Origin of the sequence: Xanthobacter autotrophicus ATCC 700552 (assembly GCF_043194565.1) — a bacterium.
Lineage (GTDB): Bacteria > Pseudomonadota > Alphaproteobacteria > Rhizobiales > Xanthobacteraceae > Xanthobacter > Xanthobacter autotrophicus_F.
Genome location: NZ_JBAFVS010000010.1, coordinates 1 through 54,871, shown reverse-complemented (window position 1 = coordinate 54,871; position 54,871 = coordinate 1). Strand labels below are relative to the sequence as shown.

At 64.9% G+C, this 54,871-nt stretch carries 59 protein-coding genes and 2 pseudogenes (1 of these 61 cut by a window edge); 21 read left to right on the top strand and 40 right to left on the bottom strand.

The window, feature by feature from the left end; genetic code table 11:
• The 4 genes in view from V5F48_RS12560 to V5F48_RS12545 are tightly spaced (at most 35 nt apart) and all read left to right on the top strand, a layout consistent with a single transcriptional unit that may run on beyond the window.
• On the top strand, positions 1-235 hold the final stretch of the coding sequence (locus V5F48_RS12560) for an acetate/propionate family kinase (RefSeq protein WP_394108981.1). Its footprint begins 965 nt before the window's first position; the window shows 235 of its 1,200 coding nt (coding positions 966-1,200); its start codon lies off the left edge, out of view; it ends in the stop codon at positions 233-235.
• 13 nt (positions 236-248) lie between these two features.
• Positions 249-902, top strand: a complete 654-nt coding sequence (locus V5F48_RS12555) for a CoA transferase subunit A (RefSeq protein WP_394108982.1) — start codon at positions 249-251, stop codon at positions 900-902.
• Positions 903-937: 35 nt separating this feature from the next.
• On the top strand, positions 938-1,591 hold the full coding sequence (locus tag V5F48_RS12550; RefSeq protein ID WP_394108989.1) for a 3-oxoacid CoA-transferase subunit B: 654 nt from the start codon (positions 938-940) through the stop codon (positions 1,589-1,591).
• 8 nt (positions 1,592-1,599) lie between these two features.
• Complete coding sequence (locus V5F48_RS12545) at positions 1,600-2,487, top strand: HD domain-containing protein (protein ID WP_394259002.1); 888 nt, start codon at positions 1,600-1,602, stop codon at positions 2,485-2,487.
• A 210-nt stretch (positions 2,488-2,697) separates the two neighbouring features.
• Here the strand turns inward: V5F48_RS12545 and V5F48_RS12540 are convergent, their stop codons facing one another.
• The 3 genes from V5F48_RS12540 to V5F48_RS12530 all read right to left on the bottom strand — a co-directional run bounded on the left by V5F48_RS12540 (position 2,698) and on the right by V5F48_RS12530 (position 6,434).
• Positions 2,698-5,106 carry a DUF3141 domain-containing protein gene (locus V5F48_RS12540; RefSeq protein WP_394259001.1) on the bottom strand — a complete coding sequence of 803 codons (2,409 nt, stop codon included), beginning with the start codon at positions 5,104-5,106 and terminating at the stop codon, positions 2,698-2,700.
• 380 nt (positions 5,107-5,486) lie between these two features.
• Positions 5,487-5,630: a hypothetical protein gene (locus V5F48_RS12535; protein WP_394259000.1), complete on the bottom strand. Its 144-nt coding sequence runs from the start codon at positions 5,628-5,630 to the stop codon at positions 5,487-5,489.
• 66 nt (positions 5,631-5,696) lie between these two features.
• Positions 5,697-6,434 (bottom strand): SDR family oxidoreductase, encoded by a 738-nt coding sequence (locus V5F48_RS12530; protein WP_394258999.1) that lies wholly within the window; start codon positions 6,432-6,434, stop codon positions 5,697-5,699.
• 121 nt (positions 6,435-6,555) lie between these two features.
• Between V5F48_RS12530 and V5F48_RS12525 the strand changes: the two genes are divergently transcribed.
• Positions 6,556-7,464 carry a LysR family transcriptional regulator gene (locus tag V5F48_RS12525; protein ID WP_394258998.1) on the top strand — a complete coding sequence of 303 codons (909 nt, stop codon included), beginning with the start codon at positions 6,556-6,558 and terminating at the stop codon, positions 7,462-7,464.
• 398 nt (positions 7,465-7,862) lie between these two features.
• Here V5F48_RS12525 and V5F48_RS12520 read toward each other — a convergent pair whose 3' ends face one another.
• The 5 genes from V5F48_RS12520 to V5F48_RS12500 form a co-directional block, all read right to left on the bottom strand.
• Positions 7,863-9,815 carry a xanthine dehydrogenase family protein molybdopterin-binding subunit gene (locus V5F48_RS12520; protein WP_394258997.1) on the bottom strand — a complete coding sequence of 651 codons (1,953 nt, stop codon included), beginning with the start codon at positions 9,813-9,815 and terminating at the stop codon, positions 7,863-7,865.
• Between the two features lie 6 nt (positions 9,816-9,821).
• Complete coding sequence (locus tag V5F48_RS12515; RefSeq protein WP_394258996.1) at positions 9,822-10,169, bottom strand: hypothetical protein; 348 nt, start codon at positions 10,167-10,169, stop codon at positions 9,822-9,824.
• Positions 10,162-10,620 carry a (2Fe-2S)-binding protein gene (locus V5F48_RS12510; protein WP_394258995.1) on the bottom strand — a complete coding sequence of 153 codons (459 nt, stop codon included), beginning with the start codon at positions 10,618-10,620 and terminating at the stop codon, positions 10,162-10,164. Before V5F48_RS12510 ends, V5F48_RS12515 begins: the two co-directional genes overlap by 8 nt.
• Before the next feature lie 30 nt (positions 10,621-10,650).
• Entirely contained in the window at positions 10,651-11,922 is a 1,272-nt protein-coding gene (locus tag V5F48_RS12505) for a c-type cytochrome (protein ID WP_394258994.1), read from the bottom strand.
• Positions 11,923-12,137: 215 nt separating this feature from the next.
• Positions 12,138-12,812, bottom strand: coding sequence for an FCD domain-containing protein (locus V5F48_RS12500; RefSeq protein WP_394258993.1), 675 nt, complete (start codon positions 12,810-12,812; stop codon positions 12,138-12,140).
• Positions 12,813-13,043: 231 nt separating this feature from the next.
• On the opposite strand from V5F48_RS12500, the gene V5F48_RS12495 reads away from it, so the two are divergent.
• The 13 genes from V5F48_RS12495 (at position 13,044) to V5F48_RS12435 (ending at position 22,685) form a co-directional block, all read left to right on the top strand.
• Positions 13,044-13,259 (top strand): rubredoxin, encoded by a 216-nt coding sequence (locus V5F48_RS12495; RefSeq protein ID WP_394258992.1) that lies wholly within the window; start codon positions 13,044-13,046, stop codon positions 13,257-13,259.
• Positions 13,260-13,287: 28 nt separating this feature from the next.
• Positions 13,288-14,097, top strand: a complete 810-nt coding sequence (locus tag V5F48_RS12490) for a pirin family protein (protein ID WP_394258991.1) — start codon at positions 13,288-13,290, stop codon at positions 14,095-14,097.
• A gap of 37 nt (positions 14,098-14,134) precedes the next feature.
• Positions 14,135-14,716 carry a tautomerase family protein gene (locus V5F48_RS12485; RefSeq protein ID WP_394111361.1) on the top strand — a complete coding sequence of 194 codons (582 nt, stop codon included), beginning with the start codon at positions 14,135-14,137 and terminating at the stop codon, positions 14,714-14,716.
• Between the two features lie 441 nt (positions 14,717-15,157).
• Positions 15,158-15,796, top strand: coding sequence for an ABC transporter permease (locus V5F48_RS12480; RefSeq protein WP_394258990.1), 639 nt, complete (start codon positions 15,158-15,160; stop codon positions 15,794-15,796).
• A gap of 9 nt (positions 15,797-15,805) precedes the next feature.
• The gene (locus V5F48_RS12475; protein WP_394258989.1) at positions 15,806-16,417 is read left to right on the top strand and encodes an ABC transporter ATP-binding protein; all 612 of its coding nucleotides are present in this window, start codon (positions 15,806-15,808) and stop codon (positions 16,415-16,417) included.
• Between the two features lie 129 nt (positions 16,418-16,546).
• On the top strand, positions 16,547-16,855 hold the full coding sequence (locus V5F48_RS12470; protein ID WP_394258988.1) for a ferredoxin--NADP reductase: 309 nt from the start codon (positions 16,547-16,549) through the stop codon (positions 16,853-16,855).
• Positions 16,828-17,535 carry a flavin reductase family protein gene (locus tag V5F48_RS12465; RefSeq protein ID WP_394258987.1) on the top strand — a complete coding sequence of 236 codons (708 nt, stop codon included), beginning with the start codon at positions 16,828-16,830 and terminating at the stop codon, positions 17,533-17,535. The genes V5F48_RS12470 and V5F48_RS12465 overlap by 28 nt, the downstream gene beginning before the upstream one ends.
• Positions 17,536-17,603: 68 nt before the next feature.
• Positions 17,604-17,876 (top strand): hypothetical protein, encoded by a 273-nt coding sequence (locus V5F48_RS12460; protein WP_394258986.1) that lies wholly within the window; start codon positions 17,604-17,606, stop codon positions 17,874-17,876.
• Positions 17,877-18,117: 241 nt separating this feature from the next.
• The gene (locus V5F48_RS12455; RefSeq protein WP_394258985.1) at positions 18,118-18,456 is read left to right on the top strand and encodes a hypothetical protein; all 339 of its coding nucleotides are present in this window, start codon (positions 18,118-18,120) and stop codon (positions 18,454-18,456) included.
• Between the two features lie 226 nt (positions 18,457-18,682).
• Entirely contained in the window at positions 18,683-19,303 is a 621-nt protein-coding gene (locus V5F48_RS12450) for a UbiX family flavin prenyltransferase (protein ID WP_394258984.1), read from the top strand.
• Positions 19,304-19,416: 113 nt separating this feature from the next.
• Complete coding sequence (locus V5F48_RS12445) at positions 19,417-20,898, top strand: UbiD family decarboxylase (protein ID WP_394258983.1); 1,482 nt, start codon at positions 19,417-19,419, stop codon at positions 20,896-20,898.
• A gap of 69 nt (positions 20,899-20,967) precedes the next feature.
• Positions 20,968-21,492 (top strand): phenolic acid decarboxylase, encoded by a 525-nt coding sequence (locus V5F48_RS12440; protein WP_394258982.1) that lies wholly within the window; start codon positions 20,968-20,970, stop codon positions 21,490-21,492.
• Positions 21,493-21,629: 137 nt separating this feature from the next.
• A complete protein-coding gene (locus V5F48_RS12435; protein WP_394258981.1) occupies positions 21,630-22,685 on the top strand; it encodes an alpha/beta hydrolase family protein in 1,056 nt (351 codons plus the stop codon).
• Between the two features lie 82 nt (positions 22,686-22,767).
• Here V5F48_RS12435 and V5F48_RS12430 read toward each other — a convergent pair.
• From V5F48_RS12430 to V5F48_RS12325, 22 genes and pseudogenes are all read right to left on the bottom strand, one after another.
• Positions 22,768-22,933: pseudogene (locus V5F48_RS12430) on the bottom strand (IS3 family transposase); the annotation flags it as partial.
• Between the two features lie 47 nt (positions 22,934-22,980).
• Positions 22,981-23,199 carry a hypothetical protein gene (locus V5F48_RS12425; RefSeq protein ID WP_394258980.1) on the bottom strand — a complete coding sequence of 73 codons (219 nt, stop codon included), beginning with the start codon at positions 23,197-23,199 and terminating at the stop codon, positions 22,981-22,983.
• Positions 23,200-23,593: 394 nt separating this feature from the next.
• Positions 23,594-24,784, bottom strand: a complete 1,191-nt coding sequence (locus V5F48_RS12420) for a hypothetical protein (protein WP_394258979.1) — start codon at positions 24,782-24,784, stop codon at positions 23,594-23,596.
• Positions 24,785-24,865: 81 nt separating this feature from the next.
• A complete protein-coding gene (locus V5F48_RS12415) occupies positions 24,866-25,642 on the bottom strand; it encodes an HNH endonuclease signature motif containing protein (RefSeq protein ID WP_394258978.1) in 777 nt (258 codons plus the stop codon).
• A gap of 146 nt (positions 25,643-25,788) precedes the next feature.
• Positions 25,789-26,703 (bottom strand): restriction endonuclease, encoded by a 915-nt coding sequence (locus V5F48_RS12410; protein ID WP_394258977.1) that lies wholly within the window; start codon positions 26,701-26,703, stop codon positions 25,789-25,791.
• A gap of 3 nt (positions 26,704-26,706) precedes the next feature.
• Positions 26,707-28,524, bottom strand: a complete 1,818-nt coding sequence (locus tag V5F48_RS12405; protein WP_394258976.1) for an ATP-dependent helicase — start codon at positions 28,522-28,524, stop codon at positions 26,707-26,709.
• Positions 28,511-30,352 carry an ATP-dependent nuclease gene (locus tag V5F48_RS12400; RefSeq protein WP_394258975.1) on the bottom strand — a complete coding sequence of 614 codons (1,842 nt, stop codon included), beginning with the start codon at positions 30,350-30,352 and terminating at the stop codon, positions 28,511-28,513. Before V5F48_RS12400 ends, V5F48_RS12405 begins: the two co-directional genes overlap by 14 nt.
• The gene (locus V5F48_RS12395) at positions 30,318-31,334 is read right to left on the bottom strand and encodes a nucleotidyl transferase AbiEii/AbiGii toxin family protein (RefSeq protein ID WP_394258974.1); all 1,017 of its coding nucleotides are present in this window, start codon (positions 31,332-31,334) and stop codon (positions 30,318-30,320) included. Before V5F48_RS12395 ends, V5F48_RS12400 begins: the two co-directional genes overlap by 35 nt.
• Positions 31,327-31,920, bottom strand: coding sequence for a DUF6088 family protein (locus tag V5F48_RS12390; protein WP_394258973.1), 594 nt, complete (start codon positions 31,918-31,920; stop codon positions 31,327-31,329). The genes V5F48_RS12395 and V5F48_RS12390 overlap by 8 nt, the downstream gene beginning before the upstream one ends.
• A 360-nt stretch (positions 31,921-32,280) precedes the next feature.
• Positions 32,281-33,525, bottom strand: coding sequence for a TraB/TrbI/VirB10 family type IV secretion system protein (locus tag V5F48_RS12385; RefSeq protein ID WP_394258972.1), 1,245 nt, complete (start codon positions 33,523-33,525; stop codon positions 32,281-32,283).
• On the bottom strand, positions 33,522-34,598 hold the full coding sequence (gene trbG, locus V5F48_RS12380; protein WP_394258971.1) for a P-type conjugative transfer protein TrbG: 1,077 nt from the start codon (positions 34,596-34,598) through the stop codon (positions 33,522-33,524). Before trbG ends, V5F48_RS12385 begins: the two co-directional genes overlap by 4 nt.
• Complete coding sequence (trbF, locus tag V5F48_RS12375) at positions 34,595-35,278, bottom strand: conjugal transfer protein TrbF (protein WP_394258970.1); 684 nt, start codon at positions 35,276-35,278, stop codon at positions 34,595-34,597. The genes trbG and trbF overlap by 4 nt, the downstream gene beginning before the upstream one ends.
• Entirely contained in the window at positions 35,278-36,582 is a 1,305-nt protein-coding gene (gene trbL / locus V5F48_RS12370) for a P-type conjugative transfer protein TrbL (RefSeq protein WP_394258969.1), read from the bottom strand. Before trbL ends, trbF begins: the two co-directional genes overlap by 1 nt.
• A gap of 1 nt (position 36,583) precedes the next feature.
• Positions 36,584-36,946, bottom strand: a complete 363-nt coding sequence (trbK-alt, locus tag V5F48_RS12365; RefSeq protein WP_394258968.1) for a putative entry exclusion protein TrbK-alt — start codon at positions 36,944-36,946, stop codon at positions 36,584-36,586.
• Between the two features lie 16 nt (positions 36,947-36,962).
• Entirely contained in the window at positions 36,963-37,739 is a 777-nt protein-coding gene (gene trbJ / locus V5F48_RS12360) for a P-type conjugative transfer protein TrbJ (RefSeq protein ID WP_394258967.1), read from the bottom strand.
• Positions 37,736-40,174, bottom strand: coding sequence for a conjugal transfer protein TrbE (gene trbE, locus V5F48_RS12355; protein WP_394258966.1), 2,439 nt, complete (start codon positions 40,172-40,174; stop codon positions 37,736-37,738). Before trbE ends, trbJ begins: the two co-directional genes overlap by 4 nt.
• A gap of 13 nt (positions 40,175-40,187) precedes the next feature.
• On the bottom strand, positions 40,188-40,469 hold the full coding sequence (locus tag V5F48_RS12350) for a VirB3 family type IV secretion system protein (RefSeq protein WP_237347116.1): 282 nt from the start codon (positions 40,467-40,469) through the stop codon (positions 40,188-40,190).
• Positions 40,469-40,801, bottom strand: coding sequence for a TrbC/VirB2 family type IV secretion system protein (locus tag V5F48_RS12345; protein WP_237347115.1), 333 nt, complete (start codon positions 40,799-40,801; stop codon positions 40,469-40,471). The genes V5F48_RS12350 and V5F48_RS12345 overlap by 1 nt, the downstream gene beginning before the upstream one ends.
• Positions 40,798-41,814: a P-type conjugative transfer ATPase TrbB gene (gene trbB, locus V5F48_RS12340; protein ID WP_394258965.1), complete on the bottom strand. Its 1,017-nt coding sequence runs from the start codon at positions 41,812-41,814 to the stop codon at positions 40,798-40,800. Before trbB ends, V5F48_RS12345 begins: the two co-directional genes overlap by 4 nt.
• A gap of 169 nt (positions 41,815-41,983) precedes the next feature.
• Positions 41,984-42,421 (bottom strand): ribbon-helix-helix domain-containing protein, encoded by a 438-nt coding sequence (locus V5F48_RS12335; protein WP_394258964.1) that lies wholly within the window; start codon positions 42,419-42,421, stop codon positions 41,984-41,986.
• A 12-nt stretch (positions 42,422-42,433) separates the two neighbouring features.
• Positions 42,434-44,434, bottom strand: a complete 2,001-nt coding sequence (locus V5F48_RS12330; protein ID WP_394258963.1) for a conjugal transfer protein TraG — start codon at positions 44,432-44,434, stop codon at positions 42,434-42,436.
• A gap of 117 nt (positions 44,435-44,551) precedes the next feature.
• Complete coding sequence (locus V5F48_RS12325) at positions 44,552-44,851, bottom strand: DNA -binding domain-containing protein (protein WP_394258962.1); 300 nt, start codon at positions 44,849-44,851, stop codon at positions 44,552-44,554.
• 102 nt (positions 44,852-44,953) lie between these two features.
• Here V5F48_RS12325 and V5F48_RS12320 point away from each other — a divergent pair, with 102 nt between their 5' ends.
• Together V5F48_RS12320 and V5F48_RS12315 are read left to right on the top strand one after the other, a co-directional pair.
• Positions 44,954-45,202 carry a helix-turn-helix domain-containing protein gene (locus V5F48_RS12320; protein ID WP_394258961.1) on the top strand — a complete coding sequence of 83 codons (249 nt, stop codon included), beginning with the start codon at positions 44,954-44,956 and terminating at the stop codon, positions 45,200-45,202.
• Positions 45,159-45,308, top strand: a pseudogene (locus V5F48_RS12315) (helix-turn-helix domain-containing protein); the annotation flags it as partial. The gene V5F48_RS12320 and the pseudogene V5F48_RS12315, both read left to right, overlap by 44 nt.
• 48 nt (positions 45,309-45,356) lie before the next feature.
• Here V5F48_RS12315 and V5F48_RS12310 read toward each other — a convergent pair.
• From V5F48_RS12310 to V5F48_RS12300, 3 genes are all read right to left on the bottom strand, one after another.
• Positions 45,357-46,226: a LysR family transcriptional regulator gene (locus V5F48_RS12310; RefSeq protein ID WP_394258960.1), complete on the bottom strand. Its 870-nt coding sequence runs from the start codon at positions 46,224-46,226 to the stop codon at positions 45,357-45,359.
• Between the two features lie 156 nt (positions 46,227-46,382).
• On the bottom strand, positions 46,383-47,369 hold the full coding sequence (locus V5F48_RS12305; RefSeq protein ID WP_394258959.1) for an aldo/keto reductase: 987 nt from the start codon (positions 47,367-47,369) through the stop codon (positions 46,383-46,385).
• Between the two features lie 23 nt (positions 47,370-47,392).
• Positions 47,393-48,127, bottom strand: a complete 735-nt coding sequence (locus tag V5F48_RS12300; protein WP_394258958.1) for an SDR family NAD(P)-dependent oxidoreductase — start codon at positions 48,125-48,127, stop codon at positions 47,393-47,395.
• Between the two features lie 90 nt (positions 48,128-48,217).
• Here V5F48_RS12300 and V5F48_RS12295 point away from each other — a divergent pair, with 90 nt between their 5' ends.
• On the top strand, positions 48,218-49,156 hold the full coding sequence (locus V5F48_RS12295; protein WP_394258957.1) for a LysR family transcriptional regulator: 939 nt from the start codon (positions 48,218-48,220) through the stop codon (positions 49,154-49,156).
• A gap of 34 nt (positions 49,157-49,190) precedes the next feature.
• On the opposite strand, the gene V5F48_RS12290 is transcribed toward V5F48_RS12295, so the two are convergent.
• The 7 genes from V5F48_RS12290 to parA all read right to left on the bottom strand — a co-directional run bounded on the left by V5F48_RS12290 (position 49,191) and on the right by parA (position 54,804).
• Positions 49,191-50,423 (bottom strand): DUF3363 domain-containing protein, encoded by a 1,233-nt coding sequence (locus tag V5F48_RS12290; protein WP_394259083.1) that lies wholly within the window; start codon positions 50,421-50,423, stop codon positions 49,191-49,193.
• A gap of 1,108 nt (positions 50,424-51,531) precedes the next feature.
• Positions 51,532-52,446 (bottom strand): lytic transglycosylase domain-containing protein, encoded by a 915-nt coding sequence (locus V5F48_RS12285; RefSeq protein ID WP_394258956.1) that lies wholly within the window; start codon positions 52,444-52,446, stop codon positions 51,532-51,534.
• Between the two features lie 4 nt (positions 52,447-52,450).
• The gene (locus V5F48_RS12280) at positions 52,451-52,786 is read right to left on the bottom strand and encodes a DUF736 domain-containing protein (protein ID WP_394258955.1); all 336 of its coding nucleotides are present in this window, start codon (positions 52,784-52,786) and stop codon (positions 52,451-52,453) included.
• Positions 52,787-52,854: 68 nt separating this feature from the next.
• On the bottom strand, positions 52,855-53,400 hold the full coding sequence (locus tag V5F48_RS12275; protein ID WP_394258954.1) for a S26 family signal peptidase: 546 nt from the start codon (positions 53,398-53,400) through the stop codon (positions 52,855-52,857).
• Complete coding sequence (locus tag V5F48_RS12270) at positions 53,397-53,918, bottom strand: DUF2840 domain-containing protein (RefSeq protein ID WP_394258953.1); 522 nt, start codon at positions 53,916-53,918, stop codon at positions 53,397-53,399. Before V5F48_RS12270 ends, V5F48_RS12275 begins: the two co-directional genes overlap by 4 nt.
• Positions 53,915-54,169: a hypothetical protein gene (locus tag V5F48_RS12265; protein WP_394258952.1), complete on the bottom strand. Its 255-nt coding sequence runs from the start codon at positions 54,167-54,169 to the stop codon at positions 53,915-53,917. Before V5F48_RS12265 ends, V5F48_RS12270 begins: the two co-directional genes overlap by 4 nt.
• Positions 54,166-54,804: a ParA family partition ATPase gene (parA, locus tag V5F48_RS12260; RefSeq protein ID WP_394259082.1), complete on the bottom strand. Its 639-nt coding sequence runs from the start codon at positions 54,802-54,804 to the stop codon at positions 54,166-54,168. The genes V5F48_RS12265 and parA overlap by 4 nt, the downstream gene beginning before the upstream one ends.
• Positions 54,805-54,871 lie beyond the last annotated feature (67 nt).

Sequence of the window (54,871 nt, the reverse complement as noted above, 5' to 3'; positions counted from 1 at the left end):
TCTGGTGTTCTGCGGCGGCATTGGCGAGAATTCGCGCAAAATGCGACGCCGCATCTGCGACGGCATGGACTGGATTGGCATCGAGCTCGACCATGACCGCAACGACAGTGGCGCCCGGGTTATCTCGACGGACTTCAGCCGCGCCCGGATCATGGTCATTGCGACCAATGAGGAAATCGTGATCGCCCGCGCCGCCAAGCAGCTCCTTTGGGAGCAGGCGGGCGCCGGGGAGTAAGGGAGGGGGGACCATGAGGAAGGCGATCAAGCCGGAGGACGCCGCGGCGCTCGTTCCCGATGGAGCGATCGTGCTCATCGGCGGCTTCATGGGCGTCGGCACGCCCGAGCGCATGATCGATGCCCTGGTGGCGCGCGGCGCGCGGAACCTGACGGTGGTCGCCAACGACGCGGCGATGCCGGGCAAGGGCATCGGCAAGCTGGTGTCCTGCGGCGCGGTTGCGCGGGCCATCATGTCCCACATCGGCCTCAACCCGGAGATCCAGCGCAAGATGATCTCCGGCGAGGTGGACGTGGAACTGGTGCCCCAGGGCACTCTGGTGGAGCGCATCCGCGCCGGCGGCGTCGGCCTCGGCGGCGTCCTCACCGCGACCGGACTGGGTACGCCGGTCGAAGATGGCAAGCAGATCATCGAGGTCGACGGCAGGCGCTACCTGGTGGAGAAGCCCATACTGGGCGACTTCGCGCTCATCGCCGCCCAGCAGGCCGACTATGCCGGCAATCTCACGTATTCGCTCACCGCGCACAATTTCAATCCGATCATGGCGCTGGCCGGCCGCACGGTCATCGTCGAACCGGAATTGATCGTGCCGGTCGGCGTCATCCCGCCGGATTCGGTGAAGACGCCGGGCGTGATCGTGGACCACATCCTTGCGAGGGCCGCGTGATGGAACAGCAGGTGACTGGCCGCCCGCATTCGGGCATGAGCGCCAAGGAAGTGATCGCACGCCGCGTGGCCCAGGAGATCCATCCTGGCATGCTGGTCAATCTCGGCATCGGTCTGCCAAGCATGGTCGCCAACTACATCCCGCACGACTACGGCGTCTTTTTCCAGGCGGAGAACGGGGTGATCGGCCTCGGCGCCCGTCCGCCGGAAGGCATGGAGGACCCCCACCTCACGGATGCGGGCGGCAGCTTCGTCACCGCGGTGCCCGGCGCCGCCTCCATCGACAGCGCCATGAGCTTCGGCATCATCCGCGGCGGGCACCTCGACATGACGGTGCTCGGCGGGCTTCAGGTGGACGAGCGCGGCTTCCTCGCCAACTGGATGGTGCCGGGCAAGATGGTGCCCGGCATGGGCGGCGCCATGGATCTGGTGGCCGGCGCCAAGCGCGTCATCGTCGCCATGGTGCACTCCGCCAAGGGCGAGGCCAAGATCGTGCCCGAATGCACGCTGCCGCTCACGGCCCTGCGCCGGGTGAGCCTCCTCGTCACGGAACTGGCGGTCATCGAGCCCACGCCGGATGGTCTCGTGCTGCGTGAGCGCGGCCCGGACATCTCGGTGGAGGAGATCGTCGCCCAAACCGCGGCGAAGCTCATCATCAAGGGCGACATCCCCACCATGTGCCTCGGCTGATGTCCCCCATGACCGAACTGACGCGTGCCCTGGCCTTTGCGGCCGAGGCGCACGCCAACCAGCGGCGCAAGGGCGCCGCTCAGGAACCCTATATCAACCACCTGATCGAGGTTCTCGATCTGGTGGCGCGGGCGACGGAGGGCGACGACACCGATCTTCTGATCGCCGCGACGCTCCACGACGTGGTCGAGGACACCTCCTTGTCGGCGGCGGAGGTGGCTGCTGCGTTCGGGGAGCGGGTTGCCTCCATCGTGGTGGAGAATTCCGACGACATGTCGCTGCCGAAGGACGAGCGGCGGCGCCACCGCATCACGACCATGGCCGACAAGTCGCAGGCCGCCCGCATCGTGAAGATGGCGGACGTCATCTCCAATCTGCGCGCCATCGTGGTTTCCCCACCTGCGGGCTGGAGCGCGGACCGCAAGCTTGGCTATCTGGAAGGGTGCCGCCAGCTCATCGATGCCGGACGGGGCGCTAACGCGACACTCGAGGCGCTGTTCGACCAGACCGCGCACGACGTCGAATGCGCCATCCGCGACCAGGCCGCCTTCGAGATCGAAGGCCATGCGGTGGCGGTGCGGCACCTGGAGAATGCGGTGGGCCAGCAGGTGCATCTCATCTATCTGCCGAACACCGGGCTGCGCACCCTGACCGAGACGGATCTCGACGCCTTCTGCCAGATCCTGGCCCGCGTGTTTCCCTCGGCCACGGTGCAGCAGGCGGACGCCATCTATGACGGCCGCCGCCGACCGATCCTGCTCGCGCGGATCCGCACCGACAGCACCGACGCCATCGTGGCCATGGCGCAGCGCCTCTGCATCACGTTTGACGAGCGTTTCGTCGGGGTCGAGGTCGATGGGCGCTACGTGCGCATCTACGCCGACGACACGGCCTGACATTAGCGCGCGATCCGATCGGATTGCGGTGCAATCCGATCGGCGCGGGCTTTGAGGATGTGTCATCCCAATTGCGACGCAGAACCGCTTCGCACTTTTGCTGGAATTGTTCCCATGGGCCATGAGATTGTCTCATGGCCCATGGGTCAATCTCGCGCGGCGATTGAGCGGAACCCACTTAGCATCGGTCGAAGACTTAGGCTGATGGAATTATTGCGCGGCCTGGGTCAGGGACGACAGGGGGTCGTCCAGGACATCCATGGTCGCGGGCGGAAGGTCGAGCACCTGCCGGAAGCGTTGGAGCATGGCGAGGGTGCGCGGCTCCATGTCGGTGAGCACGCCCGGCACATACTGCACCACCTCGGCTGCCCGGCGTCGCTCCTCCTGCGTGCGCAGCAGGAGCGGCAAGGTGTCGATGGCAGCGGCGCCGGCATACTCCACGATCAGGCTCTGCTCGTGGATGATCTGCGCCCGTTGCTCGGACTTGAGGGAGCGGAAGGGCTCGTCCTTGGTCAGTACGCGCGCCGACCGCTCCAGACGATCCCGGCGCACAGTCCCGCGCGCGTCCGCCAGCAGGATCAGCATGCGGATGACCGCCTCCACGAAGCCGCCGGAGGTGACGTGGAGCAGGGCGGACTGCACTTCCGGCAGGGCGACGAGTTCCTCTTTCGACTTGCGGGTCCGCTCGAAGTTGAAGTTGCGTCCGAACCAGCGCATCTGCGGGGTGGCGTAGATGCTGAAGAAGGTCATCTCGTACCAGGCGTCGCGCAGGTCGCGCACGATGTCGAACGACTGCTCGAAGGCATCGGCGATGAGCTTCTCCGCCAGCACGAAGGGATTATCCTCCGCCGCCGCCACGCGCGCGCGGGCCGTGGCCTCGGCGGCGGCCGGGAGCATGGAACATTGTGGATTGCGGGAGGAGAACAGCGCCCGCTGCAGGCGCAGCGGATGGAACTGGCGGCCGAGTTCCGCGCTCGCCCGGGTGACGCTCGCCTGCACGAAGGGGCGCAGGAAGATGTCGTAAAGCTCTGCCTGCAGCTCGGAGGCCCGCTCCACCGCACCGAACGGCAGCTCGTCCTGCCGGCCGTCGCCGTAGCCTGGCAGGTCGCTGATGCGGCGCTCGGCGAACGACACCGTGAAGTGCTTGGAGTGGCCCTCGCCGGCCACATCCTCGATGACCATTTCATAAAGGCCCGGGGCGAGCGCCTCAATGGTCTTCAGTGTCGAGGCGACCTCCTGGTGCTCGCGCTTTGCAATGGAGGACGAGACGAAGATACCGAGGTGGCCAATGGACTCATGCACCATGTAGACAATCCGCTGACCGCGGATCTTGATTTCCGTTTCATCGGCATAAGTGTCCATGATCCAGTTCAAGGCTTGCTTGACCGGCGTGATATTGTCCCCGTGGCTGGCAAACACGATGATGGGCGAGCGGATCTGCTTGATGTCGAGAACGCGACCGTGCTCCAGGCGTGCCTCGTTGCGCGCGAGCTTGTTGCCGACGAAGAGTTCGCGCACAATCCAGACGATTTCCGGCTCATTGAGCAAGAAGAAGCCGCTCCACCATTTTTCGAAATCGAGGAAGCGGCCGCGCTCTGTATCCACCTTCTCGAACACGTCGTAATACTTGCGGAACAAGGTACGGCCCGGATTGAGCATTTCGAAGTTCATCACCAGCCAGGCGCCGTCGAAGACGCCGTCGCCATAGTCGGACCAGAACATGGGCATGATCTGGCCGCCGAGCAGGCCGGCATTGTAGCGCATGGGGTTGGTGCCGACGTCGCCCGACCAGGTCTCCACCGGCGCGCCATTGAGCACCAGGGGGCCGGTGATATCCGGATGGGAGGCACCCAGAACGAGGGTCGCCCAGCCGCCCTGGCAGTTACCGATCACTACGGGCTTGGGTGCGTCCGGATGCTCCGCCTGTACATGGCGCACGAACACGGCCTCGGCGCGCGCCACATCCGCGAGGGTCTGGCCCGGCTCGGGCTCGCGCCAGAACGCGGCGAAATAGACCGGATGCCCGCCGTTCAGCGCGACACCCACCTGGCTATCGGCCTTGAAGCCGCCGATACCCGCGCCATGGCCTGCCCGCGGGTCGATGATAATATAGGGCCGCTTCCAGGCGAAGACCTCGACCCCCTTCGGGGGCGTGATCTTGAGCAGCATGTAGTTGCACGGGCGCTCCAGCTTCCGCCCGTCCACCGCCACTTCATAATCATAGATCAGCACCGGCGGACAGCCGGCGGCCTCGTGGGCGAAGAAATTGTCGCCGCGCTCGCGCAGAACGTCCGCCATCAGAATGGCGCGCTGCGCACGGTCCGTGGCATAGGCACGGGCATCGGTCAGGAGGGAAAACGGGGAGCTTCCCGGCTTCGTAATCTCCGCAACGAGACCCGTCAACGCATTGAAGGTGCCCCGCAGGCGCTCGCCATGGGTCGCCGAGATGTTGTTGAAGTGGCGGCCGGCGGCCTTCGACGTCAGCTCGCCGACACCGGACCATTCGGAAAGCTGCGCCGTGAGCGCCAGCGCGCGCTGGCGCGCCGTCCAGGCATTGCCGTCCGTCACGACAGAGAAGAAGGGGTTGACGTTCTCCCCATGCGGGAAACCAAATGCCACAGCGCTTCTCCTTGGCGAACGACGCGAGCGTGCATATGCAACCGCAGGCGCCTGTAACGGCCGACTGCGACGCTGCTTCACCCCATACGTTACGCTGCGAATGTTGCAGGCAGGTGGCTGATACCGATCAATAAACATGAGCCGGCTACGTCGAGGCGCAGAAATAACCGTAGGATTGTTCGCGATATAGGGAATATCCGACGTTTAGAGGGCGATCTGTGAGTTGGATAACGCGTTCTCTATCTAAGAGTGCGTTTGAGAAGGGACCTGTCTCATGGCCAACGGCGCAGCAGTGTTGCTGAAGCGGCGATTGTGATGAGGGTTTCGGCGACGGCGGTGATCTGCTCGTCGTCGCGGACGAGGCGGCGGTTGTTGAAGATTCAGGCGCAGGTGCGTCCCATCACCCAGCGACGCGGCAGGAGTTCGATGCCTTTGGCTCTGGCGCCGCGGCGGCCCAGGGCTTCGGCGGTCAGACGGCCGAAACCACTGGAGGAGCCGGTGACGAGGATGATCTTCTTGCCCATGACAATATTCCTGCTTGGTTCGGCCGCGTCAGGGCGGACGCAATGGTTGGGTTGTGGGGTTGATGATCAGATGATCCCGCCGTTGGCGCGCAGGACCTGGCCGTTGATCCAGGCTCCGTCCGGGCCGGCGAGGAAGGCGACGGCGTTGGCGATGTCTTCGGGCTGGCCGAGGCGCTCCAGCGGGGCGAGCCTGGTCAGGGTGTCGATGACCGCCTGGGGCTTGCCGTCGAGGAACAGCGCGGTGGCCGTTGGTCCCGGAGCGATGGCGTTGACCGTGACGTTGCGGCCGCGCAGTTCCTTGGACAGGACGTGGGTCATCGCCTCGACGCCCGCCTTGGTGGCGGCATAGACGCCGTAGGTCGGCTGGTAGAGGCCCACGACGCTGGACGACAGGTTGATGATCCGGCCGCCGCTCCGCAGCCGCTGGGCCGCGAGACGCATGGTGTTGCGCGGCCCCTTCAGGTTGATGGCGATCTGGCTGTCGAACAGCGCATCGTCGCCGTCGGCGATCGTCGCCAGACGCATGATGCCCGCGTTGTTGACGAGAACGTCGACGCCCCCGAAGGCGGCCTCGGCGGCGTCCCACATGCGAGCGACGGCGGCGGGATCGCTGACATCGGCCCGGGCGGTCAGGGCCTTGCCGCCGGCCTTCTCGATCGACGCGGCCAGTTCCTCGGCCTCGGCGACGTTGCCGGCGTAGTTGATGACGACGGTGAAGCCGTCCTGGGCAAGGCGCCGGGCGATCGCCGCGCCGATGCCCCGCGAAGCGCCCGTTACGAGCGCGACTTTCGTGGTCTCGGTCATGATGTTTCTCCTTGGCTGCGCTTCATTGCGCAGGCCGAAGATGCGTCTGCTTGACCTGCGGATAATCATCTGACATCCAACATCATTGTTCTGCGAATGCGAACAAAAGATCGGAGGTGGCATGGATCGCCTGGACGCGATGCGCCTGTTCACGCGGGTGGTGGAGCGACGCAGCTTCACGCAGGCCGCCCACGACCTCGCCGTGCCCCGCTCGACGGCGACCCAGGTCATCCAGCAGTTGGAAGACCGTCTGGGGGCGCGGCTGCTCCAGCGCACAACCCGCACCGTGCGCCCGACCCTGGATGGCGAAGCCTATTATCGGCGTTGCATGGCGATCCTCGACGATATCGAGAATGCCGAGGGCGCCTTCAGAGGGCGAAACCCGCGCGGCCTGCTGCGGGTCGAAGTCCAGGGCACGCTGGCCCGGCACTTCCTGTTCGCCGCGCTTCCGGCCTTCTTCAAGCGCTATCCAGATATCGAGATCGCCATGAGCGAGAGCGACCGTTGGGTCGATGTCGTCCGTGAGGGCGTCGACTGCGTGCTACGCTACGGCGCGCTTCCCGACAGCGACCTTGTCGCCCGCACTTTGACGACGCTCCGACGGATTACCTGCGCCTCTCCCGCCTATCTCGAACAGCATGGCACGCCGTCGCACCCGGATGACATGGTCCATCATCGCGCCGTGGGCATCCGGTCTTTGACGACCGGAACCCTGACACCGTTCGAGTTCACATATGATGGCGAGACGCGTCGCATGGACGTGACGTCGCCGTTTTCCGTCACGGGGACGGAGAGCTTTCGCGAGGGCGTGCTGCTCGGCCTGGGACTCGCGCAGATGCCCGTCTTCCACATCGAGCGCGACCTCGCCGAAGGTCGGCTCGTGCAGGTGCTGCCCGAGTTTCCGCCGCTCTCCATGCCGGTGTCGGTCCTGTATCCCACGAGCCGGCAGCTCTCGCCGCGCGTTCGCCTCTTCATCGATTGGGTGGTGAAGCGCTTCGAGACCCCGCAATTCCAGGATCAGTTGGGATAGCCTGTACAGGTTTTCAGCGCGATGAAGATGTCGACGGCCTGCTGTGACAGATAGACGTTGTGTGCCTTCGAGCATTTCATTCGCTTCTTGGGGTAGTTATTGAGCTTTCCGCGCGCACTCCAAGTCTATACCAAGCCCGATACCATCAGTTGACGGTGATGCGCCTTCTTCTCCTCCCGGCCCTTCCTGCCGCCGCCTCGTCCGACACCCGCGCAGCGCCCTGCCCGTCGCGCTAGAGCATTTCCCCGTTTCACTGAATCGGGGAAATGCTCTAGGTCATTGAGTTTACGCATTTTCTTTACGCGAACCGGTATCCACTTCGCTCGAAAACGCACCAAATGCCTTGCTTGGCGGAGCTGCCGGCAAGACCGGGCCGACTCGTGGAGGCCGGAAAGCAATCATCCGATGGCGGAGCGAACGGCGTCCGGCGTGATGGGAATGTGCCGCAGCCGCGCCCCGACGGCGTTGAAGATGGCATTGCCGATGGCCGGCCCCACCACCGTCGCGGCCGGCTCGCCGAGTCCCACCGGCACCTCGGTGCTGTCGACGAAGCTGATGTCCATCTGCGGAACGTCGCTGATGCGCAACGGCATGTAGCTGTTGAGATTGGTATCTTTCACCTGGCCGCGCTCGAAAACGGTCCCCTCGTGCAGGGCCAGGCTGAGGCCCCACAAAGCGGCGCCCTCGACCTGGGCCCGCGCGCCGTCGGGATCGACCACCGTGCCGGCATCGGCGACGAGGGTCAGCTTCTCCGCTCGCACCACGCCGCTGGCCCGGTCGACGCGGACCCGCGCCACGCAGGCGATCCAGGTCGGCATGTCCCGTTCCTGCCCGAAGCTGGTGGCCAGCCCGAGGGCGGTATCGGCCGGGAGCGGAACGCCCCAGCCGGCCCGCGCGGCCGCCCGGCGGACGACCTCAGCCTGCCGCAGCGCACCACCCACCGCGTTCGGCGCTGAGCCGGCGTTGCGCCCCTTTGCGTCGAGCAGCTTCAGCCGGAAGGCGACAGGGTCCTCCTTGGCATGGTGGGCGGCCTCGTCCATGAAGCTTTCCAGCGCCCAGTTGGTCCAGCCCGGCCCCACCGAACGCAGCCAGCCGGGTCGGAAGGTGGTGTTCGCAAGATCGTTCGAGATGGCGCGCACCTTCTGCGCGCCGACATTGTACCAATGGTCGGCGCCGGAGATGGAGAACGGGTCGTAGAGGACGCCGTTCGCGCCCTTCGGCATCAGGAACGGCGTCATGACCTGCGACGGCCACCCGGCGGCCGCGTCGTGCTCCATGGCCGTCACCCGGCCGCCCGCACCGAATGCCATGCGCAGCCGCTGCACCGAGGGCGAGCGGGGGGAATCGAAGCGGGCATCGTCCTCCCGCGTCAGCACCATCTTCACCGGCTTGCCGAGCGCCTTTGCCGCCAGCGCGGCCGGCACGGCGTAATCGCCGTTCAGCCGGCGGCCGAAACCGCCGCCGAGCAGGTAGGTGCGCAGGACGATGCCGCTCTCGGGCCGCCCGAGCGCCTTGGCCAGCGTCGGCAGGATCAGGCTCTGCCACTGGTTGCCGGTGTGGATCTCGAACACGCCGTCCTTCTCGAAGGCGAGCGCGTTGACGGGCTCGAGCTGGAAATGCAGCACGGTCGCGGTGGTGTAGGTCTGCTCCAGCGTCGACTGCGCCGCCTTGAACGCCGCCGCCGTGTCACCGCCCCCGGTGTCGAGCACGGCGCCGGCATCCGGCTGGGCGATCAACTGGGCGGCGTGATCCTGGATATCCTTCTCCGACACGGCGGAAGTCGGCCCAGGAGTCCAGTCCACCCGGACGAGATCGGCGGCGCGGATGGCGGCGGGATAGCTTTGCGCGATCACCATCACCCAGCCCGGCACGGTTCCGGAGGGATCATCGAGCACGAGGCTGGAGATATAGCCTTTCACCGCCCTGGCGGCGCTGTCGTCGACCCCATTGACCTTGGCGCCGTTCCGCGTCGGCGGGATCTTCGGCCGCGCGTAGACCATGCCGGGGACCTTGGCGTCGATGCCATAGCGTGCCGTGCCGTCGGTCTTTGGCGGAATGTCGAGGGCCTGAACCGGCCGGCCGACCAGCCGCCGCTCGGAGGCCGGCTTGATGGGCAGCGCCTCGATTTGCTCTGCCGAGAACCGACGGTCGAGCGCGCCGCGCCGGGCGATCTCGCCAAACGCGATGGACGCGCCGCCCGACACCACGGCCCCGCTCTCCGCCCGGTAGGCCGATGGGTCGACACCCAGGAGCTTCGCGCCCTGCTCGATCAGCGCGATGCGCCCAGCCGCGCCGGCCCGGCTGAACAGGGGGAAGCTCTGCCACACCGACCAACTGCCGCCCGTGACCATCAGACCCTATTTCGGATCGGTGTCCACATGGAGGATACGCACCTTGCCCCAGTCGGCACCGAGCTCGTCCGCGAGGATGCGGGCGAGCGCCGTGCCCACATGCTGGCCCATCTCGGCGCGGATGATATTGATGCTCACCCAGCCCTCACCGTCGATGGCGAACCACAGCGTCGGCTCGAACAGGGCCCCGGTCTCGACCGGTGGCACGCCGCCCGGCACGGCGGGGTCCATCGCTGCCGCGGCACCGCGGGGGAAGCCGAAGGCGAGGCTTGCACCGACACCCGCGCCGACGCTGGCGACAAGGAAGCCGCGCCGGGTCAATACGGGCGCGCCGGGATTCATCCGTCTAGCCATGGTTCGCCTCGGCTGCCTTCCTGATCGCTGCGCGAATGCGCACATAGGTCATGCAGCGGCAGAGATTGCCGGTCATGACGGTGTCGATCTCCTCATCCGTGGGATGGGGGAAGTCCTTGAGCAGGGCCACCGCCTGCATGATCTGGCCGGACTGGCAGTAACCGCACTGGGGCACCTGCAAGTCCTTCCAGGCCGTCTGAACCGGATGGGCGCCACGGGGGTCCAGTCCCTCTATGGTCGTAACCTCCGCCCCCTCCACCGAGCCAACCGCCGTGATGCAGGAGCGCGTCGCCCGGCCGCCCACATGGACGGTGCACGCGCCGCACAGGCCGATGCCGCAGCCGAACTTGGTACCGGTCAGCCCGACCTCGTCGCGGAGGACCCAGAGCAGCGGCGTGTCGTCGTCAACATCCACCATCGTGGCGCGACCGTTGAGGGTGAAACGGATCATGGCTGCGCGGCTCCAGATATCCTCATGGCCTTACTCCTGTCCGCGCCCCTGAGCACGGACGGCGGCAACGGTCTTTTCGAGATCCGGCCACGCCGGATGGGACGTGCGGCTGGCGCGCAGATAGGCGGCGATGCGGGCGATGTCGGCATCGCTCAGGGCCGGCGCGAATCCTGGCATCACGATCCCAGGGGCACCTTCGCGCGCGGTCACGCCGTACAGCATCACCCGGATCAGATTGGTGGGGTCCGACAGGGAGACGGCACTGTTCAGGGCCAGATCGGGCCGCAGTGCGTTGACCTGGCCGCCGTTGAAGTGGCAGGAGGCGCAGGCCGCCGCATAGAGGTGTGCTGTCGGATCGTAGGGAAGCCCGGGGCCGTGCGCATTCACCGCCAGCGCCCGCTCGATCGCCGGCTGCGCCTCGGCGGCCCGCGCCGCCGCCTGTCCGACATCGGCGAAATAGACGCCGAGCGCGGCGATGTCGGCATCGGGAAGGCGGGCGAGGCCATCGTGGACGACGGGCGACATCGGACCGGCCGCGACGCCGTGAAACAGGCTGACGCCGCGGCGGAGATAGGCGACGAGCTCATCCTGGCTCCACGGCACCGGCGAAGGGTTCGCCTTCGTCAGGGGCGGCGCCACCCAATGGTCGATCGGCGCGCCGGCGAAGGCGTTCCCACGTTCCTCCGCGCCGAGCGCGTTGCGAGGCGTGTGGCAGGCGCCGCAATGGCTGATGCCCTCGGCGAGATAGGCACCGCGGTTCCACGCCTCCCCGCGCTCGGGCTGCTCCACATAGCGTCCCGGCCGGAAGAACAGCAGCTTCCAGCCTGCCTGCAGGGCGCGCAGATTGAGCGGGAACGGCAGGCCGTTCTCATGGGGCGCCGCCCGCACGGGGGTACGCGTCATCATATAGGCATAGAGCGCGGCGACGTCGGCGTCGGTCAGCCTGGTGAAATGATCGTACGGGAAAGCCGGGAAGAGATGGGAGCCGTCGCGCGCCACGCCCTCGTGCATCGCCCGCCGGAAGGCGGCTTCCGACCATGCGCCGATGCCGGTTTGCGGGTCCGGGGTGATGTTGGTGGAATAGATGGTGCCGAAGCCGGTCTGCATCGCATAACCACCGGCATAGGGCGCGCCGCCCGGCGCGGTGTGGCAGGTGGCGCAATAGCCGGCACCGGCCAGCACCTCGCCGCGGGCGACGAGGTCCGGAGCGAAGCTTGAGACCGCAGGCGGCGTGATGGGCGCGATCGCCGGGCGCCAGGCCAGAGCTGCAAACCCCGCGACCCCGATCACAAGGAGTGACATCAAGCCGATGAGCGTTCGCTTAAGCAATTGCAACACTCCCCTGCTGGCCTGCCGTCCGCGATCGAGAACTCCTGAGGCTGGCACCTGAATCCAGCTTGGCAGGGCGCCGGTGGATGGAGCACAAGGCGAGAAGCCTGTGTCAAAGACCTATTTTGTCGTAGGAGCCGGGTTTACCTTCAGCCGCTCCGCAAATGTTTTTCCGTCCTGTGCATCGGTCAGGCAAGCGCAGCGCCTACCTCACGTCTGCTCTTCAGGAGCGCTTCGATGAAAATCGGCTCCCAAGTCAGGATGTGGCTTGTCATGAGAGCCTTGATTCCTTCTACGTCACCTGACTCAGCGAGGCGCACAAGGCGGTAGTGCTCCGCGACAGAAGAGACCTGACGCTCCATGCCGCTGCGGGAGGAGATGCCGTGCAGCCGCATCTTGTCCCGCTGGCCCATGGCCATCTCTGTCAGCAGGGAATTCTCGGCAGCGCTGATGAATGCGAGATGAAAATTGCGGTCACTCTCCAGATATCCGTAGAGGTCGTCCTCTTCTACAGCCGCCCTGACGGCATCGGCGAGGCCGGTGAGGTGCTCAAGGGTCTTCTTTTTTTGCGCGACTTCAGCGCGAACAGCTCGGCCGCTCGCACCTCCAGCAGATTTCGCATCTCGAACAGGTTGCGCAGATCGTCCACGGTCGGCTCGACCACCTTGAAGCCGCGGTTGCGCATGGGTTCGATGAGGCCGGTGCGCGCCAGCTCCAGCAGCGCCTCGCGCACCGGGGGTGGTGGACATGCCGAGGTCGGCGGCAAGGGTCGGCACGGAGTACATTTTCCCCGGCCCGCTCTGGCCGGAGATGATCTCGGACCTCACATGCCGCAACACCTGCTCGCGCAAATTCTGATCCATCAGCCATCCATTGTCTACGCTCCGCTCCGCGCCGGAGAGAAGTAGCGCATTACAATAGCGCGTCATATATCCTCATACAAGGCCCACCAGCGTGCGCAGCGGTTGAAAAAAGCAATATGTTCCGAAGGATATGATGAGCCGACGGGCGTGCATAAATTTTCATCTTGAAGTCAGTAGGGCGTCAATATAAAACGTGACGTGTGACGCGCTACTATGGCGTGGGAGGAAGCAATGGAAACGCCCCTGACGCGGTGGCTCTGCCTTGGATGCGGCTTCTCGTATGACGAGGCCCTCGGCCTTCCGGAGCACGGCTTGCCGCCTGGTACCCGCTGGACCGACGTGCCCGACGACTGGGTCTGTCCCGATTGCGGCACGCCCAAGACCCAGTTCGAGATGGTGGAAATTGGCTATGCCGATGGCGGCGCCGATCTGGCGCGCATCGCCTGAGCCTGCCGCAACCCAAGGGAGATAGACCATGACCAAGTCTTTTGTGCTCCGGTCGGGCGAGCGCGGCCACGATGTCATCTATTCCGACGGCTCGGCTTCGTCCTATGTGGCCGGCCATCCCGGCAGCTACATCGCCCGTGAGTCCAGCTTCAATTTCCATCAATACCAGGGCGGACGCCCCGGTTTCGGCACCGTCCGCGTATTCGGCGATGAAGTGTTCAATGGTGCCGGGTGCGGTTACAATATGCACCCGCATCACAACTTCATCATCTGCGCGTTTGTTCTGGAAGGCGAACTGACCCACATCAACACCGCCGGACGCGGGATGGTCGACCAGCTGCGTCAAGGTGATTACTACGTGTTCTCTGCTGGCTCCGGCGGGAAGCACTGCGAGCTTTCCATCAGTCCCGAGAACATGAACGCGATCTATCTGTGGCTCATGCCCGGCCAGCTCTATCTGCCGCCGAGCTACCATCGCGCCCATTTCGACATCCGCACGCGGCGCAACCGTATCGTTCAGCTGGTGGGCGACGCCGACGGCGCGCTGCCCGCGGCGCAGGATCTGCGTGTCTCGCGTCTGGTGACTGACCGCGCCGGCCACTTCACCTACACCCCGCGCACCCCGGAGCATGGCGTGTATGTGTTCGTCGTGGATGGCGGCGCCACCGTGAACGGGGTGGCGCTGGCGCGTCGCGACAGCATGGGCATCACCGGCGCGGGGGCTCTCGCGCTCGATGTTCCCGACAGCTCCGACGTTTTCTTCGTCGAGACAGCCATGCTCGACGACGCCCGCATCCGCGCCTGGGAAAAGGCGCATGGCGCCGACCTCATCGACTGAAGCCGCGCCCGGCGATCCGTCCGCAAGGGAGATGACAATGCCGATCATGGATGTGCGCTATGCCGCCGGGACGCTCGATGCGGCGGCGAAAGCCGATCTCGCCGCGCGCCTCACCGACGTGCTCATAAGAATGGAAGGCGGCGCCAACACGCCCGGCGGGCGCGCCTTCGCCTGGGTGTTCTTCACCGCCTTCGCCACCGACGACTGGTGGATCGGCGGCCACACCGACGGGACCTATGTGACCGGGCCGGGCAAGTTCCTGGTCAATGTCTTCATCCCCGAAGGTTACATGAACGTCACGCACAAGAACGAGGTTCATGCTTGGGTAGCGGAGGCGATCGCGGGGGCGACCGGCTGCGCCGATCCCGCCGGCAGCCTGCTCACCGTCATCAACGAGGTGACCGAGGGCAATTGGGGCGACGGGGGCCAACCCATCAGCCTCGAATCCATTGCCAAGACGGTGGGCCAGGATGGCGGCCCTCGACCGGCCTGGTCGCGCGCCTATTTCGAGGCCAAGGCGCGGGCCATGGCGGCGGCGGGCTACCCCTCCGACACTGGCGGCATGCTGCCGTCGCTGCGGTCGCGGTTGCAAAAGGCGGCGCCCGCAGAACCAGCCTGACGAGCGGCGCCCGCAACGGCGCCCCTCGCTGCGACCGGTCGAAGGGCGGAGACGCGCGCGCGGCCTCTTGCCACAATCCAGAGAAAGTCAGGGGAACTTCGCGACCGACCAGAGCATCTTCGGCCATGTAATGGATCGCAGGCGCCTCCTTGCCAGCGCTGCCGTCCTCGGCGCGGCCGCCCTCCTTCCCGGCATCGCCCGCGCGCAGAGCGGCGAGCTTGTCGTCTCCAACTGGGGCGGCGACTGGAACGAGCGCATCGCCAAGGGGTTCGAGGAGCCGGCCTTCGCCGCCTCGGCCATGGGCATCATCCACGACCTCGCCCCGGTGCCGGAGCGCAAGCGCCGCTGGCCGCCATCGTCTGGGTCAGCTTCTTCGAGAACAAGATCATCAGCTTCCCGCCGACCGGATACACCCTCGACTGGTACCGGGCGGCGGCCGCCATGCCGCAGTTCCGCGACGGCTTCGTCACCAGCCTCAAGCTGGGCGTCGTCGCGACGCTGGTGAGCATGCTGGTGGGCGTGCCCGCCGCGCTGGTGCTCGCCCGCGGGCGCTTTCCGGGGCGGGAGGCCATCCAGTTGCTGCTGCTGGCGCCGCTCGTCGTGCCCGGCATCGTCGCCGGGGCGGCGCTCTACATGTTCCTGATCGAGGTGGAACTGGCGAGCGGTGTGCAGGTGGCCATGACCTTCCGGGGCCTTGCCATCGCCCACAGCCTGATCGCTCTGCCCTGGGCGGTGCGGCTGATCACGGCCTCCCTGATCGGGCTGGACCCGCAGCTGAAGGAAGCCGCGCTCACCGTGGGCGCGCGGCCGTTCGCGGCGTTCCGGCTGGTGACATGGCCGCTCATCCGGCCGGGCGTGGTGGCGGGCGCGCTATTTGCTTTCATCGCGTCCTTCGTGGACCTGGAGAAGTCGCTGTTCCTGGTGGGCCCCGGCGTGACGACGCTGCCCATCGTGATCGTCAATTATCTGGAGTGGAGCATCGACCCGACCATCGCGGCGGTCGCCACGGTCCAGATCGCGATCATCTCGGCCGGCCTCGTCCTGACCGACCGCTACTTCAAGCTCGCGCGCGCATTCTGAGGAACGAAGATGTCGAGCATCCTCATCAAAGACCTCGTGAAGCGCCACGGCGCGCAGGTGACCGTGGACCATGTCTCCCTCGAAATCGGCCAGGGCGAGTTCATCGCCTTCCTCGGCCCCTCCGGCTGCGGCAAGACGACGACCCTGCGCATGATCGCGGGCCTCACCGAGGCGAGCGCCGGCTCGATCCATTTCGACGGGCGCGACGTGACCCGCCTGCCGCCCTATTTGCGCAACGTCGGCCTCGTGTTCCAGGGCTATGCCCTGTTCCCGCACATGAGCGTCGCGGAGAACGTCGCTTTCGGGTTGCAGATGCGCAACGTCGGCCGTGAGGAGGCGCGACGCAGGGTGGATGAGGCACTGTCCCTCGTGAAGCTTGCCCATCTCGCCGGGCGCCTGCCGAAGGAGCTGTCCGGCGGCCAGCAGCAGCGCGTCGCTCTGGCGCGGGCCATCGTCTACAAGCCGGAGGTTTTGCTGCTCGACGAGCCGCTCTCCGCCCTCGACGCCAAGCTGCGCACAGAGGTGCGCACCGAGCTGAGGCGGCTCCAGTCGGCGCTGGGGCTCACCACCATCTTCGTCACCCATGCATCTTCGTCACCCATGACCAGGACGAGGCGTTGAGCGTCGCCGACCGCATCGTGGTGATGTCAGCGGGACGGGTGGAGCAGGTGGGCACGCCGCGCGAGATCTACCAGCGGCCGGCGACGCGCTTCGTCGCGGAGTTCATCGGCCTCACCAACCTGTTCCCGGGTGGACTGGACGGCCCTGACGCTGGTGCCAGAGGACGGCGACGCGCTGCCGGACTTCCTGTCTGGTCAGCATGTGGTGGTACGCCTGCAGCAGGGCGGTCCGGCGCGGGCCTATTCCTTGACCGGGCCGCCCGCCGCGCCACGGACCTTCTCCATCGCCGTGCGGCGCAATCCGGCTTGTGCGGATGGCGAGGAGGCCGGCTTTCTCTCTCACCGCATCCAGGAGCTTGAGGCCGGCGACACTTTGCTGCTGGAACCGCCCGCCGGCGTGTTCACCCCCCGGTGGACGGCGCCCGCCCGCTCTTCCTGATCGCGAACGGCATCGGCATCACCCCGTTCGTGTCGTATCTGGAGGCGCTGGCGGCGCAGCAGGCGGCACGCGCAGGCGAGGTGCTCCTCCTTCACGGCTGCCGCGGCCGCGCCGATCACCCGCTCGCCGATCGCTTAGAGGTGCTCGCACCACGCATTCCCGGCTTGCGGCGGATCACCGCCTATTCCCGCCCCGACGGGGAGGATCGGGCCGCCGGCCGCTTCGAGGTGCACGGCCGCCTCGACATCGACGCTCTACGCGCCGCCGGCGCACTCCCGGACGCCCCCGACGACCGTCCGCTCGCCTATATCTGCGGCTCGCCGGCCTTTATCGCCGACATGCGGGAAGGACTGGTGCGATGGGGCATGCCGCGCTTCGACATCTTCACAGAGGCCTTCTATGTCCCCGCCGAGGTGCCGCCTGAGCTGGAGCCGCGCAGCATCACGGTGGCCGGTTCGGGCCAGTCCTTCACGTGGACGCCCGGCGGCGGCTCCATCCTCGACGCAGCGCTTGCGGCGGGGATCGCCCTGCGCAGCGGATGCCGGGTGGGGCAGTGCGAAAGCTGCGCCGTCGCGGTGGTCGAAGGCCGTTTCGCCCATCTCGTGCCGGTGGAGGGGGAGCCAGGCACCTGTCTCGCCTGCCAGGCGGTGCCGCTCACCGATCTGACGATCGCGCCATGACATGGCCGGCGTCGCGCGTTACCCACACGGAGAGACCCCTCCGTCGTACAATCGAAAGGACAATGGCCATGGACGATCAGATCTCATCCCGCCGCGCCCTCCTGCGCCTCGCCACGCTGGCTGCCGGCGGCGTCATGGTGGCGGCCTCCGGCCAGGGCGCACAAGCCTATCAGGGCAATATGGAGCGCGCCATTGGCGAACTGGAGACCGCCCTGCGCTCGCTGCGCGAGGCGACGCCCGACAAGGGCGGCCACCGGGAGCGGGCGATGGCGCTCATCCAGGAGGCCATGGGCGAGGTCCAGGCCGGCATCGACTATGCCGCCCGGAAGTTCGGCGACTGAGGGCGGCGGCAAACCGCGCGCGGTCAACCAGCGCCCGGCGCGCCGGTATAGAAGCTCAACGATACAAGAGTGCCTGAGCCAGCTCATGGTAGACAATCCATGAGACACTTATCCTGGTTGAAAGAACAGAGTGGGTCAGGGCCGAGCCATTTCTACGCATCCCGGCCCGGCGGGGGACGGCTAAGCGTTGAATACAAGCGGCGTCTCTGGCATCTTCGGGCGACTTTCGGGGCTGCCCAGCGTGAAAGACACGGAGCGTGATCTTGCCGACTGCGTCGGCGCCATCTATCAGGCCGGCGCCGGGGACGGCAGCTGGCTGGACGTCGGCGAACGCATCTGCCGGATCATGGACGCCCGGCGCGCCCTGCTGATCCTTGATGGCTCCGGGGGACCTCGCAATTTGCTGATGCCTGCCGACGGCAGCGAGACCGCATACTCGGTCTATTTCCACGCCAGAGACCCCTATGCCGCCAAGGCCCGCTATGACTTCGCCACCGCACGGGCCTACCACCTCGGCAATGCGAAGCTCGGCGCGTCAGCGCCGAGGACGTGGCGCACCGCCGCGGCGTCTCGCTCATGACCGTCCGCAGCCAGATCCGCTCGATCCTGGGCAAGTCGGAAGCAGAGAATTTGCGCGACTTCGAGCGCACCATGGCGACCCTCGGGGCGCTCGTGCCGCAGCTGCGCTGAAGTGTCTGCGACCGGCCCGTCGGTCGTTTCGTTGCTCGCATAGACAGTTCTGACGATGAGGCGCCGGGCCCGGCTGGCTAGGCTCCTTTCCATCGAACCGGGACTGGATGCGCGCCATGCAACAGCACGTCACTCCTGCGCCACGCCGGCGCATGATCGTCGGGATCAGCGGCGCCACCGGCACCATCTACGGACTGCGCCTCCTGCAAGCGCTGAGGCGCCTCGACATCGAGACCCACCTCGTCATGTCGAAGCCGGGTGAGCGCACCCTCGCCTACGAAACCGACCTGAAGGTGCGCGATGTGCGCGCCCTAGCGGACTTCAGCTACTCGGATGCCGACATCGGCGCCGCCATCGCCTCCGGCTCGTTCCGCACCATGGGCATGATCGTCGCGCCCTGCTCGGTGCGGAGCCTGTCCGCCATCGCCACCGGCAATACCGACGGCCTGCTCACCCGCGCGGCCGACGTCTGCCTGAAGGAGCGTCGGCGGGTGGTCCTCATGTTCCGCGAGACGCCCCTGCATGCCGGGCACATCCGCGCCATGGCGCAGGTCACCGAGAGCGGCGCCATCGTCTTCCCGCCGGTGCCGGCCTTCTACGACCGGCCGGCCTCGCTGGACGACATGGTGAACCACACGGTGGGGCGCGTGCTCGATCTCTACGACCTCGACGCGGGCCTGTTCGACCGATGGAACGGTAAGCCGGCCAGCCACCTCCCCGCTGATACGACGACCTAGAGCATTTCCCCGTTTCACTGAATCGGGAAAATGCTCTATGTCATTGAGTTTACGCGTTTTCTTTACGCGAACCGGTATCCACTTCGCTCGAAAACGTTCTAGGACTTCCCGCCATGCCCCTGCTCGACCTGCGCCAATATATCGAGGCGTTGCGCAACCTCGGAGAAATCCAGGAGGTCGCGGCTCCGGTCTCTCTGGACCTGGAGCTCGGCGCCATCATCCGACATTGCTCCGAGACGGGCTCGCCCGCACCGCTGTTCAGCGCATTCTCCGATCATCCCTCCGGCTTCCGCATCCTCGGCGCGCCAGCCGCCACCAGCGCCCAGCGCGGCCTTGCTATGGTTCGTGTGGCGACGTCGCTCGAACTGCCGCCGACGTCAAGCGGGATCGAGATCGCCGAGGCCATCGCCGCCAGCCTCGATCTGCCCGCAATCAATCCGCAGATCGTCGACAGCGCTCCTTGCTTCGAAAACATCTCGACCGGCGACGATGTGGATCTGAACCGCCTGCCGGTCCCGCTGCTGCATGACGGCGACGGCGGCCGCTATCTCAACACCTTCGGCTGCATCGTCGCGCGCACGCCGGACGGTTCATGGACCAATTGGTCGATCGCCCGCATCATGGTGGTCGACGGCAAGCGCATGACCGGGCTCGTCTCACCCCAGCAGCATATCGGCATGGTGGCCAAGGCCTGGGCTGACCTGGGCAAGCCGATGCCCTTCGCCCTCGCGCTCGGCGTCGAGCCGTCCATCCCGTTTATCTGCGCCATGCCGCTGCCGGCCAAGGTGGACGAAAGCGGCCGGCTCGGTGCCCTGATGGGGCGGCCGATCCGGACCGTGCGATGCCGGACCGTCGGGCTCGAGGCGCCGGCGAGCGCGGAGATCCTCATAGAGGGCTATCTGCATCTCGACGAGAAGACGAAGGAAGGGCCAATGGGAGAATATCCCGGCTACATTCCGACAGAGCCCGCGCAGGACGGTCCCGTCTACCACGTCTCGGCCATCAGCCATCGCAACGACGCGATCCTGCCCGTCGTCGCCGCCGGGGAGCCGGTCGAGGAGAACCACACGGTCTGGGGGACCATGATCTCGGCCCAGATTCTGCACGATCTCAGGGCCGCCGGCATACCCGCGACCACCGCGTGGATTCCGCAGCAGAGCGCCATGCATTGGCTGGTGGTGACGCTGCCGCGCGACTGGCGCCGCCGCACCGGCATCGACGCCGCGCAGGCGCTGTGCCAGCGGATCGGCGAGGTCATGTTCTCGACCAAGGCTGGCGTCATTGTCCCCAAGGTGATCGTGCTCAACGACGACATCAATCCGGACGATCTCAAGGAATTGGTCTGGGCCTTCGCCACGCGGTGCCACCCGCTGCTCGGCCACGCCGTCTTCCGCGACGAGCCCGAGGACCCGCTGGTCGCCTATCTGCGCACCAACGAGAAAATCGCCGCCAGCACCGGCAAGGTCGTCTACAACTGCCTGCCGCCCGACGAATGGGGCGAGGCGCTGCCGGTGCGCGCATCGTTCCGCCACGGCTACCCGGCGGAGATCGTCGACCGGGTCAAGCGCCGCTGGAGCGAATACGGTTTCATGTGAGCGTCCCCCATCCACCCCACGTCAACAGCCGGCGGCCCGCATCAGCCCGGCGCCGGAGAGAGGAAAGCTATGACCGACGCATTCGAATCCACCCATCCGGCGGAGATCGCCGCCTTCGTGGGTAAGCACATCATCTATACTTATGCCAATGGCTGGCAGTACGAGATGTATTTCAAGAACGACCGTACCATCGACTATCGCGTGCATGGCGGCATGGTCGGCGGGCGCTGGGTCAAGGGCCAGGAGGTCCACATCGTCCGCCTGGCCGACGGGGTGTACAAGGTCTCCTGGCACGAGCCGACCGGCACCTGCGTCAGCGTCGCCTACAACCTCCATGAGAACCGCGCCCACGGCGCCACCTTCTTCCCGCGCTGGATCGAGCTGGAACCGAAGAAGATCATCGGCTTCCAGAACGAGAAGATCGACCTGATGCGCCAGTATCGCGACGCCGGGCCGGCCTATCCGACCCTTCTCATCGACGAGTTTGCCGATATCACCTTCGTGGAGGATTGCGGCCGGGATGACGAGAGCGTCATCGCCTGCGCCCCCGAGGACCTGCCTGCGGGCTATGCCACGCGCCGCAACGTCGGCTGACGGGGGCCGATGGCTGGCCCCGATATGGAGGTTTGAGAGTGGTTGTCTGCGACCTTAATCGGCGTGAAGTCGCGATGCTCGGCGTAGCCTTGGCCGCGACATGGCGCACTCCGGCGGAAGCACAGAAGAGATCCCCAATGCTCTATCCGGGCGAGGAATTGACCGAGGCGGCCGGCTATCCGGCTCTGGTGCGGTTCGAACCCGGGCGACCGGAACGTCCCGTCGTGGTGTTCATCACAGGCGGAGGGGTGCTCGGCCGCATCGCCTATGGACCGCCCGGGGGAAGGGCTGCCGATTTCCTGTGCCACTGGCTGCATGAGGAAGGCTTCTCCTCGCTGGTCCTGTCCTATCCCATGGACAACAGGGGTGTGTTCGACGCCGCATTCCCGCAGTTTTCGATCACCGACTGGGCGGAGCAGAGCGCCGAGATCATCGCCCGCCACATGGACCGCAATGGCCTGCCGGCAAACGCCATCGTGCTCGGCTGGAGCATGGCGGGGCGCATTGCGGAGCCGCTTCATGCTGCGCTGCGACGAAAGGGAAAGGGAATCGAACTTTTCGTCGCGATGGCGGCCGCATCGGCGCTTCCCCATACCCTGCCCGGCCTCGACCACCTGAAGCCAGTGGCGAGCGGCCTCGCTGGGGTCAAGGGGGCCTACCTCGACTGGCTGCTCCACTGCCTCGCGGATCAGAGCGCGGCGGCCGGCCACGCGGTGCTCGATGCCGACGCATTCACACGCGAGATGACCGGCGATTTCCCGGTTGGGCTGGCCGCATCGGCCATGCGCTACAGAGACGGGGCTTTCGTTCCCGACCCGGCCGAAGACGCGCGTGAGGTCGGCACCGCGCGCTACCGAGCCTTTCCGCCGCTCGCCTTGATGACGCACGCCTCTGCGATCGACGCCCGGCACGCACTGACGGACCGCTCCACATGGGGCGTCTACATCACCCAGCAGCTTTGCGAAGGTCTCGTTTTCTCGCAAGCAGACAAGCTCGCCGCGCTTCCCCCCGAGACATGGGCGTTGCTGGTCGAGCATGTCGGGCACGCCGCCCAGCGGCTGAGCGCGACGCTGCCGGGCAACCACATGTTCTTCCTTGGAGAGAATGGTGCGCGGAGAACCGTGCAGACATTGAAGCTCCTCAGGCAAACCGCCGCGGATGTTGCAGGTGAGATATCACATCTTATGGAGTGAAAAATCGCTCATTCAGTCCTCTCTATTTGCGCGAGCGGCAATGTTCCGGCGCACTGATCTTCCTCCGGAAAAGTGGACGGGGCTAAGCCGCTCTCTGTCCCGTCTCGACCGCGCCGATGTAGCCGAGGGCCGAGTGTAGGCGGCCGGAATTGAAAAAGCCCTCATGTACTCGACCAGATCCCGTTTCGCCTCGCACCAATGGAATAGAGGCGATGGTGGGTCCGCACGGTTTTCGGCGTGTGGAAGAACCACCGATGACAACGACTGACAGAATAGGCTTGGGGGAGAATCTCGTTCAGAGATCATCATCCAGTTCGTCGTCGTGGACCTCGGCGGCACGCTGCTTCGCGTCGGCGATCAGGTCTTTTGCGGATTCGCCGCGCACCCAAGCGTCGAGCATATCCGCTAAATCCGCATCCGGTCCGGGAGGCGAACGGATACCAACAAGGGGGCTGTTGGTAGCGAAAGCCCGCTTCTCGACCATCCTGCGCCATACCACCATCGCGACCAACATGGTGGCTCGGCTGGGGTGACATGCAGTGATACGGGATAGGAAAAATAATCCTTATTACTCAAGGGGATCGTGCGATATTTGGCACAGAGCGAGATGGTCTGAAACGACCTTAGATCACTCCCACTCGATTATCAATAGAAACCAGAACGCCTTGAAATCATTTCGTAAAAAATATTCTCGACATGACTATACCGCCAACGAACCCGTCAAAATCGCGCGGCTTTGAAATCATTGGATTTTTCGTAACTGCCTCGAAAATCGAACTTTCGGGAACTATCGCCAGACGCGAAACGCAGGAGATGGTTCGACTCGATCCGTGCATTACGCCGATTTCACGCCATAGCCCTATCACCAATTTAGTAGTGCGTCACGACGGCCAGGGCGGGACCGGCGCTCATGTGTAGAAAGCGAACTGATCGAGTGTGAGTAGCGCCTGAAGGGCGCGAGGCATGGTATATTGGTCTGCCGCCAATGCGCCGTGTCCAACCGCATGACGTGAGGCCGTTCCGCTCGCGCTTCCACGTACGAAGTCAGCAAAGGCATAGTCGCGCAGATAAACGGCGAACTCACCGGGAAAATACAGGGTGTCTTTTCCGCCCTGTGCGGTCGCAAGATCGACGGCAAAATTCAGGAGCTTCGGAAGTCTCCTGGTATGTTCGCCGTGCACCCGAAAATAGGCATCCGCCAAGACGCCCTCGATCTCGGTGAGGACTGTCTTGATGACGGAAACCGGATCGCGCGCCTTGAAGTTGTTCACTGCCGAGCGAAGAATAGACTCTCGACTTTTCAGATGGGGACGCTGCATCCAGCGATCGAACATCCGATCTAAACGAGCTTCGCCAAACTTCTCGACAAGAGATTTTTCATCTTCATCCAGATCGAAGCCAGACTGACACATCGAGATCAGTTTCTCGAATTCTCCGCTCATCAACTCAAGGAATGGGAACCAACCGGCACCCACTAGCTGACCAAAGGTGGGCTGATGAGCCATCGCGGCGTAAAGGCCGGCATACTTCATCCGCCGATAAAGATTGCCGAGATCCCGCTTTGCGTCGTCGACCGACAATTCGCCTTTGGAGTTTCCGTCAAAAAGCAGGCCGAAGCGCCAACCTTCGCGAAAAATGCAAAGGATGCGGTCCCCCGCCCCGACCTCGATCAGAGGAAACCACATTCCCCGCACATCTGCGATGTCATTTTCGAACAATACGGTGCCAGCAGCCAATGAGCCGGGCCGCTTTAAGGTGATCTCGTGCGTTACCGCGGCAGCATCCACCCACAGTTCCGCTGTGTTGTCTGGCCGAATGACCAGCAAAATCGTGTTAGCCATGTCGAGCTTGACGTGGAAGCCGGCCTGCCGCGTGCTGTGCTCAACAGCAGCTACCAAATTCCCCACGATGTCGTGGAACAGCTTCTGGTCTGACGAGGCAACGACCCGGGTCCATACATTGGCGGTCTCGCCCCCTCGGGCGGGTTCTGCGAGGATGGCGTGAATATTCACGTCCTTGAGGAGGATCGGCTCGCCGCCATTCTTCACATCAATGCCTGCGCGTAGTTCTGAGACTGACTGACGGCTATCATTGTTCATTGAATCCCCCTGCCTTCGTGCGCCTGCATTAATCAGGCGTCCACAGGCAATCAGCGCGAATCGGCTTGTGCAGTTCGCGACTCATCGCTTGGCACTCTGCGAAAACTCCTGGAAACTTGAAAATGCCTTCGTCCCTTTAGCAAAGTTCGATTTTGCTATGCGCGTTTTACTGATCCGTTGCTGGAGATATGCACAAACAGCCGGAAAATCGCTCATCGACAACAGCTTCCAGGGCGCGCTGAAATTCGTCTCGATATTCTTGGAGATGACGCCATAACTGAATTTTGTAGATCGCGTTTTGTCCGCACTGGCAAAATCGTTATATCTGCTGATTAAGTACTGAATATATCTACTTGCCCCCTGATCTGCGCCAATGGTTCCAGCGGCGGGTTGGATAGTCACCGCTTTGCGTGTCGTTTTCACGTTAACAGTGTCAGCCAATATAACTCCGGGGCTGTCAACAATGACGTTTCCACTATTATAGTTCACTTCAATACGCCGCAGATCGCCAAGGAGTATTTTTGCAAAAAATGAATCCGTCGACTGCTCAGGCCGGCCCATTTCCTCCTCTCGAATTCTCTTGAGTTCCTCCAAAGCCTCTGCCGAATACGCCTCTGGATCAGCGTTCACTATTCTGTGATGGTGACGGCATAGAAGAATTAGATTGTCAAAGCCGTGGCGCGTCTCGTCGGTTTGAGCACGATCGAATCGCGGACCACCTTCATTCCGAGCGCGAATGTGACAAATCTCGCCGGTGATCGTTCCGGCGCTTTCCACAATTGGCAATGAGCAACCTGGAAACGCGCAGCAGTTTCCCGAAAGTGCGAACAGCCTTTTTATTGTCTTTTCCGTTGGCACCGCCAATGCCCCTCAGTTGGTTAGAATATTTTTTCACGCACCGAAAAGGTGTTGATAGATTCAAAATTCGATATTTTCATCCCTCGGATGGGACAGCATAAGCTGAATATCGACTGATCTGGCCTATTCCTCGCATAGGTACTCTTTCAACCACTTCTAAGATTGAGATCTCGCACGGTGACGAAGGCGCGATTTGTTTCGGCGGCGCGGCGCGCCTTTTCTTCCAACACATCGATCAGCGATACCTTGCGCGACAGTACTTCATACAGATCGAGCCCATCAGCGCAGATGAGATTGGTTTGCCTCCCTCGTGAAAACACCTCCAGCCCCTCGGCCGTAAATCCAGAATTACTGACGAATAGCCCGCGCGACCAAGATGCCTTGCCGGAGACCTTCCCGGAGAAGGTCATCAAGTCGGCAAAGCCGATCTGCGGCCCGTGCCATTTGGCTTCCACCAGATAGGTGTGACCTTGGAGCCGAAAACTCCCATCGATTTGCTCCCCCACGATGCGAAACGCACCACGTGGCGCAAGCCCGAACCCGGCGAACAATTCGTTGAGGAAGCTCTCGAACCGGAGCCCCCGGGTTTGGGGATCAAGCTTGGTGATCTCTATCAGAAGCGTCGCGAGCTCCTGCGCCTTTGCCTCGCTCAGCACCGTCGCCGCTTGTGAGGAAGGCTCCTCCGTCTTGGGCTGGCCAAAGCTGCTGAGGAAGCTGGGATCGAGCAATTCGGGAATCTTGTATTGTACGCCCGGAAGGAGCGCGTTCAGGCGATCGATTTCGGCGCGGGTCAGGGGATTCCCCTTGCCGCGCCGATAGGTCATCGCCTGTCGAACGATCGCGACGATGAGCTTCGTGAAAAGCGACCGGCGCTGTTCGAGAGTGGCGGTCAAGAGCTGGACGATCGCCGGCCGCTTGCTCCCTGGAATCCATAGCTCGCCGACGCCAGCCTGGGCGGCCGCAAGCGGAAACGCCGTGCGAGTGTTCCCACTGCCGGGAAGGAAATCGTAGAAGAGATCGGCCAGGTCTTCGACAGCCTGGGCTTCACGGAATGACAGCATAGATTACTCGCCCTCGGCCTCCTCCATTCGCGCTTCCAGCTCGTTCAGGAACGGCGAGCGCCCCCAATGCATTCGCCCGCGGCCGGTATCGACGTAACCGGAATACAGCATGTGGATCTCGTCACGGGCTCGCGTCAGGCCAACATAGAACAGCCGTCGGCTTTCGCGCCGCGCCGCCGGCAGCTCGTTGCGCCACGGCAAACCGCCCAGATCGAGCCCCACCATAATCACGACGTCATATTCGCAGCCCTTTGCCGAGTGCAGCGTCAACAAATTGAGGTGGAGAGGCGACCCGTCGCGACCACCGAGGCTCGCCAGATCCAGATCAGCGAGCGCGCCGCCGACGGCGAGCGCCGCGGACATGCGCACCACCTGTTCGCGCTGATCGGCGAGGCTTGGCTCCGCAGACATTAGCGCATCGAGCATGCCCGCCCGCAGCGCGCCGACGAAGCCCCGCGCCAACCCATCGTCCGCCCGCAGCGACCAAAGGAGCCGAGTCAGGCGATGAGCCTCGCGGCGGGCCTCAGCCTCTGCGAGGCGGGTGCGGTGAAAGCCAAGCCACCGATCAAGCAATCCGCGCAACTGTGGCCGACCCTCACGCCAGCCGTCAGCGCACCAGGCCGCGCAGTCCTCGATCCAGCTTGTCAGCGCGACCTTGCGATATGGCGCGGCAGTATCGACGCGGATGAAGTCGAGCCCCGCAGCGGCCACGGCCTCGGCGACGACGTCGCCGGTGCGGTAATCCCGGTACAGGATGGCGATGTCGCCTAGCGCGCGGCCGGGCTTGGCCGCTAGCGCTGCCGGGATTATTTCGGCCACAGCGTGCGCCGCCTGACCTTCAAGTCCATCGTCGCGCTCGACGAACGCGATCACTGCTTCCCGATCCGGATCGTTCGAGACGTAGCCGCGCACCTCCCCAAGCGCCAGTTCAGAGGCGCTGACAATTCGCGAGGCCGAACGATAGTTGAGTTGGAGCTGGACCCGCTCGACGTCATCCCGCTCGGCCAGTTCCTGCAACAGCGCACCGTCGGCGCCGGTGAAGCCGTAGATCGACTGGTCGGAGTCTCCCACGGCAAAAAGCCGGACGCCGCCATCAAAGGCTACGCGCTTGACGATGCGGTGCAGCGCCACTCCGAGATCCTGATATTCATCGACCGCCAGGACCGGGAATTTCGCCTGCAGCAAGGGGAGCACCCAGTCATGCTCGGACACGAGCCGTTGGCCGAAGATCACGAGATCATCGAAGTCAATCAGGCCCATTCCACGCAACTCGGCCTCATATTCTTCGGCCCATCCGGCCAGCTCCGCTTCGCTGGTCCAGGCAATCGAGGCCCGATCGAGGATCGACCGCCGATGGCGACCGAGATCCATCGGCTTGTTGGGATGCCCAACACCGAAGAGCCGATCGCCCACCCGCTTCATCGCCTGATCGCTCTGCCGCTGGGTTGCGACGGCGAGCGGGAACGGCACGGGCAGATTGGCGAGACGGGCATAAGGCATGAGGAGATGCCTCAAGCAGAAGCCGTGAACCGTGCCGATGAACAGGTTAGGCGCTTCACGCAGCCCCAGTCGTTCCAAGCGTCGCGTCAGCTCGCGTGCGCATTCCTGGCTATAGGTGATGCAGGCGGCGCCGCGCGGCGCTCGCACGTCTTCGGCCATGATCCGGGCCAGCTTTAGCACCAACGTCTTCGTCTTGCCGCTGCCTGGACCCGCCAGGACAACGCAATGTCCGGTCGAATCGTAAGCCGCCTGCTGGCCCGGATTGCCAGCGAGATCGGCCGCCTGGGCGAGATAGGCGGCGCTGACGCTACGAAACGGCATCGCGGATATGCTCCAACGCTTGCCGAATGTAATCCGGGCACGTCTCGTCGCTGACATGGGGAGCGAGGGCCTGTGCGAAGCGCCCTTTTCCAATCCGCTCGATGAGCTTGATCAGGTGCTCCTCGTCGAGATCGTCGGTGTCATCAACCCATCCCTGGAGCTCTTCGCGTGTCTCCTCGCTGATGGATAGCTCCTCTTCAATGACCTCCTGCATCGCCTCGGCAAGTCCGCCGGTAAAAAGCTCCGGCTCAAGGGTGTTGCTGTTGACGAAATAGCCGAACGGCTCGGCGCGAGCGATCACGGCATCGGCGTTGAGCGGCGTATAGTTCACCCCGTCTTCGACAAGCCGCAGTACATTAATCAGCCGACGCCTCACGAGCGGCGGCTTGGTGCCGTTCGGATCGCGATCCGTCAGGATGACGTGCGGGATGTTGAGGCCCTGCGGTCCCAACAGCTTCACATAGGGAGTGAAGTTCGTGCCGCTCACCGAGCACACCGTGATGCCCAACATGTCGAGCGGGATGTCCAGCACCTCCGCAAAGGCGGGGACGAGGAACCGCTCGGCATCGCCCTCCACCAAAATCACACCACGCGCGAAGAAGATTTCGCCGCGGCTGACGTCGATGTAGCGCTGGAGGTCCGCCTCGTCTCGCTGTGTAAGCGGCGCCTTCGCGGTTGAAACCGCTATCGTCGTCTCTTCGCTGACATCATGGCGCAGCAGCACGATCGAACGGATGGGGGTGACGCTGGCGATATGCGGTGAGTGCGTCGTCAGGATTGTCGTGAGCGGCGGCGTATCCTCCTCGGCATTCCCGGTATTGCCGAGGAAATAACGATAGACGAGCCGTTGCACATGTGGGTGAAGATGGGCTTCGGGCTCCTCGACCACGAAGAACGTATGGTCCCGCTCGCCGTCTGTGACGAGCCGGTCGAGTTCGAGGCTCTTCAGCGCCAGGAAGATCAGGTTCGCCGTGCCCAGGCTGGCGTCCCCAATACCGCGGGCGCCATTGTCGATCAGCAAGCGCAAACTGCGCAGCAGCGCATCTACCCGTGTCGGCGCGAGACCGAGCGTCAATGGGACCGCGTGCTGCTCGCCGGCGATCGCAATCAGACGCTCGCCTATCCGTTGCGCCGTAGCGACCACCTCGGCGCGGCCCACCAGATCAGCCTGCGCTTCGCTAACCAGCTCCTGGATTTCGTCCCGCGCGTCCTCGTCAAGCGAGGTCGCCAGTTGCTCGATCAACGGCCTGAGCGGTGAATTGCGCCAGCTCGCCAAATCCTTCTCGGCATCGCGCAGCGCGACCTGCACGTCGAGCGGCAGCATCCGGCGCAACGAAGAGCCGATGGACATCTCCGGATCGTCGCCGCCGAAAATGATATACTCGTAGTCGGCCAAGCTCTCCGGATCGCGTCCGAGATTAGCTTTCGGTTGGAAGCGGTAGGTCAGGCGCGCGACCATCGGCGGACCTGGGTCCACCACGCAATCGCCCAGATGGGCCATCAACCGCGGATCGTCGGTGAAGTCGGTCAGTTCGACAGAGATCTCGACAGTCTCTCCGAGCTTATCCTCCCCGAGCCCGTCCCAGAAATGTTCAAGCCCAAGTTGGCGGTCGCGCTCGGACAGGCCGGGGTCGAGGATCAGTTGCAGGGCGCGGACGAAGTTGCTCTTACCGACCTTGTTCTCGCCGACGATGACGATGCTGTCGCCAGTCTCCACGTCGAGGTCCGAGAAGTTGGCGAAGTTTGTAATTTTGATCCGCGAAATTCGCACGGTGCCGTCCCCCCAGCTTTTTCTATTCGCGGACGCGATTGGCTCGCTCAGCGACATCGGCACATCGCGCCATCAGCGCGTCGAAAGGCTCGGCGTCTTCCAGAAGAAGCCCGTCGTCGACCATGCGGGCGTAGTCCTCTTCAAGCGCCTTCAGACCATCGCCTGCGGGCACAAGCCGCAGACCGCCGTTGACGGCCGCCTCGTAATCGATGGGTGTCCGATCGGACGCCTTCTCGGCGAAAAACATGGTCTTGTGGCGCGCCACTGCGTTCGCCAGGTCGCGATCAGCGAAGGCGGACGCAGCAAAACCAGCTTCGTCCAATCGCGCGACATCGTGCCAGTGACGAGCAAAGCGATCGCCACGCAGCCGCTCCTGCAGGCAGAAGACGTGGATAGCCGTCGCCTTCTCCCAAAAGGTTCGCTCCGCATGCATCACGCGGGGACGAGCCGTGGGGAAGGTCACGCCCTCGATCAGGCCGGATGCATCGCAGGCGATGTCGCGCACACTCGCGGGCTCACCCGTCGATCGTGCTCCGAATTCGAGCATCACGCTTGGCGCCACATATCCGGAGCCGGCCGTCGCCGCTTCGTAGTCGATGAATAGCTTCTCGCCTTTGACGCGGATGGTGGCTGCCAAAGCTTCAGTAGCGAGCGCCTGTGCGATGATCGGCTGAACGCTCCCTTCAACCCACTCGGGCAGGCGCTTGCGCACCTCGCTGGACCAGCGTTTTTCCTCGCTCCGGGTCTTCGGCAACGCTTCGCCGTTTTCGCCCACTAGGTCGGGGGCAATCGCCCGGATGTCGTAGGTCAGATCGACGTCCTCGGAAAACCGCCGGATGACCTGATAGGCTTTAGACAGCGATGTGCCGCCCTTGAAAACCAGATGTTCCCCAAGCGCCGAACCGTAAAGGGTGGCGAGCGCCCAGACGACCCATACGTCCTTCTCCAGCAGATGCGCCGGCCGGCCCGACCGATCGGCAGCGACGCCGAGCGCCTCGCGTCGATCCTCGACCTGAAGGTGGAGAAATGGATCAGCCATATGCGGCCTTGCCCACGCTGCGCGCCAGCCAAGTTGGGAGCTGCGGCGCTACCGCGACCAGCTCGCTGAAGGCGCCCGGCGGGAGTTTGCGTTTCAAGGTCAGGAGGGCGGCCTCGGCCTTCTCCGGCCCAAGCCAGGCCAGCGCGCGTACCGCTTCGCCGGCAGGTTGATGCGCCATGGCGAGCTGCCAGCGCGGGGCGTGGCGAAGCTCGACGACCTGTTTGCCGAGGTTCATCTTCCGGGTACGGCCGGAGGTCAGATAGACCGACCGGACCGGCACCTGTGTCGTAAGACCCAAAGTGTTGGCCGCAGCGGCGCCACTGGGGACGATAGTCTCTCCCCGCTGGCTGGCCAGCGCCTCGACCGCCTGCTCCACGGAGGGAGACCGCGTGCCGAACCGGCTCGTGACCGGCAAAAGATAGACGCCGCGACCCGCCCGGATCAGATGGCCCCTCTCGCTCAGGCGCGACAGGGCCTGATCCACCGCGGCGCGGTTGCCGAGGTGGAGCAAACTTTTAGCCGCAACCGGAGTGCCCTCTGGCAACCCTTTCGCATGCGTTAGAATCTGTTCGGTCAAGCGTTGCATGGCCATTCTCCTGTCAGAAACATACGCGGTTTTCTGACACTTTTCAAGATCGGCCGCCTGAGGTCGATCGAGCCCCTAACTCTTCGCCGCGAAATATAGAACAAATAAAGAACACAATGAAGAACCAGTTCCCCGAGGTCAAGAGGAGCTTGCGGCGGAAATGAGGTGGTCGTTGGCGCAGCAGCAGCCCTCATCGGCGCTGGCGCCGCCGCCGCACCAAGGGCATGAGCACTCTGGTGCATCACACACGCGGAGCTTTTCGCGCCGGCAATCGAGTAGGTTAGATTAGCGTCGAACCGCGTGACTTATGTCGAAACCGGCGACGACAAGACGGTGTTCCAGTGTACGGTCGCGCGACATTTACGTGCCTTTATGCCGAGTTCGGCATAAAGGTACGCGGGTGACGATGACCCGGACCGGGAAACCCGGCCTGATGGTCAGCGTCGGCGCGATGTTGAGCTGGCGCTGGACGATCTGCCGGCCGGTCTGACCGATGCTGTCGGATGCGCCGTCGCGGATGGCGCTGAGCAGATCGCTCTCGTCACTGGACGATCCCGTGTTGGCGCCAATGCTGAGCAGCGTCGAGAGGGCGGCAGCCTTGAACAGTTCGCCCCAATGATAGTCGACGCCATCCTCAAGCCCCGCATAGCCTTCGGCGTCCGCGCCCGGCTGGCGCTCCAGAACAATCGAGCGGCCATTGGGCATGATGAGCCGGTTCCAGACCAGCAGGACACGGCGCTGGCCGAAACCGACGCCATTGTCATACTGGCCGATCAGTCGTGTGCCCTGTGGTACGAGCAGGATGCGACCGGTCGGACTGTCGTAAATATTCTCCGTGACCTGGGCGGTGATCTGTCCGGGCAGATCGGAGCGGATGCCGGTGATGAGCGCAGCCGGGATAACGGCGCCGGCCTGAAGGATGTTCGGCGACGTCGGCGCGGCCACACGATCCGGCGCGACGGTGCGCCGGTCGGCCGCCTGATTGAGGAAGGCAAGCTGGCGGTCCTGTGCCGAAGGTGTCGCCGGCTGCGGGGCGAGACCGAGGCTGGTCAGGTCCGGCAGGGGCGCTGTGGCATTGGCGGTCGTGGTCGCCGGTGACGCGGCGCTGCGCGTCTCGGTCGAGGCGAACAGTCGGCCGGTCCGCGCCGCTTCGATTTCCTGAAGCCGCCGTTGCTCCTCGGCACTGAGGCCCGGCGTGGGGGTGGCGATGCCCTGCGCGGGGACGGGCTGGCCCTTGTTCTGGGCATCGAGAATCGGCCGCCCGAGATCGCCCGGCAAAGCCGGCCCCAGGACTGGGCCGGTATAGTCGCGTGGGAGACCAGCGAGGCCATCGGCGGTCGCGCGGTTCTCGGTCGAATAGAGTTCGGTGTTTCCGCCGCCGCCATCCCGGGTCTGGAGCGCATAGATCAGCGCGCCGCCGATACCGACGCTGGCGACCAGGCCGAGACCGGCCAGAACTTTCCGCGACAAGCGAGTGACGCGGGGTGGCTCGGCACGAAGCCGCATCGGGGCAGCCGGCTCGCCGGTCAGTGGCTTGGCGTCATCGTCAGACGTGTCCGGCGTCGGTCCTGGCTTGGCGCTCTTATCGGGATCGATCTCGCTCACGATGCCGGCCTCCCGTCAGTGCGGGTGATGCGGACACGCTTCTGGTTGTCACCCGTACCGAAGCGCAGTTCGGCGGCGGCGAACAGCCGATCGACGATCATATGCCGGCCGCGCACCCGGTAGTTCACCAGCTCGGAGGTGTTGCCCTCGGGACCGACGACGAACAGCGGCGGCATCTCGCCTTGGGCGATGCCGCGCGGGAACTCGATGAACACCTGCCGGCCATCGTCGAACGCGCGCAACGGCCGCCACGGCGCTCGGTCGCCGTCGATCGCATAGCGGAAGTTGACGTTGGCGAGATCGACGCCGCTGGCGATGGGCTGCGCGGCTTCGGCCTGGCTGTATTGGCGGCGCAGTGCGATGAGCTGGTCCTGCGGATACTGCCAGGACACCGACGCCATATAGGTCCGCTCGGTCGAGCGGAGCTCCATATGGTAAGTGCGCAGGTTGGTGTTGATGATGAGGTTGGTCATCAGATCGGCGCGGGTCGGCTTCACCAGGATATGGACCTGTTGGGTCGCACCGGAGCCGCTGAGCGTGTCGCCGATGATCCAGCGCACGGTGTCGCCGGCGGCGACGGGGCCGGAGCCGACGAGGGTTTCGCCCGGCTGAAGCGCGATGTCGGTGATCTGGCCGACGGCGGTGTAGACCTGATAGAGCGCGCCGCCGGTGTATGGATAGACCTGCATGGCGTTGATGAAGCCGTCGCGGACGGGCTGGATGCGGGCGGCGGCGTTGGCCTGATTAACGCGGGCGGTCGGATCGGTCGGCTCGGGCGCCCGGCGGGATTCCTCCACCGGCTTCATCTGTCCGGGCAATGGCAATGGACGCGGCAGCTCGACGACTGTGACGGGCGATGGCGGATCGACGGTCTGCACGGCGGGCGCGGCATCGTCATAGGCGATTTCGGGCGGTTTTTGCGTCGTGGCGCAGCCGGCGAGCGCCGTTGCGGACAACAGCAAGGCCGCGAATGTGGCTTTGCGGAGAGCCGCCTTTCCGGCTCTCCGTGCAGGCGTAATGGCGTGAACAGGGTTCGCCGGATGTCCGGCGGTCAGATGAGACGGCCGGATCATTGTCCAAGCTCCTTCGACCAGTTGATGGCGTTGACGTAGATTCCGAGCGGATTGGCCCGGAGCTTTTCGGCGTCGCGGGGTGGCGCGACGCCGATGGTGAGGATCGCTGTCCAGCGCGATGTCTCGGCGAGCGAGCCGTCCTGATAGCGGCGCTCGACCCATGCGACGCGGAAGCTGTCGGGTGAGGCTCGGATCACGGACGACACCTCGACAGCGATCTGCTGCTTGCCGACCTTGGTGAAAGGGTCGTTGACGCGGGCATAGTCGTTCAGCGCCATCGCCCCGCGATCGGTGGTGAACTCGTAGGCGCGAAGCCAGTTTTGCCGCACGATGATCGCATCGGCCGGAATGCTGCGAACCTGCTCGATGAACCGCGCGAGGTGCCAGGCGATCTGCGGATCGGTCGGGCGATAGTCGGCTTGCGCCGGCGCGACGGCCTGTGCTGCCCCAAGCTTGTCGACCTGCACCACCCACGGCACGATCGAGCCGTTGGCGGATTGCCAGACCAGCGCGCTGGACAGTCCGGCCGACAGGATCAGCGATCCGAAGGCCATCAGCCGCCAATTCCTGGCTTGTACGCGTGCGGAGCCAATACGGTCGTCCCAGACCTGGGCGGCGCGTTGATACGGTGTCTCGGGTTGCGGCGTCTTGCCGTAATGGGTGGCGGGTCGTTTGAACATCAGCGGTCGCTTTCGGAGAGGTTGACGGAAGAGCCGCCGCCATGGCTGTCGCCGGATTTGACGGCATGGGCGGCGGCCTGAATGCCGTGCGAGGCTTGCTGGCCGCGCTTCATGCGCTTGGCCCAGGCAGGCGGGCCGTTGCTGGCGGCGGACGACGAAGAATCAGACGGCGCGTCAGCGCCCTCGGCGGATGCAGTCTCGCCAGCGACGGACCGTTCGCCCGCCTGGAAGCTGTCCTTCATCGACGCGGCGGCACGCTTGAACGGGTTGGCGATGGCGGCTCCCGCCTTGGATGCGCCGCTGCTGGCGACGCCCGATGCACCACCTGCGCGATAGGCGGCGGTGGCGCCGCCCGCGAGTGACGCACCGCCTCTCGCGGCAGCGGCAGCGCCTCCGGCCAGAGCGGCCCCGCTTGACGCGACCGCACCGATCGCAGCCCCTCCGGCGGCCACCATGCCGCCTGCGGCAAGGCCGGTGCCGATCGCCGCACCTGCGCCAAGCTGGGGACCGCCGGAGACGAGACCATTGGCGATGCCGGGACCGAAGATGCCAAGGCCCAGCAGCGACAGCGCGGCGAGCACGATCGCCATGGCGTCGTCGATCGTCGGCGCTGTCCCGCCGAACCCTGCGGTGAACTGGCTGAACAGCGTCGAGCCAATGCCGATGATGACCGCGAGCACCAGGACCTTGATGCCCGACGAGATGACGTTGCCGAGCACCCGTTCGGCCATGAAGGCGGATTTGCCGAACAGGCCGAACGGGATGAGCACGAAACCGGCGAGCGTCGTCAGCTTGAACTCGATCAGGGTGACGAAGAGCTGGATGGCAAGGATGAAGAAGGCGAGCAGCACCAGCGCCCATGCAAACAGCAGGCAGGCGATCTGGATGAAGTTCTCGAAGAAGGAGATCCAGCCCATCAGGCCGGAGATGGATTCGAGCAGCGGCCGTCCTGCGTCGAGGCCGACCTGCGCGACCTTGCCGGGGCGAAGGAGATCGGCGGTCGTGAAGCCGGTGCCGCTGGCCTTCAGGCCGAGACCGGCAAAGCTCTCGAAGACGATGCGGGCAAGGTTGTTCCAGTTGCCGATGATGTAGGCGAAGACACCGACGAACAGCGTCTTCTTTATGAGCCGGCCGATGATGTCGTCATCGCCGCCCATCGACCAGAATAGCGCCGCCAGCGTCACGTCGATGACGATCAGCGTCGTGGCGATGAAGGCGACCTCGCCCGACAGCAGGCCGAAGCCACTGTCGATGTAGCGGGTGAAGACGGCCAGGAACTGGTCGATGACGCCGGTGCCGCCCATATTATCGTTCCTCCGCCGTGCTCGGCTCGGCCGGCACGGTCTGCTTCATGACGGGATCGTCGGTCGTGGTGGCAGCCGGCGCGGATCGCGGGGTCGTGGGTCGCGGCAACCTGTCGAGACCAAGGAAGCGGTCGCGGCTCTCGGCCCAGACGCGCAGACATTCGGCGTCACGCGCGCCGGCCTCACCGAGACGCTGGCACCGGCGCTGCCCCTCGCGCAGCGGATCGGGCGCGGCTGGTGCAACCATGGCCGTAGCCGGATTGACCGGTGCCTCCTCGTCGCGCGTCATCTCGATCGCGGTTGCGGTGATGGCGACGCCAGCGAAGATGGCGGCAGCGATGCGGGCCAGCGTCTTGCCTTCCATGGCGCGTCTCTCCCGGTCAGTTGCTGCCGTTGTTGAACATCTGCGCATTGCCGGGCTGGTAGCCCGTGCCCGGCGTCAGGAAGCGGCGGCGCTGCTCGCGGCCCTGTTCGGCCGCCGCCGCCCGCTCGGCTTCGGTCAGCGCCTGTGCCCGGCCGTTGGCGGCAACGACGGCGGTGAGATCGGCGAGCTGCTGGGCCTGAAGCGCGAGAAGCTGGTTGCCGGCTTGCGTCGCCTGAAGCGCACCGGTCGCGAACTGACTCGATCCGACCAGCGCCGACATCTGGGTGCTGTTGGTGTCGATATTGCCGACGACGGTGGCCTGCACTCGCATGGCGTCCTGCAAACCGGCGACTGAGTTCTGCCAGCGCGTCTTGGCGTCGGCGATCAGGGTGGCGCTGCTCGCCGAGGTCGAGGCCGTGCCGTAGGTCGTCTGGAAGGCCCGGTCGATGTTCTGGACGTCGTAGGCGATGCTCTGCGCTTGCTTGAGAAGCGCCTGCGTCTTGGCGATCGACTGCTGAAGCTGGCTGAGCGACGAGTACGGCAGGCTCGCCAGATTGCGGGCCTGATTGATCAGCATCGTCGCTTCGTTCTGAAGCTGGGTGATCTGCTGATTAACCTGCTGGAGCGTTCGCGCCGCCGTGAGGACGTTCTGCGCGTAGTTGGTCGGATCGTAGACGATCCACTGCGCGGCGGCCGGCGTGGTGACGATCGGTGACAGCGCCAGCGGCATGGACAGGATGGATGCGGCGACAAACGCCGCACGGGAACGGCGACGGACACGAGGAAGCGTCATGATAGGATCTCCATATTGGTGAGGTCGGGGATGAGGTCGGCGGCCCAGGCGACGCCGCGATGGCGCAGCCAGGCGGCGAAGAAGCCGTCGCGGCCGTGCTCGGCGAGAAGCTGTGCAATCTCGGTCTGGTCGGTCTTCGACGAGGCGGCGCAGAGCGCCAGCGCCACATCGGATAGACCCAGCTCGAACAGCCGGTTGCCGCGTCGCGACTGGCAGTAATAGTCGCGCTTGGGAGTGGCCCGCGCGAGGATCTCGATCTGGCGGTCATTGAGACCGAAGCGGCGATAGATCGCGGTGATCTGCGGCTCGATCGCCCGCTCATTCGGGAGCAGGAGCCGGGTCTGGCAGCTTTCGATGATGGCGGGCGCAATGGCGCTGCCATCAATGTCGGACAGCGATTGGGTAGCAAAGATCACGCTGGCGTTCTTCTTGCGCAGCGTCTTAAGCCATTCGCGGAGTTGGCCGGCAAAACCCTCGTCGTCGAGGGCGAGCCAGCCTTCGTCGATGATGATAAGCGTCGGCGATCCGTCGAGCCGGTCGCCGATGCGGTGAAACAGATAGGCCAGCACGGCGGGCGCGGCCTCGGTGCCGATGAGTCCTTCGGTCTCGAAGGCCTGAACGGTTGCGGAGCCGAGATATTCGGCCTCGGCATCGAGCAAGCGTCCATGGGCACCGCCGACGCAGTAAGGGCGGAGCGCCTGCTTCAGGTCATTGGATTGAAGTAGGACCGCGAGGCCGGTGATGGTTCGTTCGCTGACCGGCGCGCTGGCGAGCGATGTCAGCGCCGTCCAGATGTATTCCTTCACCTCCGGGGTGATGGCGACGCCTTCGCGCGTCAGAATCCCCACGATCCAGTCGGCGGCCCAGGCACGCTCGGGGACATCATGGATGCGGGCCAGCGGCTGGAGCGACACGCTCTCGTCGCTGCCGTCGCTCAGTCCGCCACCGAGATCGTGCCAGTCGCCGCCCATCGCCAGCGCGGCAGCGCGGATACTGCCGCCGAAGTCGAAGGCGAAGACCTGCGCTTTCGGGTAGCGCCTGAACTGAAGCGCCATCAGCGCCAGCAGCACGGATTTGCCGGCGCCGGTCGGGCCGACGACGAGCGTATGGCCGACATCGCCGACGTGAAGGGATAACCGGAACGGGGTCGAGCCTTCGGTCTTGCCGAAGAGCAGTGGGGGCGCTGCAAAATGCTCGTCCCGTTCCGGACCCGCCCACACCGCGCTGAGCGGGATCATGTGGGCGAGGTTCAATGTGCTGACGGGCGGCTGGCGGACATTGGCGTAGACGTGGCTGGGTAGCGAGCCCAGCCAGGCATCGGCCGCATTGATCGTCTCGGCCATTGCCGTGAAATCGCGGCCCTGGACGATTTTTTCCGTCAGTCGCAGCTTCTCGTCGGCGAGACGCGGATCATCGTCCCAGACGGTAACGGTCGCGGTGACATAGGCGATACCGGCATAGTCCGCGCCGAGTTCCTGCAGGGCTATGTCGGCGTCGGCCGCCTTGTTCGATGCATCCGTGTCAACGAGCGCGGACGCCTCGTTGGTCATCACCTCTTTCAGTATGGCGGCGATCGACTTGCGCTTGGCGAACCATTGCCGCCGGATCTTGGTCAGCAGCTTGGTGGCGTCGGTCTTGTCGAGCAGGATGGCGCGGGTGGACCAGCGATAGGGAAAGGCCAGCCGGTTCAGCTCGTCGAGCAGACCGGGCGTGGTCGCGGACGGGAAGCCGACGATGGTCAGCACGCGCAGATGCGTCGAACCCAAGCGCGGCTCCAGCCCGCCGGTGAGCGGCTGGTCGGCGACGAGCGCGTCGAGATACATCGGCGTCTCGGGCACGCGAACGCGGTGCCGGTTGGTCGAAACACAGGAATGCAGGTAGGTCAGCGTCTCGGCATCATCGAGCCAGACGCATTCCGGCATGAAGCCGTCCACCAGTTGCAGCACGCGGTCGGTGCGATCGACGAAGACGGTGAGCATCTCGCAGCCATCGACGCCGGATTGCTCGCGGCCCTCGTACAGCCAGGTCTCGGCCCGTGCCGCGTCCTCGGCGGGCGGTAGATAGGTGAAGGTCAGAAAATAGCTGGATTCATAGTGCGAGCCGGCCTCCTCGAAGTCGGCCTTACGCTCGGCATCGACCAGCGCCGAAGCGGTGTCGGGAAAACGGCTGGCGGGATAGGACGCAGCCTCATGGCGCTGGGCCTCGACGAAGATCGCCCACCCCGATCCCAGGCGGCGGAAGGCATTGTTGAGCCGCCCAGCGACCGCGACCAGTTCGGCGGGCACGGCACTGTCGAGGTCGGGACCGCGGAAGCGCGCGGTGCGCTGGAAGCTGCCGTCCTTGTTGAGGACGACGCCTTCGCCCACGAGTGCGACCCAGGGCAAGAAGTCGGCGAGACGGGTAGCAGTGCGGCGATATTCAGCCAGGTTCATCATGGGATCGGCCTCCTCAAACGCCAAGATGGCCGGGGATGCGCAGATGGCGGCGCACCACATCGACGAACATCGGATCGCGCTTCGCCGCCCAGACGGCGGCGAGATGGCCGACCGCCCAGATGGCGAGGCCGACCAGCCAGAGGCGCAGGCCCAGGCCAAGCGCCGCCGCCAGCGTGCCGTTGAGGATGGCGAGGCCACGCGGCGCGCCGCCGAGCAGGATATGCTCGGTCAGCGCCCGGTGGACCGGCACGGAATAACCCGGCACTTCGCCGGCGTTGTCAGGCAGCGAGGCCATCAGACCAGCGCCCCGCCGCCGAACGAGAAGAACGACAGGAAGAAGCTGGACGCGGCAAACGCGATCGACAGGCCGAAAACGATCTGGATCAGCCGGCGGAAGCCGCCGGACGTATCGCCGAAGGCCAGCGCCAGGCCGGTCGAGATGATGACGATCACCGCGATGATCTTGGCGACCGGGCCTTCGATCGACTGGAGGATGGATTGCAGCGGGGCTTCCCACGGCATCGACGAACCGGAGGCGTAGGCGGCGGGCGCCAACATGAGGCTGAGGGAAACGGTGGCGGCGGCCATCGCCATGCGGCGGCAGCCGCGCGAAAGCGTGCGGATCATGCGGGAACTCCTGTGGGGCTGGGGTTGGGGAAGGACTCGATGTCGCTGCCGTCGCTGACGGCAGGCACGACGCGGTAATCGCCGTCGGGACCGAGACCCTCGACGCGGGCGAGTTCGATAAGCCGGCGGGACGATCCGCGCCCGGCGAGGACCGCCACGAGGTCGATGGTCTCGGCGATCAGCGCGCGCGGCACGGTGACGACAGCTTCCTGGATGAGCTGCTCCATCCGCCGCAGCGCGCCGATGGCGCTGCCGGCGTGGATGGTGCCGACGCCGCCGGGATGGCCGGTGCCCCACGCCTTCAACAAGTCGAGCGCTTCCGGGCCGCGCACTTCACCGATCGGGATGCGGTCGGGGCGTAGCCGCAGTGAGGAGCGGACGAGATCGGACAGCGAGGCGACACCATCCTTGGTGCGCATCGCGACGAGGTTGGGTGCTGCGCATTGCAGCTCGCGCGTATCTTCGATGATGATGACGCGATCGGCGGTCTTTGCGACTTCGGCCAAGAGCGCGTTGGTCAGCGTCGTCTTGCCGGTGGACGTGCCGCCGGCGACGAGGATGTTGGCGCGTGACGCGACGGCTGAACGCAACGCCTCGGCCTGCGCCGCCGACATGATCCCGGCGGCGACATAGTCGTCGAGCGAGAACACGGCGACGGCGGGCTTGCGGATCGCGAAGGCAGGCGCGGCCACGACGGGCGGCAATAGCCCCTCGAACCGTTCGCCGGTTTCGGGCAACTCCGCCGAGACGCGGGGTGCGCCAGCGTGAACCTCCGCGCCGACATGATGCGCGACCAGACGCACGATCCGCTCGCCATCGGCGGGCGACAGTCGCTCACCCGTATCGGACAGGCCTTCCGACAGCCGGTCGATCCACAGCCGCCCGTCCGGGTTCAGCATCACTTCGACGACGGTGGGGTCTTCCAGAAATCGCGCAATGGCGGGGCCGAGCGCCGTGCGCAGCATCCGCGCGCCGCGCGTCAAGCTCTCCGAATTCTGCTGCGATACCGCCATCTGATCCCCGATCTAGCCGGGGGCAACACAGATGCTCCCCGGACGGGGATGATTAAAAGAGCCGTAAGTTGGGCCGATTCAACAAGTATCTAGCAGCGTGCGGCTATGGCGAAGAAAAGGCGGAAATCGGCGGGATTGAATATTTGACGGGTGTTTCACTCGACCTGTTTTAGTCGGTTTCAGCGCCGCCATTTCGTGCGGAGTCGATGTCACGCGACAGCTCCTTCAAGAATAGATCGCCGGTCGCGAGCCTGCGGCCGAGCGATTGCAGGAATCCGTCGAACCTCTCTGCGCCCTTTGCGCGAGCCGACGCCTGGGCGCTGTCGGGCAATGGTGGGGTCACGGTCAGCCAGAAGCGGATGAACAGCGAAAGCGTCTCGCCGAGGATGGCGAGATCCTCGTCCAGTCCGTCAACCTGTCGGCCGAGCTTGTCCATGCGCCGGGCGAACACCGCTTCCAGCCGTTCGGAAGCATCGGCCGACAGGAAGGACGCGACGGCCGCTTCGATCACGGCAGACTTGGAGACGTTGCGGCGCAACGCCAGCGCCTCGACCTTCTTCAACAGGTCCGGCTCGAAATAGACATTCATGCGGGTTTTGGTCTGCATGGCGACGACTCCTTACATTTCGATGCCATCGGCGGGGTCCATGGTCGCCTGGCGGGCGACGGACGTGACCTGCTGGCGGATGGTGCGGGCTTTGGCAGCGTCCACGTCCGGCTCGTCGTCGAGCACGTCGAACTCGCCGACTACCGGACGTTCGTCGGGAACGATCTCCTCATGCTCGGGCAGTTCCGGCTCGCGGCGGATACCGGCATTGGCGGGATCGGTGGCAGTGGCGTCGGGCGTCGTCGGTACGGGCGGCGTGGATGATGCGGCAGGTGTCGGTATCCTCAGCGCCGACCATTCATCACCCGATGGCGCTTTCGAAACCTTGGCCCCGGCGGACAGGTCCGGCGGTGGCAGCAACCGCTCCTTGAAACGGGCGTCCTCGTAATAGCGCGCCTTCCTCGCCCGGATCGGCGGCACGCCCGCGACCAGCAGCAGTTCGTCGGTGGGCGGAAGTTGCATCACTTCGCCGGGCGTCAGCAGCGGTCGGGCCGTCTCTTGTCGCGACACCATGAGATGGCCGAGCCAGGGCGACAATCGATGGCCGGCATAGTTGGTGGAATCACGCATCTCGGTCGCGGTGCCCAGCGAGTCCGAAACGCGCTTGGCGGTGCGCTCGTCGTTGGTGGCGAAGGCGACGCGGACATGGCAATTGTCGAGCACCGAATTGTTTGCGCCGTAAGCCTTCTCGATCTGGTTGAGGCTCTGCGCGATCAAGAAACTCTTGATGCCGTAGCCGGCCATGAAGGCCAACGCCGACTCGAAGAAGTCGAGCCGTCCCAGCGCCGGAAACTCGTCCAGCATCAGCAGCAGCCGATGGCGGTTGGCGGCGTTCAATTCCTCGGTCAATCGCCGCCCGACCTGATTGAGGATCAGGCGGATCAGCGGCTTGGTGCGGGCGATGTCGGAGGGCGGCACGACGAGGTAGAGGCTGACGGGCCGCTTGCCCGAGACGAGATCGGCGATGCGCCAGTCGCAGCGCGCCGTCACCTTCGCCACCACGGGATCGCGATAGAGGCCGAGGAAGGACATGGCGGTGGACAGCACGCCGGAGCGCTCGTTGTCGGATTTGTTGAGCAGTTCGCGCGCCGATGAGGCGATGACGGGGTGGACGCCCGCTTCGCCCAAATGTGGCGTGGACATCATGGCGCGCAGCGTCGCCTCCATGGGGCGCTTCGGATCGGAGAGGAAGTTGGCAACGCCGGCCAGCGTCTTGTCGGCTTCGGCATAGAGGACATGCAGGATCACGCCGACCAGCAGCGAATGGCTGGTCTTTTCCCAATGGTTCCGCTTGTCGAGCGCGCCTTCGGGATCGACCAGGATGTCGGCGATGTTCTGGACGTCGCGGACTTCCCAATCGCCGCGCCGCACTTCCAGCAGTGGATTGTAGGCCGAGGACTTCGCGTCGGTCGGGTCGAACAGCAGGACGCGGCCGTGCCTGGCGCGGAACCCCGCCGTCAGACCCCAGTTCTCGCCCTTGATATCATGGACGATCACGCTGCCCGGCCAGGTCAGCAGCGTCGGCACCACGAGGCCGACGCCCTTGCCTGAACGGGTCGGCGCGAAGCACAGCACATGCTCCGGACCGTCATGGCGGAGATAGTCGCGGTCCAATCTGCCAAGCACCACGCCGTCGGGGCCGAGCAGCCCGGCCGCCTTCACCTCCTCGGGAGAGGCCCATCGCGCCGAGCCGTAGGTGGCGACGTTCTTCGCCTCACGCGCCCGGATGATCGATAGGGTGATGGCGACGGCGATGGAGAGAAAGCCGCCCGACGCGGCGATGACCGCCCCTTCGATGAAGATCGCCGGTGCATAGGCATCGTAGGCATACCACCACCAGAAGAAGGCCGGCGGATAGTAGACCGGCCAGCCGCCCAGCTCGAACCATGGCGTCCCGAGTTGCCCTTGGAAGCCGAGCCGCCAAGCCGTCCACTCGGTCGCGCCCCAGATCGTCGCCAGCACGATGGCGACGACGATGGTGATCTGGCCCCAGAGGACACGGCTTCCCGACATACACGCTCCGATCAGCAAAAGAGACGGAGCCGATCAGAGAATAGGCGGTTTCGCGATAGGCAACAGGAAAGAACAGCGAGCGTACTGCCGGATACCATGGCGTAGAAATCGGACGGGTCAGTGCCGCGTGTTGCGGGCTTCCTCGACGGCCTGTTCCAGAATGCGCCGGTAGCCGATCTTCGTCATCCACTGTGCGCGGGCGAGATGGCTTTCCCAGCACGCCTTCGTTCGGTCTCGCTCTGCCAGCGGATCGCGATGCAGGACGATCCTCGCCACCTCCGCCCAGTCCGCACCGTCGGTCTCGGCGTCCAGCAGGCGCAAATAGGTGACGAAATGCGCCTCGTCATAGAGGGTTACGTCCGCCGCCGCCGGGGCCAGGTCATCAACGTCAGGATCGAGTTCGGGTTTGACGCGCATCTGGTCCTCCCTCGGACCCACGGAAACAATAATCCTGAAATGGGATAATCCCAGATCAGGATTATCGGAACTGCTCCCCTTTTTCAATGGAGAGCCGTCCGAATGCAGAAAACCTTGCGCGCGCCCCGCCAACAACTTCTTCAGACGCTTCTCTCGGCAGCACGCAAGGACAGAAATCTGACGCAGGCGGAACTTGCCGAGCGGCTGAACAAGCCGCAGTCCTTCGTCGCCAAGTATGAGAACGGAGAGCGACGGATTGATGTTATCGAGTTCGTAGATATTGCGGCTGCGCTTGAAGTGTCCGCCGCTGAAATACTGTCGCGGATTGAATCGGTCGGTCGCGGGTCATGACAAGCAACTGACGCAGGAGGAATTGGCGGATCGCCCGGGTTTGAGCGCCCGCTACGTCGGGGCGGTCGAACGCGCCGACGTATCCGCCAGCGTCACTGTTGTTGGGTAGATTGCCGAAGCGCATGGTGTTGAGCCTGGAGATTTGCTCAAGGCTTCAGGCGTGCGGGCTTGAGCGACGGGCTTCCTTGGCGAGGTCGAGCAAATCGCGGAGCGCCACGGCGCGGTTGTTCGGCGACCACACCGCCGAGAAGACAGCGGGCTTGTGCTCGTCGATAATCGGCAGGAAGACCACGCCCGGAAATCGGATCTGCGCCGTCGCCTCCGGGACCAGCGTCACACCGTAGCCCTGCTCGACCATCGATATCAGCGTCAGCCGGTCCACGTCGAAGCGTTGGATGGACGGTCGCGGCCAGCGCTCGGCGAGCCGCTGCAGGATGAGGTCGTGAAGCTGCGGGCCTGTTCCGCCGTAGCGGACCAGAAAGGTCTCTGCCGAAAGCTCGACCCAGGCGACGCTTTCTCCGTGGGCAAGCGGATGCGTCGCCGGCAATGCGATCATGGTCTGTTCGGTCCATATCGGCTTTGAATGACAGTCCGGTATGGCCGGCGTTCCCAGCACAAAGGCGACATCGAGATTCCCGTCACGCACCTGCTTCACCGCCTCGCCCACCCTGCGCTCGGCGATCTCCATTTCAACGCCGGGGTAGAGCCCCCGGTAACGGTTCAGGAGATCGGCGAGGAAGCCATTGGAGATCAGGGCGTTGGCGCCGATGCGCAGACGGCCGTGTTCGCCGCGCGCAAGCAGGCCAGCCGTTTTGACCGCATGGTCGAGGTGACCGATGCCGACCGCCACCTGGTCGACAAAATGCCGTCCCGCCTCCGTTAACCGCACGCCGCGCGGTAGGCGTTCGAACAGCAGGATGCCCAGATCCTGCTCCAACAATTTCACGCGGGTGCTGACGCAGGATTGGCTCACGCCGAGCGTATTAGCGGCGTGACGAAAGTTCAAATGCTCTGCAACGGCCAAGGTTTGGATCAACGATGCCAGTGGAATGCGCGAACCCAAAGGTGAACGCGCCTCAGTCAATCGCCGCGGCCTTTGGTCGTTACCTTTGGGTGAGGAAAGTCGACGCATAACTAGGCTGCCTCACTGACACCCGCTAAGACGATCAGAACCAAGTGTTTAGGGCTGCCGGATGCTGGCTAGAAGTTCATGCGGATAGCCCAGTGCGATCTCACTGGCTGCGTCCAGCCGCTTGATGGTTTCGTTATCAAGGCTGATTGATGCCGCACCGAGATTATCCTCTAGCTGTGCTGCGCTTCGCGGTCCGATGATCGGAAAGACGCCTTTGGATATCGCCCATGCTATGGCGATCTGTCCTGGCGATGCTCCAAGCTGCTCGGAAGCTTCCACGAGAATGTCGATGACCTTCGCGCTCAATCCGGCATCGTTATGCGATATCGCTCCCTTGAATGCTGTGGCGCGGCCTTCCTCGCCTTTGCGATATTTGCCGGTCAGAACGCCTCCAGCCAGAGGTGAATAGCCCATCACGGCGAGACCAAATTCATCGGCCATTGGCAGAAGCTCCCGCTCCGGCGTTCGTTGCAGCAGGCTATATTCGAGTTGAACCGCGCCGAGCGGAGCCCATCCCCTCATATCCGCGACGGTCGCAGCTTTCGCGACGCGCCAGGCTGGGGTGTTGGAGAAGCCGCCGAAGATAATCTTTCCAGCCGAAACGAGGTCTTCAAAACCGCGTACCACCTCTTCAATCGGGGTCGCGCCATCGTCCATGTGCGCGAGGTAGATGTCGATCCGATCGGTATTCAGACGCCTAAGGCTGGCTTCGACTGACTGTACCATCGCTTTTCGATGCGACCCTTGCGCGGCGACCGAGGGTTTCTGCGACGCCGTGCGGCTGTATTTGGACGAGATGATGTAGTCGTCCCGGCACGACGAAATAAACTCGCCGATGAGCGTTTCAGATTGCCCAAATTGATAAGCATCCGACGTGTCGATGAAATTGCCTCCGGCGACAACAAAATCGGTCAGAATCGCCTTGGCCTCATCGGGGGGAGATCCATAACCCGAGACGTTTCCGAGCATACCGCATCCGAGGATCAAAGGAGATGCCTTGATGCCGGTCCCTCGGCCGAAATATCTGTACTTCATATCTGCGCTTCCTGTTCCAAGACTCAATAAAGTTGCTTGTTGGCTAGCAGCACGTCGATGTCGCCTGCGAAGACTTCGACTTGGTCTCTGTCGCGGTGCATGCGCCAATGCAGCTCGGCCACATCTTCCGCTGCAACAAGAGGGATGCCGGGCGGAAAATCCGATGCGTTGTCTGCGGCGGTCTTACCGGGAGGCACCACCAGCCCCGCCACGGACACCAGACCGGCGTGTACGCCATTGGCGGCAAGGTCTTTGTTGAGCAGGCGGACATAGTTCAAAAGCGCACCCGCCGCGATGCCGAAGCTCCCGGTGATAGGGGCGGGATGCTGAGCTGATGCCGCTGTAGTGAAGAGAAGGGTTCCGGTTTCCCGCTCCAGCATGGCGGGTAGGACCGCGCGTACTGCAGCAATGGCGCCGAGTACCTGAAGGTTGAGATGGAATTGTTCATTCTCAACATCGGTGTCTCTCGGCAGGCGCATGCTCGCAGGAGACGGGGTTGGTCCGTATTCCAGAACATCAACGGAACCAAAACGCGAGATTACTTCGTCAATAGAGTTTGCCAGAGCGACTCTGTCGAGCACGTCGGTCGGGAATGCCGCCGCCCCCACGCCGATGTCTTTGAGATTGCTGGCATGGCCAGCCAGAGCAGTGGGGTTCCGCGCCAGCAACGCGACATTGAAGCCCTCGCGGCCGAAGCGCTCGGCTACTGCCATTCCTATTCCGGGCCCAGCGCCCACCACGGCAATTGTTTTCGACATCAGGAACTCCTTTCCCGGTTTATTTAACCCGACGATGTGATATGAATGAAATGATATGTTTTCAGAGTTGGTGTGAATGATATGCAGTTCATGGCTCTGGACCTGAATCTTCTCCGAGTCTTCGTGGTCTTGATGGATGAGGGGAATGCTACGCGCGCGGGCGAGCGCCTGAACCTCAGCCCCTCGGCAGTCAGCCACGCACTCAGCCGCCTTCGCGACCGGTTGGGTGATCCTCTGTTCATTCGAGGCAGCGCGAGCCTGCGTCCGACACCGCGAGCGCTGGAAATGGCGCCGCTGGTGCGCCGCGCAATGGAGGACCTGGAGCGGGCTGTGTCCTTTACGCCCTTTGATCCAGCCACATCGGGACGTGAGTTCGTCGTCGTCGCTAGCGCCTATGGCTGCTCCGTTCTGTTGCCCAAAGTCGCCGCAGCATTGCGCGAAGCATCTCCGGGATCGAAGCTACGCATCAGAGCGCCGGGGCCCGGGCTGGCCGAAGCGCTCGATCAAGGCATGGTCGATGTCGTGGTCTGCGCATACGAGGAAGTTCCACCACGCTTTACGTATGACGCGCTTTTCGAAGAGACCGCCGTCTGGGTGGTTCGGGGAAAACACCCCGCAGCTAAGCAAGGACTTTCGATCGGAAAGCTGTCGATGCTTTCCCGCATTGCTGTCTCGGCGCTGGACCCGTGGAACGGCGAGGACTCCACCCTCGATGGTTCAGGCCTTAAGCGTCCGGTAGGCTGGAGCGAGGTCTACATGCAGGGACTGGAGACTATGCCCGCGCCGTCGCTTTGGGCTCCGGATGTGCATACCGCGCGGGAAATCGTACTGGAGACGGACATGACGGCATTGCTGCCGCGACGTCTGGTCGCCAGCGCGCTTCGGGCAGGTCAGCTTGTGGAGGCTAAGACCGCCTATATTCCACCAGCCGTTCGCATCGGCGCGATCACCGCTAAGGCTGGAGCGAACACACCAGCCCAGTGGTTGAAGCAGTTGATGGTTTCGTCGTCTGAAGCAGAGCGTGATTGACGCACACTCGGCCGGCAATGCCTCGGTGCCGCCTCTACAGGCCCAATCCCCTCGGCCGCCCCAATTGCCACGATACTGACCCGCCCTGCACGATGCCCGTCACCTCTTTGCCGAGTTGGCGGTCGATCACCGGCCGCCACGGCACAAGCGTAAACTCGCGGCTCTTCTCGACGATGGCGAACTTTCCGCTGGTGAGCTGGACCGTCCCGGTGAAGGTGCCGTTGACCGTCTCACTGTCGCCAGCCGCCCGGAACGGCATCGGCTTTGTCGCCGCCAACTCCGCCCCGGCGCGGGCGACCTCGCGCGTCTCCAACGTCGATAGAAGATCGCGGCGGTAGAGGACGCGCCCGTTCTGCTGGCGCGTGGCGTCGCCCTGTTCGATCAAGCGATCGCGGCGGCGGTCCATCGCCTGGCTGACCTCCTGTCCAAACCCCGCCGGTGCGATTTCGGACGGACCACGCCCGACCAGCCTGCGGTCCAGCCAGGTCGCACCGTCCGCCGTGATCTGCTGTTCCAGATCGAAGGTCGAGAGGACACGGATGTTGAGCTGGCGACCTCGGCCAGCGTCATGGGCGGCGGCGCGCGTCTCGAAGTCCTGCGGGATGCGCCACTGGTCGGCGTCGATGCGCTCGACGACGCCGGCGCGGCGCAACGCCTCCAGCCGACGCACATGGGCATCGACGAACCCATCATAATCGCCACCTGGCACACTGCCGTCGAAGCGGGCCTGCTCCAGATGGCGGCTCGGCCGATAGATGCCATCCTCCGCAATGCCGGCGATGGCGCGGTCAGCCGGGCGGGGACCGGCGTCGCTCGCGCCGATCTCGATGACGCTGCCGATCCGGGCGTCCGCGACCTTCGCCTGATCGACGCCGGAGATGTGATGCGTGCGACCGTCGATGCCATCGATCACCAGTGTCAGCTTCTCGCCCAACTCGTCGGAAAGATGCTTGTCGATCACGCGGCCGACGATCGGCGTCGCAGACGCGGTGTCGTGAATCTGGAAGCTCATTGGATCGCGGTCGTGGCCCTCGGCCCGCATCGCCTTCTGCATGGTGCGCACGATATCGCCGCGCTCGGCCATCTCGCGCAGCGTCGGCTCCAGCCGGTCTCTGAGTTCCCAGACGCCGGGGGACTGTTCGGCGGCGAGACCCATCTTCTCCAGCTTGCCGAGACGGCGAAGGCGAAGCGTCCGATCCTCTTGGCCGCGCAGATCGTCGGGCGCATGGCGCAGATCGAGCGCGCCGCCATCGGCCTCGTTCAGCATCGCCCGGTCGATCCGGGTGAAGCGGTCCTGGTCGATCTCGGCGGTCAGCTTGCGGCGCTGCTCGATCTCGGTGACGGGACCGAGTTCCAGCGTCGCCAGCTCGCTCGCCCGCTCGCGCACGCCGTTGGCAAGATAGTCGCCGTTGATGACCAGATCCTCGCCGAGATCGTCGCGGCCGTTGACGATGACATGGACATGGGGATGGCCGGTGTTGAAGTGGTTGACCGCGACCCAATCGAGCTTGGTCCCGAGGTCGGCTTCGAGCTGGCGCATCAGGTCGCGAGTATGGCCGGTCAGATCTTCGATCTCGGTGGCATCTTCCGGCGAGACGATGAAGCGGAACTGGTGACGGTCGTCCTTGCCGCGATCGAGGAAGGCATCGCCGCCGGCGCGATCCTCGGTGGCCGAGTAGAGCCGGCCGCGCTCGCCGTCGCGCGAGGTGCCGTCGCGCTGGATGTAGCGCAAATGCGCGGCGGCCTTGCCGCTCCTGCCGGCGGCGCGGACGGAGCGCGATTTGACGATGACGCGGCGGCTGCCGGGCTGGCGATGGCTCCAGCCGTTCGACAGGTTGCGGGATCGGACGAAGGCCGCACCGCGCCCGCGCTTGACACCCCGGCCGGACGCGACGTTGCCGTTGCGGCCGGGCTTGCCGGATGCTCCGCCGCCGCCGCGCGAGACCCGCCCGGATGCCGCGCCATGCTGGCGGGCGATCTTCTTGACCTTGGTGAGAAAGCTCTTGGCCTGGCCCGCCTTCGACGCATCGGAGCGGATGCGGCCTGACTTCGGGCGAAAGCGGGTGTCGTCGTCGGTGCTCATGGCCGGCAATCCAGCCAAAAGCGCCGAAGCAGGTCGAGAGTGCCGCCAAAAACGCTGCAAATGTCGGGTTTACCGCGCCTCGCGGCACCATGCAGGCCCGGCGACGGTGCCGCCCCAAACAGTGTGCAGACAAAGACTTGGCCCCCGGATCGGACCCATGGGGTGCCGTCCGCTTTAATCTTGCCCTCCCGCCTCTCTGCCCCTTCTGCCCGTCCTGACCCTGATTCCGCCTGATCCGATCCATACAAGCTGCACACTGGAAAAGACCGCCGGGCACACCCAACCGCCATGCTCATCGCGGTCCTCCCGTTTCTGCGCGGGCCACGAACAGGCCGCCCGACTGCGGCGCGACCGCCGGGACATCGCGCACGGGCGTTGCAGCCGGAGTGTCATTCGACTGCACAGGATCGGCGGACGATGTGCGATCGGCCTGTGCAATGAACAGCGGCGCGCGGGTCCAGGATCGAGGATCGGCCGACACGACGGCGACCGGTCCGGTGATCTCGCCGCCGCCGATCTGCGGGGCGAGCGTGGCGACATAAGCACGGGTCTCGGCGGGTAACGGACGGCCCGCGAGATGCTCTTCGTATCGACCGGGACCGGCATTGTAGGCGGCGAGGAACCCCGGCGATCCGTAGCGGTCATGCAACTCGCGCAGATACGCCGCGCCCGCCAGAATGTTGTCGCGCGGATCATAGGGATCGCCGCCGAGCCGATGCCGGGCGCGCAAATCGGCCCAGGTCGCCGGCATGATCTGCATCAGACCCATCGCGCCCTTGGGCGAGATCGCCCGCACCTCATTGGCGCTTTCGACGCGCATCACGGCCCTGATCCACACCGCCGGAATGCCGAACCGCTGCGCCGCCTCGGCGATATGCGCAGCATATGGATCGGTCTGGGATTGGCGTTGCACCGGCTCGGGCTGCGCCCGACAGGGAAGCGGCATCGCGACGGCGAGCACCCCGGACAGGAGAAGCACCGCCGATCGGACGGGTATCCTGTCTCCGCAACGACGCCAGCCTGCCAGCGTGCTCGCTGCGGTCAAGGGTTCGCGCACAGCGCCGATCTTCGATCGCCCTTGACCTTCGCTGCGCGCGCCGGCCGACAGATCGTCGAGCGGGACGAAGGGATGAGATGGCCTGTTCGCGAACAAAGGGATGGAGCTTTGACGGAAAAACCTTCGCGCGATCTTGACGATATTGCGCATGGGATCACTCCCGCTCGCTGCGTTTGATTGGCCGCGTCCAGTGCAGCGACCAGGCGGCCCCGCCGTCGTCATCGCGGAACAGGTTGGCGCGGATAGGCTGCGGCAAGGCGGGGTCGTCGATCAGCAGTGAGACGTATTCGCCCGCGCGTTCGCCGGTGCGTTTCCAGCCCGCGCCGATCTCCGGACCGTCGTCGGCGCCGTGGTGGATGCGATAGTCTGGCGCGTTCTCGGCATCGGACGGCTCGGCCGGCACGATGGTGAGTTCGCGGTAGAGGGTGAGCGTATGGACGCGCCCGACGAAGCCTGTCGTCTCGCGGGTGAACTGGCCGATCTGCGGCATGGAAGTCTCCTCGATGCTGGGGGTTGGGTGAAAGTCGGCGCGCGCCATGCCCGCCGGAATCGTGGCGGTCAGCGCGTTGCGGCGCGCCAGACGAAGCGGCCGTCGCCGGCTTCGTCGGTGTAGATCGGTGTCGCGCGGCCGATGACGGTGCTGATCGGGATCGGACCGAAATAACGGCCGTCCAGACTGTCATGAACAGCCGGGTTCATCAGGAAGATCTCTTCACCGCCGATGCGGCGGCAGCCGTTCCACACCGGCAGTTCGCGGCCCGAGCGGTCGCGGTCGAGCGCTGCGCCGAGTTCGACGCCATCGACCGTGATGGTGCGGCGGATGCGGCAGACCTCTTGCCTTGGCAGCCCCATCACGCGCTTCAAGAGCGGCACGCCGCGGCCGATATAGCCGCGCTCCACCATGAAATCGGCGAGCGCTTGGGGCGGATCGACCGCGACCAGATCGGTGACGGTCAAGTCGCCGGGCGGATCGATGGCATAGAGGCCGATCGGCGCACTGGCGGAGACGTTCCAGACCAGCCGCGTCGGCGTCGGGATGAAGGACGCGATGGCGACGCCCATGATCGAGAAATACGTCACCATCACATAGCCGAAGCGGGTCATGGCTCCGCCCTCCGGCGTTTGAGGAAGGCCCGGTGCTGCTCGGCGCTGTAGGCGCGCGGTTCGTGATTGGCGGTCAGCCGGTTGTGGACGTGCCGCCAATGGTCGGGCGAAACATCCTCCGGATCGATGCCGATCGCCTGGATGGCGTCGATGTGGCGGAGCACCTGTTCGACCTTCGGCCAGCCGTCGATCTTGAGCAGGATGTCGCCGCCGGGCCGCACGAAGGGCAGCGTCTGATAGGGTTCGTGCGGCTCAACGGCGCGCACGATGTCAATGCGTGAGATGATGGTGCCGAAGTCGTTGGACGCCCAGCGGACGAAGGCGAAAATGGCGCCCGGCCGGAACGCGAAGATGCGCCGCCGGCGGTCGATGATGGTTTCTTCTGCGAGCGGACCGAAGCGAACCCAATGCTCGATCTTTTTCTCGATATGGGTCAGCTCGACATGGGTCAGGCTGTCGGAGGCAAGTGCTGACGGCACGGGGCCGCCGCGCACGCGGGGAGCCGCGTTGCCGGTCATGAGGGGTCTCCTTCGGTGGATGGGAATTCGCGCGCGAGCAGCTCGCGCAGCATGTCGGCGACGGTGACGCCGCGCTGGAAGGCGACGATCTTGATCCGGCCGCGCAGCTCGGGCGTGATGTCGATCGTCAATCGCGCCGTGAACGCAGCGCCGTCGCCCGTGCGGGCCGATGGCGGTTCGCTCGCCTTGACCCAGCTCTCGGGATCAGCCGGGCGTGCCGCGAAGCCGCGTTTCGGGGATCGTTCGCTCATGGTGCGAACCTGCCGATCTCGGCGGCGAGCGCGGCGATCTCGCGCGCGGCCGGACTGTCCCCGTCGATCTCCGAGGCGAGCCGTCCGGATTGCGCGGCATCTGCGAAGACGACGCGCTGGCCGATGGTGGCGGCGAGCAAGGGCGGATCGTGGTCGGCCAGCGTCTCGGCCGTTTCACGGGCGATGACGGTGCGCGCGCCGCATCGATTGAGCACGAAGCGGGCGGCAAGCTCTGGCCGGTAGATGCGCGCCTCCGTGAGGAGCGCCAGCATCTCGGCCGAGGCCCAGCCGTCGAACGGCGACGGCTGCACCGGGATCAGCACAAGGTCGGCGGCGAGCAGCGCCGAGCGCATCAGGCCGGCGACGCGCGGCGGGCCGTCGATGACGACGTGATCGACATCGCGCGCCAGCTCGGGGGCTTCCCGGTGCAGGGTGTCGCGGGCCAGGCCGACGACGCCGAACAGCCGTGGGCAGCCTTCACGCGCCCGCTGCTGCGACCAGTCCAGCGCCGAGCCTTGCGGGTCGGCATCGATCAGCGTGACGCGCCTGCCGGTCCTGGCCCACTCGCCGGCGAGATGCAGGGCCAGCGTCGTCTTGCCGACGCCACCCTTCTGGTTGAGCAGGGCGACGATCATGGCGCGCGCCTCGATCGCCCGGCGGCACCAGCACCATGGGTCGCGCCCGCGCGCGTCAAAAAATAAG

What these genes read in the sequence shown, in the direction of transcription:
- V5F48_RS12305 (WP_394258959.1), bottom strand. Translation starts at nt 47,369, where the DNA reads ATGAAGTACAGATATTTCGGCCGAGGGACCGGCATCAAGGCATCTCCT.
- V5F48_RS12545 (WP_394259002.1), top strand. Translation starts at nt 1,600, where the DNA reads ATGACCGAACTGACGCGTGCCCTGGCCTTTGCGGCCGAGGCGCACGCC.
- V5F48_RS12450 (WP_394258984.1), top strand. Translation starts at nt 18,683, where the DNA reads ATGCAACAGCACGTCACTCCTGCGCCACGCCGGCGCATGATCGTCGGG.
- trbF (WP_394258970.1), bottom strand. Translation starts at nt 35,278, where the DNA reads ATGTTCAAACGACCCGCCACCCATTACGGCAAGACGCCGCAACCCGAG.
- V5F48_RS12485 (WP_394111361.1), top strand. Translation starts at nt 14,135, where the DNA reads ATGCCGATCATGGATGTGCGCTATGCCGCCGGGACGCTCGATGCGGCG.
- V5F48_RS12495 (WP_394258992.1), top strand. Translation starts at nt 13,044, where the DNA reads ATGGAAACGCCCCTGACGCGGTGGCTCTGCCTTGGATGCGGCTTCTCG.
- V5F48_RS12330 (WP_394258963.1), bottom strand. Translation starts at nt 44,434, where the DNA reads ATGTCGGGAAGCCGTGTCCTCTGGGGCCAGATCACCATCGTCGTCGCC.
- V5F48_RS12515 (WP_394258996.1), bottom strand. Translation starts at nt 10,169, where the DNA reads ATGGCTAGACGGATGAATCCCGGCGCGCCCGTATTGACCCGGCGCGGC.
- trbE (WP_394258966.1), bottom strand. Translation starts at nt 40,174, where the DNA reads ATGATGAACCTGGCTGAATATCGCCGCACTGCTACCCGTCTCGCCGAC.
- V5F48_RS12525 (WP_394258998.1), top strand. Translation starts at nt 6,556, where the DNA reads ATGGATCGCCTGGACGCGATGCGCCTGTTCACGCGGGTGGTGGAGCGA.
- V5F48_RS12425 (WP_394258980.1), bottom strand. Translation starts at nt 23,199, where the DNA reads ATGTTGGTCGCGATGGTGGTATGGCGCAGGATGGTCGAGAAGCGGGCT.
- V5F48_RS12280 (WP_394258955.1), bottom strand. Translation starts at nt 52,786, where the DNA reads ATGCCGCAGATCGGCCAGTTCACCCGCGAGACGACAGGCTTCGTCGGG.
- V5F48_RS12490 (WP_394258991.1), top strand. Translation starts at nt 13,288, where the DNA reads ATGACCAAGTCTTTTGTGCTCCGGTCGGGCGAGCGCGGCCACGATGTC.
- V5F48_RS12445 (WP_394258983.1), top strand. Translation starts at nt 19,417, where the DNA reads ATGCCCCTGCTCGACCTGCGCCAATATATCGAGGCGTTGCGCAACCTC.
- V5F48_RS12520 (WP_394258997.1), bottom strand. Translation starts at nt 9,815, where the DNA reads ATGGTCACGGGCGGCAGTTGGTCGGTGTGGCAGAGCTTCCCCCTGTTC.
- trbB (WP_394258965.1), bottom strand. Translation starts at nt 41,814, where the DNA reads ATGGCGGTATCGCAGCAGAATTCGGAGAGCTTGACGCGCGGCGCGCGG.
- V5F48_RS12475 (WP_394258989.1), top strand. Translation starts at nt 15,806, where the DNA reads ATGTCGAGCATCCTCATCAAAGACCTCGTGAAGCGCCACGGCGCGCAG.
- V5F48_RS12325 (WP_394258962.1), bottom strand. Translation starts at nt 44,851, where the DNA reads ATGCGCGTCAAACCCGAACTCGATCCTGACGTTGATGACCTGGCCCCG.
- trbK-alt (WP_394258968.1), bottom strand. Translation starts at nt 36,946, where the DNA reads ATGGAAGGCAAGACGCTGGCCCGCATCGCTGCCGCCATCTTCGCTGGC.
- V5F48_RS12275 (WP_394258954.1), bottom strand. Translation starts at nt 53,400, where the DNA reads ATGACCCGCTTCGGCTATGTGATGGTGACGTATTTCTCGATCATGGGC.
- V5F48_RS12500 (WP_394258993.1), bottom strand. Translation starts at nt 12,812, where the DNA reads ATGGATCAGAATTTGCGCGAGCAGGTGTTGCGGCATGTGAGGTCCGAG.
- V5F48_RS12290 (WP_394259083.1), bottom strand. Translation starts at nt 50,423, where the DNA reads ATGCTGAACGAGGCCGATGGCGGCGCGCTCGATCTGCGCCATGCGCCC.
- V5F48_RS12420 (WP_394258979.1), bottom strand. Translation starts at nt 24,784, where the DNA reads ATGAACAATGATAGCCGTCAGTCAGTCTCAGAACTACGCGCAGGCATT.
- V5F48_RS12505 (WP_394258994.1), bottom strand. Translation starts at nt 11,922, where the DNA reads ATGTCACTCCTTGTGATCGGGGTCGCGGGGTTTGCAGCTCTGGCCTGG.
- V5F48_RS12345 (WP_237347115.1), bottom strand. Translation starts at nt 40,801, where the DNA reads ATGATCCGCACGCTTTCGCGCGGCTGCCGCCGCATGGCGATGGCCGCC.
- V5F48_RS12510 (WP_394258995.1), bottom strand. Translation starts at nt 10,620, where the DNA reads ATGATCCGTTTCACCCTCAACGGTCGCGCCACGATGGTGGATGTTGAC.
- trbL (WP_394258969.1), bottom strand. Translation starts at nt 36,582, where the DNA reads ATGGGCGGCACCGGCGTCATCGACCAGTTCCTGGCCGTCTTCACCCGC.
- V5F48_RS12295 (WP_394258957.1), top strand. Translation starts at nt 48,218, where the DNA reads ATGGCTCTGGACCTGAATCTTCTCCGAGTCTTCGTGGTCTTGATGGAT.
- V5F48_RS12285 (WP_394258956.1), bottom strand. Translation starts at nt 52,446, where the DNA reads ATGCGCAATATCGTCAAGATCGCGCGAAGGTTTTTCCGTCAAAGCTCC.
- trbG (WP_394258971.1), bottom strand. Translation starts at nt 34,598, where the DNA reads ATGATCCGGCCGTCTCATCTGACCGCCGGACATCCGGCGAACCCTGTT.
- V5F48_RS12320 (WP_394258961.1), top strand. Translation starts at nt 44,954, where the DNA reads ATGCAGAAAACCTTGCGCGCGCCCCGCCAACAACTTCTTCAGACGCTT.
- V5F48_RS12270 (WP_394258953.1), bottom strand. Translation starts at nt 53,918, where the DNA reads ATGACCGGCAACGCGGCTCCCCGCGTGCGCGGCGGCCCCGTGCCGTCA.
- V5F48_RS12460 (WP_394258986.1), top strand. Translation starts at nt 17,604, where the DNA reads ATGGACGATCAGATCTCATCCCGCCGCGCCCTCCTGCGCCTCGCCACG.
- trbJ (WP_394258967.1), bottom strand. Translation starts at nt 37,739, where the DNA reads ATGACGCTTCCTCGTGTCCGTCGCCGTTCCCGTGCGGCGTTTGTCGCC.
- V5F48_RS12530 (WP_394258999.1), bottom strand. Translation starts at nt 6,434, where the DNA reads ATGACCGAGACCACGAAAGTCGCGCTCGTAACGGGCGCTTCGCGGGGC.
- V5F48_RS12535 (WP_394259000.1), bottom strand. Translation starts at nt 5,630, where the DNA reads ATGGGCAAGAAGATCATCCTCGTCACCGGCTCCTCCAGTGGTTTCGGC.
- V5F48_RS12395 (WP_394258974.1), bottom strand. Translation starts at nt 31,334, where the DNA reads ATGGCTGATCCATTTCTCCACCTTCAGGTCGAGGATCGACGCGAGGCG.
- V5F48_RS12300 (WP_394258958.1), bottom strand. Translation starts at nt 48,127, where the DNA reads ATGTCGAAAACAATTGCCGTGGTGGGCGCTGGGCCCGGAATAGGAATG.
- V5F48_RS12335 (WP_394258964.1), bottom strand. Translation starts at nt 42,421, where the DNA reads ATGCAGACCAAAACCCGCATGAATGTCTATTTCGAGCCGGACCTGTTG.
- V5F48_RS12555 (WP_394108982.1), top strand. Translation starts at nt 249, where the DNA reads ATGAGGAAGGCGATCAAGCCGGAGGACGCCGCGGCGCTCGTTCCCGAT.
- V5F48_RS12400 (WP_394258975.1), bottom strand. Translation starts at nt 30,352, where the DNA reads ATGTCGCTGAGCGAGCCAATCGCGTCCGCGAATAGAAAAAGCTGGGGG.
- V5F48_RS12390 (WP_394258973.1), bottom strand. Translation starts at nt 31,920, where the DNA reads ATGCAACGCTTGACCGAACAGATTCTAACGCATGCGAAAGGGTTGCCA.
- V5F48_RS12410 (WP_394258977.1), bottom strand. Translation starts at nt 26,703, where the DNA reads ATGCTGTCATTCCGTGAAGCCCAGGCTGTCGAAGACCTGGCCGATCTC.
- V5F48_RS12350 (WP_237347116.1), bottom strand. Translation starts at nt 40,469, where the DNA reads ATGGCCTCGCTGCCTGACAACGCCGGCGAAGTGCCGGGTTATTCCGTG.
- V5F48_RS12480 (WP_394258990.1), top strand. Translation starts at nt 15,158, where the DNA reads ATGCCGCAGTTCCGCGACGGCTTCGTCACCAGCCTCAAGCTGGGCGTC.
- V5F48_RS12440 (WP_394258982.1), top strand. Translation starts at nt 20,968, where the DNA reads ATGACCGACGCATTCGAATCCACCCATCCGGCGGAGATCGCCGCCTTC.
- V5F48_RS12435 (WP_394258981.1), top strand. Translation starts at nt 21,630, where the DNA reads ATGCTCTATCCGGGCGAGGAATTGACCGAGGCGGCCGGCTATCCGGCT.
- V5F48_RS12405 (WP_394258976.1), bottom strand. Translation starts at nt 28,524, where the DNA reads ATGCCGTTTCGTAGCGTCAGCGCCGCCTATCTCGCCCAGGCGGCCGAT.
- V5F48_RS12265 (WP_394258952.1), bottom strand. Translation starts at nt 54,169, where the DNA reads ATGAGCGAACGATCCCCGAAACGCGGCTTCGCGGCACGCCCGGCTGAT.
- parA (WP_394259082.1), bottom strand. Translation starts at nt 54,804, where the DNA reads ATGATCGTCGCCCTGCTCAACCAGAAGGGTGGCGTCGGCAAGACGACG.
- V5F48_RS12550 (WP_394108989.1), top strand. Translation starts at nt 938, where the DNA reads ATGAGCGCCAAGGAAGTGATCGCACGCCGCGTGGCCCAGGAGATCCAT.